Annotated in this window: 53 protein-coding genes and 6 tRNA genes (2 of these 59 only partly in view); 42 read left to right on the top strand and 17 right to left on the bottom strand. The window is 63.2% G+C overall.

Features of this window, described 5'->3' with window-relative positions:
* The 4 genes from HGI46_RS22345 to HGI46_RS22060 all read left to right on the top strand — a co-directional run.
* Positions 1-887, top strand: the 3' portion of a protein-coding gene (locus HGI46_RS22345; protein ID WP_168903381.1) for a hypothetical protein. It extends 7,450 nt beyond the left edge of the window; 887 of the gene's 8,337 nt are visible here — the last part of the coding sequence; its start codon lies beyond the left edge, outside the window; the stop codon is at positions 885-887.
* Positions 884-3,967: a CHAT domain-containing protein gene (locus tag HGI46_RS05290; protein ID WP_346766675.1), complete on the top strand. Its 3,084-nt coding sequence runs from the start codon at positions 884-886 to the stop codon at positions 3,965-3,967. The genes HGI46_RS22345 and HGI46_RS05290 overlap by 4 nt, the downstream gene beginning before the upstream one ends.
* 112 nt (positions 3,968-4,079) lie before the next feature.
* Entirely contained in the window at positions 4,080-4,403 is a 324-nt protein-coding gene (locus HGI46_RS05285) for a hypothetical protein (RefSeq protein ID WP_062344572.1), read from the top strand.
* Positions 4,404-5,004: 601 nt separating this feature from the next.
* The gene (locus tag HGI46_RS22060) at positions 5,005-5,988 is read left to right on the top strand and encodes a site-specific integrase (protein WP_346766674.1); all 984 of its coding nucleotides are present in this window, start codon (positions 5,005-5,007) and stop codon (positions 5,986-5,988) included.
* On the opposite strand, the gene HGI46_RS05275 is transcribed toward HGI46_RS22060, so the two are convergent.
* Positions 5,985-6,296, bottom strand: coding sequence for a hypothetical protein (locus tag HGI46_RS05275; RefSeq protein WP_168903379.1), 312 nt, complete (start codon positions 6,294-6,296; stop codon positions 5,985-5,987). The genes HGI46_RS22060 and HGI46_RS05275 overlap by 4 nt on opposite strands.
* A 131-nt stretch (positions 6,297-6,427) precedes the next feature.
* Here HGI46_RS05275 and HGI46_RS05270 point away from each other — a divergent pair, with 131 nt between their 5' ends.
* From HGI46_RS05270 to HGI46_RS05240, 7 genes are all read left to right on the top strand, one after another.
* A complete protein-coding gene (locus tag HGI46_RS05270) occupies positions 6,428-7,183 on the top strand; it encodes a hypothetical protein (protein WP_168903378.1) in 756 nt (251 codons plus the stop codon).
* Positions 7,184-7,256: 73 nt separating this feature from the next.
* Positions 7,257-7,436 carry a helix-turn-helix domain-containing protein gene (locus HGI46_RS22055; protein ID WP_168903377.1) on the top strand — a complete coding sequence of 60 codons (180 nt, stop codon included), beginning with the start codon at positions 7,257-7,259 and terminating at the stop codon, positions 7,434-7,436.
* 184 nt (positions 7,437-7,620) lie between these two features.
* On the top strand, positions 7,621-7,917 hold the full coding sequence (locus HGI46_RS05260) for a hypothetical protein (protein ID WP_168903376.1): 297 nt from the start codon (positions 7,621-7,623) through the stop codon (positions 7,915-7,917).
* On the top strand, positions 7,914-8,852 hold the full coding sequence (locus HGI46_RS05255) for a CHC2 zinc finger domain-containing protein (protein ID WP_240946589.1): 939 nt from the start codon (positions 7,914-7,916) through the stop codon (positions 8,850-8,852). The genes HGI46_RS05260 and HGI46_RS05255 overlap by 4 nt, the downstream gene beginning before the upstream one ends.
* A 19-nt stretch (positions 8,853-8,871) precedes the next feature.
* Positions 8,872-10,380 carry a YfjI family protein gene (locus HGI46_RS05250; RefSeq protein ID WP_206065543.1) on the top strand — a complete coding sequence of 503 codons (1,509 nt, stop codon included), beginning with the start codon at positions 8,872-8,874 and terminating at the stop codon, positions 10,378-10,380.
* Between the two features lie 515 nt (positions 10,381-10,895).
* Positions 10,896-11,303, top strand: coding sequence for a hypothetical protein (locus HGI46_RS05245; protein WP_168903374.1), 408 nt, complete (start codon positions 10,896-10,898; stop codon positions 11,301-11,303).
* Between the two features lie 759 nt (positions 11,304-12,062).
* Positions 12,063-12,509 (top strand): hypothetical protein, encoded by a 447-nt coding sequence (locus HGI46_RS05240; protein ID WP_168903373.1) that lies wholly within the window; start codon positions 12,063-12,065, stop codon positions 12,507-12,509.
* A 114-nt stretch (positions 12,510-12,623) separates the two neighbouring features.
* Here HGI46_RS05240 and HGI46_RS05235 read toward each other — a convergent pair.
* Positions 12,624-12,698, bottom strand: a tRNA-Asn gene (locus HGI46_RS05235).
* 80 nt (positions 12,699-12,778) lie between these two features.
* Positions 12,779-13,558, bottom strand: a complete 780-nt coding sequence (locus tag HGI46_RS05230) for an NAD kinase (RefSeq protein WP_118073801.1) — start codon at positions 13,556-13,558, stop codon at positions 12,779-12,781.
* A 151-nt stretch (positions 13,559-13,709) separates the two neighbouring features.
* Here HGI46_RS05230 and HGI46_RS05225 point away from each other — a divergent pair, with 151 nt between their 5' ends.
* Positions 13,710-14,990, top strand: a complete 1,281-nt coding sequence (locus HGI46_RS05225) for a bifunctional diguanylate cyclase/phosphodiesterase (RefSeq protein WP_168903372.1) — start codon at positions 13,710-13,712, stop codon at positions 14,988-14,990.
* On the opposite strand, the gene mfd is transcribed toward HGI46_RS05225, so the two are convergent.
* The 3 genes from mfd to HGI46_RS05210 form a co-directional block, all read right to left on the bottom strand.
* Positions 14,987-18,481, bottom strand: a complete 3,495-nt coding sequence (gene mfd, locus HGI46_RS05220) for a transcription-repair coupling factor (protein WP_168903371.1) — start codon at positions 18,479-18,481, stop codon at positions 14,987-14,989. The genes HGI46_RS05225 and mfd overlap by 4 nt on opposite strands.
* 27 nt (positions 18,482-18,508) lie before the next feature.
* A complete protein-coding gene (locus tag HGI46_RS05215) occupies positions 18,509-18,790 on the bottom strand; it encodes a succinate dehydrogenase assembly factor 2 (protein ID WP_118073804.1) in 282 nt (93 codons plus the stop codon).
* Positions 18,791-18,904: 114 nt separating this feature from the next.
* A complete protein-coding gene (locus HGI46_RS05210; protein ID WP_168903370.1) occupies positions 18,905-19,291 on the bottom strand; it encodes a host attachment protein in 387 nt (128 codons plus the stop codon).
* A 146-nt stretch (positions 19,292-19,437) separates the two neighbouring features.
* On the opposite strand from HGI46_RS05210, the gene recG reads away from it, so the two are divergent.
* The gene (recG, locus tag HGI46_RS05205; protein WP_168903369.1) at positions 19,438-21,495 is read left to right on the top strand and encodes an ATP-dependent DNA helicase RecG; all 2,058 of its coding nucleotides are present in this window, start codon (positions 19,438-19,440) and stop codon (positions 21,493-21,495) included.
* Between the two features lie 59 nt (positions 21,496-21,554).
* Here recG and HGI46_RS05200 read toward each other — a convergent pair whose 3' ends face one another.
* Positions 21,555-22,160 (bottom strand): hypothetical protein, encoded by a 606-nt coding sequence (locus tag HGI46_RS05200; protein ID WP_168903368.1) that lies wholly within the window; start codon positions 22,158-22,160, stop codon positions 21,555-21,557.
* Positions 22,161-22,364: 204 nt separating this feature from the next.
* Positions 22,365-22,441: transfer RNA gene (locus tag HGI46_RS05195), tRNA-Pro, on the bottom strand.
* Positions 22,442-22,593: 152 nt separating this feature from the next.
* Here HGI46_RS05195 and thyA point away from each other — a divergent pair.
* The 9 genes from thyA (at position 22,594) to HGI46_RS05150 (ending at position 29,737) form a co-directional block, all read left to right on the top strand.
* Complete coding sequence (thyA, locus tag HGI46_RS05190) at positions 22,594-23,538, top strand: thymidylate synthase (protein ID WP_168903367.1); 945 nt, start codon at positions 22,594-22,596, stop codon at positions 23,536-23,538.
* Between the two features lie 145 nt (positions 23,539-23,683).
* On the top strand, positions 23,684-24,706 hold the full coding sequence (locus tag HGI46_RS05185; RefSeq protein ID WP_168903366.1) for a VOC family protein: 1,023 nt from the start codon (positions 23,684-23,686) through the stop codon (positions 24,704-24,706).
* Between the two features lie 238 nt (positions 24,707-24,944).
* Complete coding sequence (locus HGI46_RS05180) at positions 24,945-26,240, top strand: 3-methyl-2-oxobutanoate dehydrogenase (2-methylpropanoyl-transferring) subunit alpha (protein ID WP_168903365.1); 1,296 nt, start codon at positions 24,945-24,947, stop codon at positions 26,238-26,240.
* Positions 26,237-27,292, top strand: coding sequence for an alpha-ketoacid dehydrogenase subunit beta (locus HGI46_RS05175; protein ID WP_118073874.1), 1,056 nt, complete (start codon positions 26,237-26,239; stop codon positions 27,290-27,292). The genes HGI46_RS05180 and HGI46_RS05175 overlap by 4 nt, the downstream gene beginning before the upstream one ends.
* 5 nt (positions 27,293-27,297) lie before the next feature.
* A complete protein-coding gene (locus tag HGI46_RS05170) occupies positions 27,298-28,620 on the top strand; it encodes a dihydrolipoamide acetyltransferase family protein (RefSeq protein ID WP_168903364.1) in 1,323 nt (440 codons plus the stop codon).
* A 29-nt stretch (positions 28,621-28,649) separates the two neighbouring features.
* A complete protein-coding gene (locus HGI46_RS05165) occupies positions 28,650-29,222 on the top strand; it encodes a YdeI/OmpD-associated family protein (RefSeq protein WP_168903363.1) in 573 nt (190 codons plus the stop codon).
* A gap of 104 nt (positions 29,223-29,326) precedes the next feature.
* Positions 29,327-29,403 (top strand) — tRNA-Asp (locus HGI46_RS05160).
* Between the two features lie 138 nt (positions 29,404-29,541).
* Positions 29,542-29,618, top strand: a tRNA-Asp gene (locus HGI46_RS05155).
* A gap of 42 nt (positions 29,619-29,660) precedes the next feature.
* A tRNA-Asp gene (locus HGI46_RS05150) sits at positions 29,661-29,737 on the top strand.
* A 55-nt stretch (positions 29,738-29,792) separates the two neighbouring features.
* Here HGI46_RS05150 and HGI46_RS05145 read toward each other — a convergent pair.
* The 5 genes from HGI46_RS05145 to HGI46_RS05125 form a co-directional block, all read right to left on the bottom strand.
* Entirely contained in the window at positions 29,793-30,170 is a 378-nt protein-coding gene (locus HGI46_RS05145) for a limonene-1,2-epoxide hydrolase family protein (RefSeq protein ID WP_168903362.1), read from the bottom strand.
* A 68-nt stretch (positions 30,171-30,238) separates the two neighbouring features.
* The gene (locus tag HGI46_RS05140; protein ID WP_168903361.1) at positions 30,239-30,457 is read right to left on the bottom strand and encodes a DUF2842 domain-containing protein; all 219 of its coding nucleotides are present in this window, start codon (positions 30,455-30,457) and stop codon (positions 30,239-30,241) included.
* Positions 30,458-30,459: 2 nt separating this feature from the next.
* Positions 30,460-31,041 carry a 5-formyltetrahydrofolate cyclo-ligase gene (locus tag HGI46_RS05135; RefSeq protein WP_168903360.1) on the bottom strand — a complete coding sequence of 194 codons (582 nt, stop codon included), beginning with the start codon at positions 31,039-31,041 and terminating at the stop codon, positions 30,460-30,462.
* 202 nt (positions 31,042-31,243) lie between these two features.
* The gene (locus HGI46_RS05130; protein ID WP_168903359.1) at positions 31,244-31,597 is read right to left on the bottom strand and encodes a cell division protein ZapA; all 354 of its coding nucleotides are present in this window, start codon (positions 31,595-31,597) and stop codon (positions 31,244-31,246) included.
* 67 nt (positions 31,598-31,664) lie between these two features.
* Positions 31,665-31,871 (bottom strand): hypothetical protein, encoded by a 207-nt coding sequence (locus tag HGI46_RS05125; protein ID WP_168903358.1) that lies wholly within the window; start codon positions 31,869-31,871, stop codon positions 31,665-31,667.
* 220 nt (positions 31,872-32,091) lie between these two features.
* Between HGI46_RS05125 and tkt the strand changes: the two genes are divergently transcribed.
* The 5 genes from tkt to HGI46_RS05100 all read left to right on the top strand — a co-directional run bounded on the left by tkt (position 32,092) and on the right by HGI46_RS05100 (position 37,835).
* Complete coding sequence (gene tkt / locus HGI46_RS05120) at positions 32,092-34,059, top strand: transketolase (protein ID WP_168903357.1); 1,968 nt, start codon at positions 32,092-32,094, stop codon at positions 34,057-34,059.
* A gap of 21 nt (positions 34,060-34,080) precedes the next feature.
* Positions 34,081-35,088 (top strand): type I glyceraldehyde-3-phosphate dehydrogenase, encoded by a 1,008-nt coding sequence (gene gap, locus HGI46_RS05115; protein WP_168903356.1) that lies wholly within the window; start codon positions 34,081-34,083, stop codon positions 35,086-35,088.
* Between the two features lie 11 nt (positions 35,089-35,099).
* Positions 35,100-35,570, top strand: coding sequence for an MOSC domain-containing protein (locus HGI46_RS05110; protein WP_168903355.1), 471 nt, complete (start codon positions 35,100-35,102; stop codon positions 35,568-35,570).
* A complete protein-coding gene (locus HGI46_RS05105) occupies positions 35,567-36,754 on the top strand; it encodes a phosphoglycerate kinase (protein ID WP_168903354.1) in 1,188 nt (395 codons plus the stop codon). The genes HGI46_RS05110 and HGI46_RS05105 overlap by 4 nt, the downstream gene beginning before the upstream one ends.
* 175 nt (positions 36,755-36,929) lie before the next feature.
* Positions 36,930-37,835, top strand: coding sequence for a fructose bisphosphate aldolase (locus tag HGI46_RS05100; RefSeq protein WP_168903353.1), 906 nt, complete (start codon positions 36,930-36,932; stop codon positions 37,833-37,835).
* Between the two features lie 72 nt (positions 37,836-37,907).
* Here the strand turns inward: HGI46_RS05100 and HGI46_RS05095 are convergent, their stop codons facing one another.
* Positions 37,908-38,270: a hypothetical protein gene (locus tag HGI46_RS05095; RefSeq protein WP_168903352.1), complete on the bottom strand. Its 363-nt coding sequence runs from the start codon at positions 38,268-38,270 to the stop codon at positions 37,908-37,910.
* 80 nt (positions 38,271-38,350) lie between these two features.
* On the opposite strand from HGI46_RS05095, the gene thiE reads away from it, so the two are divergent.
* The 3 genes from thiE to HGI46_RS05080 all read left to right on the top strand — a co-directional run bounded on the left by thiE (position 38,351) and on the right by HGI46_RS05080 (position 42,240).
* Entirely contained in the window at positions 38,351-38,995 is a 645-nt protein-coding gene (gene thiE, locus HGI46_RS05090; protein WP_118073886.1) for a thiamine phosphate synthase, read from the top strand.
* 55 nt (positions 38,996-39,050) lie between these two features.
* On the top strand, positions 39,051-40,223 hold the full coding sequence (locus tag HGI46_RS05085; RefSeq protein ID WP_168903351.1) for a L,D-transpeptidase family protein: 1,173 nt from the start codon (positions 39,051-39,053) through the stop codon (positions 40,221-40,223).
* Between the two features lie 64 nt (positions 40,224-40,287).
* Complete coding sequence (locus tag HGI46_RS05080; protein ID WP_168903350.1) at positions 40,288-42,240, top strand: oligopeptide transporter, OPT family; 1,953 nt, start codon at positions 40,288-40,290, stop codon at positions 42,238-42,240.
* Here the strand turns inward: HGI46_RS05080 and HGI46_RS05075 are convergent.
* Complete coding sequence (locus HGI46_RS05075; protein ID WP_206065541.1) at positions 42,232-42,609, bottom strand: hypothetical protein; 378 nt, start codon at positions 42,607-42,609, stop codon at positions 42,232-42,234. The two genes, HGI46_RS05080 and HGI46_RS05075, sit on opposite strands and share 9 nt — an antisense overlap.
* A 107-nt stretch (positions 42,610-42,716) precedes the next feature.
* Here HGI46_RS05075 and efp point away from each other — a divergent pair, with 107 nt between their 5' ends.
* The 3 genes from efp (at position 42,717) to HGI46_RS05060 (ending at position 44,232) form a co-directional block, all read left to right on the top strand.
* Positions 42,717-43,280: an elongation factor P gene (gene efp, locus HGI46_RS05070; RefSeq protein WP_039332301.1), complete on the top strand. Its 564-nt coding sequence runs from the start codon at positions 42,717-42,719 to the stop codon at positions 43,278-43,280.
* 3 nt (positions 43,281-43,283) lie between these two features.
* Entirely contained in the window at positions 43,284-44,108 is an 825-nt protein-coding gene (locus HGI46_RS05065) for an inositol monophosphatase family protein (RefSeq protein WP_168903348.1), read from the top strand.
* A 40-nt stretch (positions 44,109-44,148) separates the two neighbouring features.
* Positions 44,149-44,232 (top strand) — tRNA-Leu (locus HGI46_RS05060).
* Between the two features lie 4 nt (positions 44,233-44,236).
* Here HGI46_RS05060 and HGI46_RS05055 read toward each other — a convergent pair.
* Positions 44,237-44,758: a hypothetical protein gene (locus HGI46_RS05055; RefSeq protein WP_168903347.1), complete on the bottom strand. Its 522-nt coding sequence runs from the start codon at positions 44,756-44,758 to the stop codon at positions 44,237-44,239.
* A 119-nt stretch (positions 44,759-44,877) separates the two neighbouring features.
* Between HGI46_RS05055 and radA the strand changes: the two genes are divergently transcribed.
* The 9 genes from radA to HGI46_RS05010 all read left to right on the top strand — a co-directional run bounded on the left by radA (position 44,878) and on the right by HGI46_RS05010 (position 55,972).
* Entirely contained in the window at positions 44,878-46,245 is a 1,368-nt protein-coding gene (radA, locus tag HGI46_RS05050) for a DNA repair protein RadA (RefSeq protein WP_168903346.1), read from the top strand.
* Positions 46,246-46,257: 12 nt separating this feature from the next.
* Positions 46,258-46,812: a CvpA family protein gene (locus tag HGI46_RS05045; RefSeq protein ID WP_168903345.1), complete on the top strand. Its 555-nt coding sequence runs from the start codon at positions 46,258-46,260 to the stop codon at positions 46,810-46,812.
* Between the two features lies 1 nt (position 46,813).
* Positions 46,814-47,242 carry an iron-sulfur cluster assembly scaffold protein gene (locus HGI46_RS05040; protein WP_206065540.1) on the top strand — a complete coding sequence of 143 codons (429 nt, stop codon included), beginning with the start codon at positions 46,814-46,816 and terminating at the stop codon, positions 47,240-47,242.
* Between the two features lie 88 nt (positions 47,243-47,330).
* Positions 47,331-48,947: an MFS transporter gene (locus HGI46_RS05035; protein WP_168903486.1), complete on the top strand. Its 1,617-nt coding sequence runs from the start codon at positions 47,331-47,333 to the stop codon at positions 48,945-48,947.
* Between the two features lie 88 nt (positions 48,948-49,035).
* A complete protein-coding gene (gene alr, locus HGI46_RS05030; RefSeq protein WP_346766673.1) occupies positions 49,036-50,007 on the top strand; it encodes an alanine racemase in 972 nt (323 codons plus the stop codon).
* A gap of 79 nt (positions 50,008-50,086) precedes the next feature.
* On the top strand, positions 50,087-50,638 hold the full coding sequence (gene phaR / locus HGI46_RS05025; protein ID WP_118073894.1) for a polyhydroxyalkanoate synthesis repressor PhaR: 552 nt from the start codon (positions 50,087-50,089) through the stop codon (positions 50,636-50,638).
* A 68-nt stretch (positions 50,639-50,706) separates the two neighbouring features.
* Positions 50,707-52,254, top strand: coding sequence for a proline--tRNA ligase (proS, locus tag HGI46_RS05020; RefSeq protein WP_168903344.1), 1,548 nt, complete (start codon positions 50,707-50,709; stop codon positions 52,252-52,254).
* Positions 52,255-52,333: 79 nt separating this feature from the next.
* A complete protein-coding gene (locus HGI46_RS05015; protein ID WP_168903343.1) occupies positions 52,334-53,653 on the top strand; it encodes a M20/M25/M40 family metallo-hydrolase in 1,320 nt (439 codons plus the stop codon).
* Positions 53,654-53,692: 39 nt separating this feature from the next.
* A complete protein-coding gene (locus HGI46_RS05010) occupies positions 53,693-55,972 on the top strand; it encodes a VacB/RNase II family 3'-5' exoribonuclease (protein WP_168903342.1) in 2,280 nt (759 codons plus the stop codon).
* Here the strand turns inward: HGI46_RS05010 and HGI46_RS05005 are convergent, their stop codons facing one another.
* Positions 55,973-56,082: the final stretch of a universal stress protein gene (locus HGI46_RS05005; RefSeq protein WP_039332326.1), read on the bottom strand. Its footprint extends 349 nt past the window's final position; the window shows 110 of its 459 coding nt (coding positions 350-459); the start codon falls outside the window, past its right edge — the gene reads right to left on this strand; the stop codon is at positions 55,973-55,975.

Genomic DNA, 56,082 nt, shown 5'->3' with positions numbered 1-56,082 from the left:
AGTCGAACATTCTTGAGTTCACCACCGGTCGTTTCGAGCTTGATGCTTCAACGGGGGCGATCAACCTTACCTCGGCCAGCCAGGCCGGCGCCACTGCCCCGCTGGGGGGCGTGCTGGAGATCAATGCAGACCATATCCACGTGGCGTCGGGAAGCATTCTCGAGAAGCTTGTGGCTGACCCACTCTACGAAGGCCGGATAGCCGAACTGAATGCGCCAGCATCGGTTCAGAGGCCGGAAGGGGTGCTGCGCAGTCTGGGGCTGGATCTTTATCCTACCGGCACGCTCTATATCCAGAACACCGGCACGGCGCTCAATCCCGCAGGGTTCCTTGCAGACGCCGACCTGACGGATGTGACGGCGCCGGCAAGCGCTGCGGCCGGATCGATTTCGATTGTCGTTAACGGTGCTTTCCAGACTCCCGGAGGGATCGTTTCCGGAGCGGCGGCGCACGGACTTGTCGTCAATTCCCCCGACGCCGACTTCACGCCCTTCACGACTGACAGCCAGATCAACGGCTGCCTGTTCTCTGTGGCGTCATGCGCTTCTGCCATGGAAGGCCCCGACACCATTGGGGCCATTTCGGGCCAGATCGCGATTATCTCTACCGAAACGCTGGGCAGCACGCCGGCCTTTGTCGAGGAACCATCTGCGCCGACTTCCGATGCGGAAAGCGATGATCCCGCGCAGGAAGAGCAACAGCAGGAGGAGCGGGCGACCGAAGGGGAAGATGCGGCCTCCAGCCCCATCGCTCCGCCACCACAGCTGATCGACAGCAAGCCTCTCGATCCCGTGGGGCAAATCGAACAACCGGTGGCCGGCAGTGGCAATCCGGCCCTGATCGGGTCGATCGTGAACGAAAACAGCGCGGAAGGAGAGGCCCAGTGAACGCGCGCATCAAGGCAATTCGCAGCAGCGCCATGGTGGCGGCACTCATGGCGTCGGTGGCGGCACCGGTGCAGGCGGCAGAACGGCAGCAGCCGCTTTCGATCCGCAACTCGTTCCGCGTCGGAAGTTCCGGTGTCACCTGCACCGCGCAGAATGCTCCGCTGGACAAGCGACTGAGCGGGATCTTCGATCGTGGTTACCGGGTCAGCTGTCGCGACGCTGCTGGCGCAGTGGGGAGTCTCATCGCTGTCAGGCGCGACATTGCCATGGGCAGCGAGCCGACCGGCCTTCCCGGTGTGACCTTGGCCTGCGGAGGCGAGGGCAGTGTTGCAATCGAAACGCTGGGCCGGGTCAGCGCAGTGAACTGCCGCGACCAGAACGCGAATGTGGAGTACAAGCGCTATGCGGTGAAGCGCGGTGGGACGACCTTCTTCGTCGAAGGGCTGGCTGGCTATGATCCGGCGCTGCGACTGGCGCTTGCAAGCATTGTCAGTGACAGTCCGGTGCCGGGCGAAATCCGTGTGGCGACAACGGAGGTCAGCGATCCAGCGGCCTTCGCGCGCGTGCAGGCGGGGCAACTCGACCGTCTGGGTGCGCGCGACGAAGGCTATTTGCGCAACAATGGCGGCCGCTTTGCCGAATCCTCGGAGTTTTTCGAGGCGCTGGCCAGTCGCGATCGCTCTGCCGGTGGGGCCGGGCTGGCAGAGGCCCTGGCCAACCAGGGCCTGCAACAATCGAACCTTGGCAACTTCACGGCGGCTGATCGCCTGCTTTCACAAGCCGTGGGAGCACTTTCGCGCGGCGATGGCGTGACGCAGCGCCTGATCCGCAACTATCGCGCAATCAACCGGCTCAACCAGCGGAAGGCAACGGCTGCGTTGAAGGAACTTGCCGCGCCCGTGACCGCAGTTGGCGACGTCTATGACAGGCCCAGCCTGCAGGCCGGGTTGATCAATGCCCCGCTGGCTGAACAGATCAACCGCGAGAGTTCGTCGCTCAAGCGGCTGGGGGCGGTCGATCCCGGCCTGACAGACCTCGAGCGCGCAGAGATCCTCGATGCGCAAGCCGACGCCCTGAAGGCAACGGCAGCGCGCGTGCAAGGCCGGCTGGATGAAGCCGTGGCGGGGTTCGAAGGCGCTGGCCGCAGGCTCGAGGCGGTCAGGGGAGGGCGCGTGGCATCGGCCGGGTGGCTGCGTGCGGAAATCCAGATCGAACTGGCCCTTCTGGCAGAAGCGCAGGGGCGCAAGGCGGACAGCGGTGCGGCTTTCGACCGGGCAATTTCCCTGATCGGCGCATCCTTCCCGCAATCACCTGCCTTGCTGGCGACGCAGGCGCGGAAGGCGGCGTGGCTTGGCCGCAGCGGCGATGAGGCCGGGGCCCTGGCACTTTATGGCAAGGTCGTCGAGGACAGCCTGTCCGTGCCTGACGCCGGCACGTCACTGCGCGATCTGCTTGGCCCCTATTTCGGGTTGCTGGCAAAGAGCAACGGACCAGACGCAGCCAAGGCGACCTTCGCGGCCTCGCAAGTTCTGCAGCGTCCGGGCGTTGCGCAGACGCAGGCCGTGTTGGCGCGCCAGATGTCCGAAGGCAATGACGAGGCGGCGGCTCTGTTCCGCCTGTCGCTGGTTCGCACCCGCGATATCGCTCGTACCGAGGCTCTGGTCGAACAGCTTTCAGCGGTCGCCATGCCTGACGAAGCGCAGAAGGCGCAGCTGGTTTCCGCGCAGGACAACCTTGCCTCGTTGCGGCGGGATCAGACGGCGCTGGTGAGCCGCTTGGCGGCGTTTCCTCGCTACAACGTGCTGGCCCCGCGTGGCGTTGAACTGGCGGAACTGCAGGCCGCGCTCAAGCCCGGAGAATCCTACTACAAGCTGATGCTGGTGGGTGACCGCGCTTATGGTCTGTTTGCGACGAGCGGCGATGCCCGCGTCGTGGACCTTGGCCTGACGCCAGCGGCCTTGGCCAAGCAGGTTCAGGACATTCGCGATACGATCGTGAAGGTCGAGAACGGCCAGCAGGTCAACTATCCCTTCGACCTCGACAAGTCCCGCGCGCTCTACAAGGCGGTGTTCGGACAGGTAGAGGATCTGCTGCCCGGCACGCGTCATCTGATCTTCGAACCAGACGGTGCGATGCTGCAGCTTCCGCCTACGGTTCTGGTAACCGGCGACAAGGGCATCGAGGCCTACAAGAAGCGAATGGAGAGCCCGGATGGCGATCCCTTCGACTTTACCGGGGTTGAATGGCTGGGCCGTGGCCGCGAGGTCTCGATTGCGGTGAGCCCACGCGGATTTCTCGACATTCGCAAGCTCGCAGCCTCCGGGGCGCCGCGCAATTATCTCGGGCTGGGGCATAATGCCAAGCCGGCGCAGCGTCCGATGGCAGCGGTCGCAGACGAGTGCGACTGGCCACTGGCCACGTGGCAGAACCCGATTTCTGCCGACGAGCTGTTCTTCGCGCAAAAGAAGCTCAGCCTTGGCGGTAGCGCGGTGAAGACCGATGCGCAGTTCAGCGACAGTGCCCTGCTGAGCGAAAGTGACCTCGATCAGTATCGCGTGCTGCACTTTGCAACGCACGGCTTGGTAACGGCTCCGCGCGCGGATTGCCCGGCACGCCCGGCGCTGGTGACCAGTTTCGGGGACATGGGCTCCGATGGCTTGCTCAGCTTCCGGGAAATCTTCGACCTGAAGCTGAATGCCGATCTTGTGATCCTGTCTGCCTGCGATACGGCCGGGATGGCAACGGTTGCCGCCAGCCGGGAGGCGGGCGTCACCACGGGCGGCAATTATGCGCTCGACGGCCTGGTTCGCGCTTTCGTCGGCGCGGGTGCGCGTTCGGTGATTGCCAGCCACTGGCCGGTGCCGGACGACTTCGACGCGACGAAGCGCCTGATCGGCGGTGTGATCGATTCGAAGCCCGGACAGGAGCTCGCCAGTGCTCTGGAGGGAGCTCAGGAAAAGCTGATGGACGATCCGAACACTTCCCATCCATTCTACTGGGCTGCATTCATCATCGTGGGCGACGGCGCCAAGCCGCTGGTAACCGGCAATGCACCGATGGCGACGCAAGCCTCGCGATAAGTGCAGCTTTCATTTCCGCTACGTAAAGGCCCGCAGGTGATCCTGCGGGCTGAACTTTGCGGTTAACGGGCCGTCCTCAATCCTGTCGGAAACACAGGATCGGAGATGCGCAATGTGGCTTGAGAACAACGGCACGGCACGCCGCTCTCCGTGGTCTCCGGCCGTTCCTGAAAGCCCGATCCCGGCGGCCTATCGCCGCGGCATCTTCAGGGCCAAGGTTAATGCCCACGAATTGACCAGCACGCACGCGCAGATCGAATGCCTGGAGAATCCGAGCCCGGGCACCATGGTTTGGCTGACTTTCACGGGTCTCGAATCACGGGCGGCGATCGTGGAGGAAAGTGCAGCGTTCCGGATCAGGCTGCGGTTCGTCGAACCATTCCATCCCGCAGTGCTCGATGCCATCCTGCAGGGCCGATTGGGCGTGTTCCACTGAGGCAAAGACAAAGCCGGCACACGTCCGGCGCCCCGATGGAGGGGTGAGCCATGCCGCTGAATTGTCTGGAAGAAAATGGCTCCCTGAGTAGGATCATTAGTCAAGTGCATGGCCGATTTTGGAAGACCACTAAAAGTGCTGAATTATATATGTTTAGATGCATATATGGTGCATGATCGTGCATTGACCGACACCGAAAGCCACCCTAAAGTGTGGGGAAAGGTGTGGGGAAGATATGGGCAAGCTGACTACTGCTAAGGTGCGATCTGCAAAGGCGGGAACCGGTGCCAACGGCAAGCCGGTCAAAGCCACGTATCAGGATGGCGACGGTCTTTTCCTGATCTGCGCACCGACCGGGGCGAAGTCATGGATGTTGCGGGTTCAGGTTGACGGCAAGCGGCGTGATATTGGTTTAGGCTCGCTGGACGTTGGCGCGGGCCGAAATGCTTTTGCCGAGGGTGACAAGCGGCTGGAGGAAACGCCCCTGATGCTGCGCAAGCGGCTTACCCTTGCCGAGGCGCGCGAGAAGGCTGCGGCACTGCGCAAGCTGGCGAAGGCTGGTAGCAACCCCATTGCCGAACGGGACAGGGAACGGGTGAAGGTGCCGACCTTCGCCAAGGCGCTGGAGGAAGCGCACGAAGCGCTAAAGAGCGGCTGGGCAGACAAGACTGCCAAGGCCTTCAAGACTTCGCTGGAAGAGCATGCGCTGCCTAAATTGGGGGCAATGCCGGTGGACGTGATCGGTAGTGCGGAGGTCATTGCCGCCTTGGCCCCGATCTGGACAGACAAGCCTGAAATGGCCCGCAAGGTTCGTTCTCGCATTGGGCAGGTGCTGGCCTTCGCCAAGGCGCGCGGCTGGCGCTCTGATGCCTTGCCAGACGCTCGTGAGCTTCGCAGCGGGCTTTCCAAGCAATCAAAGGGCAAGAGCTTCCCTGCGATGCCCTTTGGTGATGTTCCCGCATTCTTTGCTTCCGAACTTTCCAAAGACGCAACCGCCAGCCGCTTTGCCGTCCTTTTCGTGATCCTAACGGCGGCACGTTCGGGCGAGGTCCGAGAGGCGACGTGGGAGAAAGTCGACCTTGCGGCGCGGACTTGGACGCGCACTGCGGAAGATATGAAAATGCGGACGGGCCACGTTGTTACCCTGTCCGAAGCAAGCTTGTCGTTGTTGGAGCGCTGGCAACCCGACGAGGCTTTGCGCAAGGGACTGATTTTCCCCGGCGCAAGAGGGCGACCTCTTTCTGACATGTCTTTGTCCAAGGCCTTGCGCAGCGCGCATGATGCCGAGGTTAAGGCAGGCCGTGTGGGCTATCTTGATCCGAGGAACAACAAGGTCGCAACCGTCCACGGCTTCCGTTCATCCTTCCGCGATTGGGCTGCGGAGCGCATGCCGACCATGCCTGCCATGGTGGCTGAAATGGCGCTGGCCCACAAAGTCGGTAATGCGACGGAACAAGCCTATCTGCGCAGCGATCTGCGGGACATGCGCCGCGCCCTGATGGATTCTTGGGGGCGTTTCGCCGCTCCTGCGTTGTCAGGTCTCCCAGCCAACGTGACAGCACTTCCGTTGCAGTTAGAGGCCTAGAGACCCAAGGCCTTCTTTAAGCGTGCCTTTTCCTTTGCGCGGCGGGCTGCTTCTTTCTGTTCGACCATATGCTTTGGAACCCCCATGGCCAGAGCCTCAGCAGCGGAATAATTTTTGAGAATGTGTTTGCACCGTCGCATCTCGGACCGTTCTAGCAACTCTCGTCTTGCTGTTGCCTTTAATGCTTTCTGACGGGCCGCGTCTTTGGGTGTGATCCACTTGTCAGGTTTGAAGTCTTCCGGTGGTGTGACCACTGCTCCTGGGTCCTTGATGTATTTGCGCGCCTTTTGCCATTGCATCTTCGTCACGATCAAACCCCACTTGCCCCTGCCTTAGCGGCTAGCGTAGCATAATCGCTAGGGGATAGGCAGGCCAGCCGACAAGCGCACTTCCCATGTGCTTCCCCGCTTGAATCTTGGGAACCGCTCGGGAGGCGGATTTGCTTGGATTTGACGAGGAAAAACTAAAGAGTTTTCAGGAGAAGTGCCGCGCGCGCATGGCGCAATACGATTGGCAGCCGATGCATATTGCTTTCGAGCAGGTCCGCGATTTTTACGTAAATGCAGGCTTCCCTTCGGACATAGCCGAGCGTCAAGCCAAAACTGCAATTATACGGCGCTTATCGCGGTCGGCTGCATATGGCCGGATTAACAGCGACAATGCAAGGAACCAATACGCTTTGAACTTCATTCCCGGCCCCGGCATAGCAGATAAGAAAAATAGAAATATCGAGCTTTGGAATGGAAAAGGTGCGCATATAGAAGGAACGATACCATACACGTTTTGGAAACTATTAATTAAATCAGATTTGTCTGAACAGTGTGACTGGTGGGCTGGTGATTTTTATTTTTCATACTTTGATGAGCATTTAGGATTCAATGTTTACGGAAAGGCCTTCGGTGTTGAAACTACGGTTTGCAAGCTTCCGGGGTTCGTCACTCGGGATGGAACGCTGCCTCAGTCAAGGTCTAAAACTTCAGAAAGAAAGGTAAGCGCTTCGCCTGTAGCGGAAGCTGCTCTTCTCGCGTGGTGGAGGAATCTTGACGCTGCCACAAAGGCGTTGCCGCATGCTACGTTGGTCGATCTTGGTAAAGCCGCTTTTCCGGGTAAATTAGTTTCGCGAGATCGAGTCCGCGCTTTAGCTCCCGGACGAAAGCGCGGGCCAAAGCCAATCAGCGGCAAAGCGCCCGCGTAATTTCCGCTGAAATAGACGGCGGAATTGCCGCCGGTGAAACTCCATGCACCACAACGTCATGGAGTGATTTTCAGTGCACACCCATCCCGAGCCTCTTGCCTATTCGGTGGCCGATGCTTGCCGAGTAGCATCTATTTGCAAAAGCCATCTCTACAACCTGATCCGCGCAGGTCGGTTGGAAACGCGCAAACTGGGGCGGCGAACCCTGATCCCAGCCGCTAGCCTGCGGGCGCTTATCGAGGGGGAGGGTTGACCCATGCCCCCCAAAAGCAAAACCCCTGCGGGCAAGGCAGGGGCTTCGTGCGATTTGCTTGGCGGCTGGTCGCACTCCCTTCCTACCGTTGACGCCCTGCAGGTGCAAACTCTGATCCTCGCTTACGCTGTCCGCCCCGAGGTCGCAGCAATGATTGCCGCGCTGGCATTTGGGGGGCATCATCATGGGTAGGCGCTCTACTCGCACAAGCGGGGCGGCGCTCCTGTCCATAGGCACCATAGCCGACACCTTGCGGGCCATATCCTATCGCTTGATCCATGAAGCCGGGGCCAATGGCATGACGGCTCTGGAGGTTGTCGAGGCATCAGGCCGCAATCGCTGGGGTATCCAGCCGCGCATTTCCGAACTGGTTTCGGCAAAGGCAATTGTGGACTCGGGCAGGACGCGCGCCAACCCTAGCGGAAGGCAAGCGATTGTCTGGGTAGTGCCCGAGCATGGACCGCAAGGCGGTGCAGCATGATGGCACTGTTAGACCTAGATCCTATCCGCCGGGACAACCCATTGCCATTAATTGTGGGCGTTCTGGTGCAGCTTCGCAAGGCTGGTCATGAATGGATTGGCTGCTGTCCTTTCCATGCCGATCGGTCCCCGAGCTTCACCATTTTTGACGGTGGGCAGCGGTTCCATTGTTTCGGCTGCGGGGCAAGCGGTGACGTGCTGGACTTCGTGCAGCGCGCCTATCGTGTGAACCTGCCCGAGGCGGCGCGCATGCTGACCGGTGGGGACGTGCCCAAGGTCGCAACAGCAAATAACTGGCCAAATCCCGAACCCGAAACGCGGCCCGATTATGGCGCTGCGGCGCGGGCGATCTGGCATCGCGCCAATCCGGCGGCTGGGACGCTCGGGGAGGCGTATCTGCGGTTCCGGGGCATCCTTCCCCCCTATCCGGCTGATATTCGATTCCTGGCCCTTTCCTGCGACAATCTCGGGCCATTGCCCTGCCTAGTGCTGGCGGTGCGCGATGTGGACGGGGAGGTTACGGGTATTCAGCGCATTTGGCTGGCCCATGACGGTCAGGGGAAAGCCGCCATTGAAACCCCCAAGCGCTCGCTGGGGAAGGTGAAGGGCGGAGCGATACGTCTGGGCGATCTGGACGGGGCCAATACGTTGACGGTGTGCGAAGGCCCCGAGGATGGTTTGTCATTGCTGGAAATGCTGGGTGGGCCTGTTTGGGTTGCTGCTGGCAGCACGTTACTGCCTTCCATGCAATTCCCGCCGGGGGTCCGCTCTGTCCTGATCGGCGCGGACAATGATCCAGCCGGACAGGTGGCAGCTGACAAGGCGGCGCATGCCTTCACCGACCGGGGGCTAACCGTGCGTATCATCCGGCCTGTTTCATGGGCCAAAGACTTCAATGATGAATTGACGGGGGCCACCAATGGCAACGCATCCTGACACGCGGGAACGGGCCGCAATGGCTGAAACCTTCGACCCTTGGCCCGAACCTTCCCCTTTGGGCGATGATCTGCCCCCGGTGCTGGCCTTTTCGCCTGCCTTGCTTCCTCGCCAGTTGCGCGGGTGGGCGATGGACATTGCCGAGCGCATGAACTGCCCCGCCGATCTAGTTGCAATTCCCGCCATGGTTTCAGCCGGTGCCCTGATCGGGCGAAAAGTGGGGATACGCCCCCAGCGCCGCACCGATTGGCTGGAGGTGGCAAACATTTGGGGGTGCGTTGTGGCACCGCCGGGAAGCCTGAAAAGCCCTGCGGCGGCGGAAGCGCTCGGGCCTATCAGGCGGCTGGAGGCGAAGGCAGCGGCGGCAAACGAAAGCGCGATGGCCGATCACAAGGCGCGGGAGGCGCTCTTTAAATTGGAAAAGGAAGCGGCGGAAAAGAGCGCGAGGGCGGCGCTGAAAGGCGAGGGCGGAACCGGGGCGCGGGATTGCGCGCTTTCGATGCTGCTAGGCGTGACCGAACCGACGCCCCCCGCGATCAAGCGACACCTGACAAGCGACGGCACTGCGGAAAAGCTCGGGGAGATTTGTGCCGACAATCCCGATGGCATTATGGTCCACCGGGACGAATTACTTTCCTTGTTTGCTGATCTGGACCGGCCTGAAAAGGCATCGGCGCGGGGCTTCTACCTTACCGGCTGGGGCGGGCAGGACGGCTATACCTTCGACCGCATAATGCGGGGCACAATCCGTATTCAGGCGGTAAACATATCGCTTTGCGGAACGACCCAGCCGAACCGGATTGCGGGTTATATGCGGGAAAGCCTGCGCAGCTTCGATGATGGCATGGTGCAGCGATTGCAGTTGCTGGCATGGCCGGACTTCGGGGGCACGTTCCGGGAGGTTGACCGCTACCCTGACACCGAGGCGCGGCAAGAGGCGCAAGAATGCTTTGCCGATCTGGCCGAATTGGACGTGCGCGAACTGGGCGCAACATGGGAGGAAGCGACGGGGCCGCATGGTGTGCCGTTCCTGCGCTTTGCCGAGGATGCCCAAGAGCTATTTGCCGAATGGCGGTGCGCTCTGGAGCAAAGATTGCGCAGCGATGAAATGCAGCCTGCGATGACCGCGCACCTGTCCAAGTATCGCGGGCTGATTCCCCGGCTGGCCCTGATCTGCCACATCGCGAATAATGACTTTGGGCCTGTTTCGCTGGAGGCCACGCGGCAAGCTCTGGGCTGGGCGGAATATCTGGAGAGCCATGCGAGGCGGGCCTATGCATCACTTTCGCTGGACCATGCCGAGGCAGCGCGGGCGATCTGGAGGCGAATAACTAAGGGCGATCTGCCCCAGCCGTTCACCGCGAGGGAGGTGCAGCAAAAGGGCTGGTCTGGCTTGACCGATGCCGAGCGGCTGGGGGCTGGCCTGCGAGCGCTACAGGTCGCGAACCGGCTGCGAGTGGTGAAGGTGGAAACCGGCGGGCGTCCTTCCGTGACTTACCACGTAAACCCCAAGGCTCTGAGAGCCTGATGCACCGAGGCGAGAAACCCCCAAAACCTGCGAAACCCCCTTTTGTAGGTTTTGAGGGTGCCGCCTTTGGACGTTTCCAGCAAATCGAGGTGATCCAGTGACAGGCGAGGATATGAACCGTCTGCGGGATAGTTGGCGGCGCTATTGGCGGGCAAGTGACCAATGGCAGGCGGATTGCGAGGCCAAGCGGCAAGCTGCGCGGCTGGCATGGCGGGTGAACCCATCCAAGCGGTATAGCGAACCGATCTGCGAAACACCCCCCCAGATGCCAGCCGAGTTTCATCGTCTGATCTGCGGGGCGAGAACTCGGTTCGGCACCTTATGCAAGAGGCGCGACCTTTACCGCTCGGGACGGTGCCGTTTGCACGGAGGCCTTAGCACTGGTCCGAGGTCGCAAGCGGGCAAGGCTAGCTCTGCCAAGAACGCGCGCCGATTGTCCCCAGAACGAACCCCATGCGAGCGCCAAGGTTACGGCAAGGTCCAAGAGCGGAACGAACCCCATGGGAGCTTTGCAAATGTTGACCCTGCGCAGCGCGGGAATGTCAGAGGTGGCACCGATGGCCTTTGATCCCGACTTCGGAAAAACTGGCTTTGCGCGGCATCTGTTCCGGCTGCGCTTCCGCGATCTGAAACTAAGCCAACGTGCCTTTGCCGAGCGGTTCGGGCTGTCTTATTCGGTCGTGCGCGATGCCGAGCAAGGGGCGGCACCAACGCGGGCGCTGCGGTTGATAGTGGCCGCGATTGCCAGCAGTCCGGGCGCTATGGAGGCAGCGGCAAGGCAAGCCCAGGTGTTGTGCACTTGCGGGGACGGTGACGCCTACCGTTCTTGCGCTGCTAGCGCGCTACCGGGAAACGGTAATTCTGACACCCTTACGCGCGCGCGCGCGTGCGACGGCACGGAAAACCGCAATGGGCAGGCATAGCAAGCCGGTTGCCGAGGCCTTAGCGACACTTCGCCTAGCCACGCTGCGCATGCGCCAATTCGAGGATTGGGCGAAGGTCCAGCCGGATGACGTGCGGCGTATCCTTTTTCGGCAATGGTGGGCGAAAGCAATCGAAGCCGAGAAGGCAGGCCGATACGTTCCGGGGTGCCCGAGCTACCTGCGGGGGCTTACCTGCGGGGCAATCAAGCGCAACGGGCGGGCCTGCGCTTCGACCACGCTTTGCGCGAATGGCCGGTGCAAGTTTCATGGTGGTGCATCGACGGGGCCGCGCACCCCCGAGGGCCGCGCAAAGGCTTTGGAAAACCTCAAACTGGGCCGCCTGAAACGTGGGGACTCATAGACTTGAATAAATACAGGGTTTTCCGGCCGATGATTATTCAAACGTGCGACGAAATTTTTCGTCCTGCGAAGGCCATCGCGCGAATGCGAAAACCCAAAGGCCTATGAGCGGAGCAATCGGGACAAAAATGAAAAGTGCGAGCCAACGTGAGAACCCTGCTCGGCGGAGTATCCTTGCTGTCGGGTAAACCATCAAAAGGCCAAGGAAGATCAACGGGACAAACGACATCCACATTGGAGGTTCTTGCATAGCGTGCCCTCAGAGAAAGAATCAGATTTGCAGACGCTTGCCTGTTTCCCTTGCCGCTACAAGCCTAGCATGCGCCATTTCTTGATCGGAGGAATCGACTCCGCTTGCCAGCCTGTTAATGTTGCATGAAATTGGGGGGCAACCTGCGAATGGATACTTTGATTTTTGGGCAACCTCTTTCGGATTGGTTGCTAGGGATAGGCTTCGTCTTGGCAATCACCGGGGCCATTCAATTCATGGCATCTTTCGTTGTAGTGAAGTTTGTAGGGCTTCAGTCTCCCCCGATCCGGCGAGCCGTCCTAACTGCTGCTTCCGCTTATGCCCTCTGCTCAGGATTTTTGATTTTTGGGGGGGCTAGCGAATATGCGATCTGGGTGCCGCTAGTGAGCATTCCAGCCGCCATTGGCGTATATCACTATTGGAAGGCGGGTTTCTTGCGGGCTTGGTATGATGACCCGTCCCAAATTCCCGAAGGGGTTGGAATTGCCAATCAAGACTGGAGGGTGGGGCTATACGCGGTAGCAGGCGCGGCCATAATTTTGATGGTGAAAAAGGCCCCGCTAATTTTTGCGGTCCAAAATTCCACATCGCCCTAAGAATAGCGCACTGCCGAAAGGCGGCGCTTAAGTCGCAGTGTGGGGTAGTGTGTGGGGAGGGATTTGGAGTCAGCTATCTAAGTCGCTGGTTTTGTTGCCAAATCTGAAAAGAAATGGCTCCCTGAGTAGGATTCGAACCTACGGCCGCTCGATTAACAGTCGAGAGCTCTACCGCTGAGCTATCAGGGAGCAGCCCCAGTTCCCCGGGGCAGGAGCGCGCTAATAACAGGCGATTCCGGTTTGGCAAGCACCTGTTTCGAGATTTTTGCTCAGACCATGAATTGCTCGGCGAAGATGCGGTCTTCGAGGCTCTGCCCGCGGTCGAACATCAGGGTCAGGCGGTGTTCGGGCCAGGCCTTCACGCGCACTTCGCGCACGTCGCGGACTTCCTTCTGGTCGGCCACGACCAGCACCGGCCGCTTCACCGATTCGAGCGCCTTGAACACGATCTCGTAAGTGTCGGGCAGAATCGCGCCGCGCCAGCGACGGGGACGGAAAGGGCTGATCGGCGTGAGCGCCAGCATGTTCGACGACAGCGGCAGGATCGGGCCATTGGCCGACAGGTTGTAGGCGGTGGAGCCGGCGGGCGTGGCGACGAGCACGCCGTCGCAGGCGAGTTCGGGCATGCGCACCTTGCCGTTGACGCTGACCTCGAGCTTGGCGGTCTGGCGGGTTTCGCGCAGGATCGAGACTTCGTTGATCGCGCAGACGGAATGTTCTTCGTCGGAATTGGTTATGGCGGTCATGCGCAAGGGCGAGACCGAGATCTGGGTGGCCTTCGCCAGCCGCTCTTCGATGCCGCGGCTCGACCGGTACTTGTTCATCAGGAAGCCGACCGTGCCAAGGTTGAGCCCGAAGGCCGGCACGACGTGGTCGATATCGAGCATGTGGTGCAAGGTCTGCAGCATGAAGCCATCGCCGCCGATCACCACGGCTGCCTCGGCCTGATCGAGAGGAACCCAGCTTCGGCTCTTGAGCAGGCCGTCATAGGCGTCCTGGGCGCGCTCGCTGGGCGAGGCCACAAGCGCTAGGCGGGTGAAGTCCGGCATCAGTATCAAAGCCCCTATCTGACGCGACTGCATCGTACCGCAGTGGGGATATGGGGCGAACCTTGGCCGCGCAATGCACAAAAGCACTGGAGCGGCGGCCCGCCGCGAACGGGGAACGCTTTGGCAAGGTTCCGCTGCTATTCGATGCCGGATGCCTCACCGCCTGACCTTGCCGGATGCCGATGCTGGCCGGGATGCCCTCACCGGCTTGCCGGGACTGGCTGCGGCGAGATTGTGGCTGGCGCGGCATGAGCCGGACTTTGTCCATGCCATGCTGGTCGGTTTGCACCGCCTGAGTTCGGTCAACCTGGCTTATGGCCATGCGGGCGGAGACATCGCGCTGGCTGAAATAGGGCGACGAATCGCCGATTTTGCAGTCGAGGAACTGGACCCGGGATCAATGGTGGCACGTGTGGGGGGCGGGGAGTTCCTGATTGCCAGCGACGGCACTATCAGTCGCGAGCGCTGGCAATGGCTGGCCGAAGCGTTGACGCGCCGCATCTCGCGCGGTCTGCCGGTGCGGGGGGAGGTGCTGCACCTGGTTCCGCGCACGGCGCTGCTGCGCGGAGTCCCGGGTGAGGCCGGGGCGGCGATGATCGACCGGTTGGATCAGGCGCTCGGCGCAGTGCAGCAGCAAGCGGGACGCCGCATTCTCTGGGCCGATGGCTCCCATCGGGCGCGGGGGCGGAGCGCGGCGCGGCTTGAAGCCGATCTGATCGGGGCCATGGCGCGGGACGAGATCGGGATTGTGTTCCAGCCACAGTATCGGGTGGCTGACGGTGCGCTTGTTGGCGTTGAGGCCCTGGCGCGGTGGGACCATGCCCAGCTTGGCCGGATCGGAGCGGAGACGCTGTTCGCCATTGCCGAGCGTGGCGATCATGTGGCGCAGCTCTCCCGGCATATCGCGGGCAAGGCATTGGCGGCGGCGGTGGATTGGGACACGCTGGCGTTGTCGCTCAACGTAACCGCAGAGGATCTCGCAAGCGACGCGTTCGCGGTGGACTTTCGCGAGTTGCTGACGGGAACCGGGTTCGTGCCGACGAGGCTTACACTGGAAGTGACCGAGCATGCGCTGGTGGCGGACTTCACCCAATCGGCAGCGGCACTGGCGGAGCTGGCTTCCGCGGGCGTGCGCATCGCGCTCGATGATTTCGGGACGGGCTATGCAAACTTCCGCACGCTGAAGTCGCTGCCGCTCGATACGATCAAGCTCGACGCATCCATGGTCCGAGACGTGGACAGCGATCCGCGCGACAGGGCGATCCTGACGGCGATCGTTGCGATGGCGCGTGCGCTCGGGCTCAAGATCGTGTGCGAAGGCGTCGAGCGTGAGAGCCAGCTGGCGGTGCTGCAGCAAGAGGGCTGCGACACGTTCCAGGGTTTCCTGCGATCAGGGCCAATCAGTGCCGCAGAGGTCAGTGCGCTGCTTTAGGCCGCCTTCTTGGCCCGCTTCACGATCGCAGCCAGACCCTTGGTCATCTGCACCAGACCGTTGAGCCGACCTTCTGCGGTGCCCCATGCGCGGGTGATGACCAGCTTGTTGTCGGGACGCAGCTTGGCAACGCCATTGAGCCGCTCGACATAGCCGATCAGGCCGACCGGGTCGGGGAAGGTATCCTTGTGGAAGCTGACCAGCGCGCCCTTGGGTCCGACGTCGATCTTGGCGATGTTGGCGGCGATGGCCTGGCGCTTGACCTCGATCAGGCGCAGCAGGTTCTGCGTCGGGGCGGGCAGGGGGCCGAAGCGGTCGATCATTTCGGCGGCGAGGGCCTCGACCGCATCCGGTCCTTCGGCGTCGTTCATGCGGCGGTACAGGGCCATGCGCACGGCAAGGTCGGGGACGTAATCCTCCGGGATCATGATCGGCGCGTCGAGCGTGATCTGCGGGCTCAGCGCCTCGCGTTCGCGGGCAAGGCCGATGTCGCCAGCCTTGGCGGCAAGGATCGCATCCTCGAGCATCGACTGATAAAGTTCGAAGCCGACTTCCTTGATGTGGCCAGACTGTTCGTCGCCCAACAGGTTGCCGGCGCCGCGAATGTCGAGGTCATGGCTGGCGAGCTGGAAGCCGGCGCCGAGGCTGTCGAGGTCGCCAAGGACCTTGAGGCGCTTTTCCGCGACCTCGGACAGCGCCATGTCCTCCGGCACAGTGAGATAGGCGTAAGCACGGATCTTGCCGCGACCGACGCGTCCGCGCAGCTGGTAGAGCTGGGCGAGCCCGAAGCGGTCGGCGCGGTGAATTACGATCGTGTTGGCCGAGGGAATGTCGATGCCGCTCTCGACGATCGTGGTCGATAGCAGGACCTCGTATTTCTTCTCGTAGAACGCGCCCATGCGGTCCTCGACCTCGGTCGGGCTCATCTGGCCGTGCGCGGTGACGAAGCGGACCTCGGGCACGTTTAGCCGCAGCCATTCCTCGAGCTCTGGCATATCGGCAATGCGCGGCACGACGATGAAGCTTTGTCCGCCGCGCTGATGTTCGCGCAGCAAGGCTTCGCGCATGACCATGTCGTCCCACGGCATGACATAGGTACGCACGGCAAGGCGGTCGACCGGCGGGGTCTGGATCGTGGACAGCTCGCGCAGGCCCGACATGGCCATCTGCAGCGTGCGCGGGATTGGCGTGGCGGTGAGGGTAAGGACGTGAACGTCCGCCTTCAGTTCCTTGAGCTTTTCCTTGTGGGTGACGCCGAAGCGCTGTTCCTCGTCAACGATGACAAGGCCAAGACGCTTGAACTCCACCGACTTGGACAGGAGCGCATGGGTGCCGATGACGATGTCGACCTGTCCGCTGGCAAGCCCGGCCTTGGTCTCGCTTGCCTCCTTGGCGGGGACGAGGCGCGAAAGGCGACCGATTTCCAGCGGGAAGCCTTTGAACCGCTCGACGAAGTTCGAATAGTGCTGGCGTGCGAGCAGGGTCGTCGGCGCGATGACCGCAACCTGCACGCCCTGCATGGCCGCGACGAATGCCGCGCGCAGGGCAACCTCGGTCTTCCCGAAGCCGACGTCGCCGCAGACGAGGCGGTCCATCGGCTTGCCTTCGGCCATGTCGCCGAGGACATCGCCGATTGCGCGTTCCTGATCCTCGGTTTCGTCCCATGGGAAGCGATCGACGAAGGGGCCGTAGCTGGCGGGGTCGACGGGAAGCACCGTGCCTTGGCGCAGGGCGCGCTGGGCGGCAGTGGCCATGAGGTGGCCCGCCATTTCAAGGATGCGTTCCCGCATCCGGGCCTTGCGACGCTGCCACGCCTCACCGCCTAGCTTGTCGAGCGCGACGCCTTCGGCATCGGAGCCATAGCGCGAGAGGACGTCGAGGTTTTCGACCGGGATATAGAGCTTGTCGCCGCCGGAGTATTCGAGCTGGACGCAATCGTGCGGGCTGTCGCCGACGCCGATGGCTTCGAGGCCGAGGTAGCGACCGATGCCGTGGTCCATGTGGACGACGAGGTCGCCCGGCGTGAGCGCGGACAATTCGGCCAGGAACGCGTCGGCGTCCTTGCGCTTCTTCTTGCGGCGGACGAGACGGTCGCCAAGGATGTCCTGCTCGGTCAGCAGTTCCAGATCGTCGCTGGCAAAGCCTTGCTCCAGCGGCAGGACCACGGCAGCAGGCTTGCCCGTGGCGGCAAGGCCGAGCGCTTCCTGCCAGGAATCGGCCATCTGCGGCGTGAACTTGCCGGCTTCGGCCAGTAGTGAGGCGAGGCGCGAGCGGGAGCCGGCGGTATAGGCCGCGATGATCGGCTTCTTGCCGCGCGTGCCCAGCGCCGCAATGTACTTGGCGGCCGCTTCGTAGATGTTGGTGCCACCTGAAGTGGCGGCAGCGCGTTCCGGCGTGAAATCGTGGGAAGAGCTGAAGCCGAAATCGACAACCTGCTTCGATTCCGGTTCGGCAAAGATCGTGGTGCGGTGCACGGGCCAACCGGCAAGCGCCCGGTCCAGCTCATCACGCGAAAGATATAGCGCGGTTTCTGCCAGAGGGCGGTAGCTGCCGGGAGCCTTGGACGAGGAATCGAGGCGCGACTGATGATAGTCGGCAATGTCGGCAATGCGTTGTTCGGCAGCCTTGATCGCTGTCGTGTCGATCAGGACGAGGTCGCCCTCGTCCAAGTGGTCGAACAGCGTGACCAGACGGTCCTCGAACAGCGGGAGCCAGTGTTCCATCCCGGCCAAGCGACGGCCGTCGGTGATAGCCTGATAGAGCGGATCGCCGGTGGCGTTGGCGCCGAACAGTTCGCGGTAGCGGCTGCGGAAGCGCTTGATGCTGTCGTCGTCAAGCAGGGCTTCGCTCGCCGGCAGCAGGAGATGCGTTTCGACCGGCTGCACCGAGCGCTGCGTGTTCGGATCGAACAGGCGCAGGGTTTCAAGCTCGTCGCCGAAGAAGTCCAGACGGAGGCCGTGGTCGAGCCCCGAAGGATAGATGTCGAAGACCGAGCCGCGCACGGCGTATTCGCCCGCGTCGACGACCGTATCGGTGCGCGAATAGCCCTGGCGCTGGAGGAGTGCGATCAGGCTCTCGCGACCGATTTCGGTGCCCGGCGAAAGCAGGCGGGTGGATTCGCGGATGCGGAACGGCGTGAGGACACGCTGGAGCGCAGCGTTGATCGTCGTGACAAGCAGTTGCGGACCGCTGCGCTTGCGTTGCAGCCGCTGTAGCGCGGCGAGGCGGCGGGAACTGACAGACAGCGCCGGGGAGGCACGGTCAAACGGCAGGCAGTCCCATGCCGGAAAGTCAATGACCTCGAGGTCCGGCGCAAAGAATGCGGCGCTTTCAACAATGGCGCGCATCGCGGCCTCGTCGGGCGCGATGAAAACGGCGCGGCCTTTGGCGGCGCGGGCAAGATCGGCCAGAACGAGGGGCTGCGCACCACGCGCGACGGACGAAAGCGTGAGCGGCGTATTGGCCGAAAGGATGCGGGTCAGATCGGACATGGCAGGCTTAACGCGCGAGAGGCGAAATCAGCGCGGGATCTCGACGTAGTCCAGCTTGCGCATGGCATCCATCATCGCACCGGCATACTTTTCGGGCACGGGCTGCGTGCCGAGGGCCCATGCCATGATCTCGACGTCGTCTTCCTCGATCAGGTCTTCGAACCAGGCGACCTGCTCGGCCGTCCAACTGGCGTGGTAGCGGTCGAAGTAGCAGCCGATCATGTAGTCAGCTTCGCGCGTGCCGCGGTGCCAGGCGCGGAAGTGCAGGCGGCGAAGGCTTTCGGGGGCGATGGCAGCAGGCTCGGTCATGCTTTGCCGTTAGGCCGATCAGCCCGGCGAAACAAGGGTGCAAGCCCCATGCGAAAGGGCATCCCGGCGCCGTCCTTCCCCGCGCCGGAATGCCCCATCGCTTGGCCCCGCGCGTTACTTGCCCCGCAGCGCGGCGATGATCTCGGTGGGCTGGCGACCGACCAGGTCCTTGGCCAGTTCCTTGATGATGGCGCTCTGGGTGCCCTTGCCGATCTGGTGGCGCAGTTCGCCCAAGGCGCGCGGCGGGGCGATCAGCACGAGCTGCGCGATCTTGTGGCTCTGGACCTGCCGGTTGAGCCAATCTGCCACGGCAGCGCAGTGGGCGGTCTCATCCTGCTGGTGCGGCGATGCGTGGCTGCCGCCACTCGAGTGGTTGTGCTCCACGAGCGCGGGCGTTTCCATGGCCGCGAGGTCGGGGGCGGCGTCGGTTCCGGCGTTGCGGTAGAGCTCCCAAGCCTTGCCATCAACGACGGCAATGACGGCTCCATGAGGGATCAGCATCTGTTGTGCTCCTGCTTTCGTTGTCTTCGCAAACGACTCAAGCACCAGCGCCGGGCCTCAACCATGCGCTGGGTCAAAAATGGCCGTGAATTTCGCTTTGGGCGGCATTGGCGAAACATGGTCTTGCAGCCTATGTCGAGTGGGCGATGCGTCCTGACCTGCTCAATCCCCTGTTCGCGGAAAGCTCCAGCCTCAAAGGCGTGGGGCCTGGTCTGGCACGCCCGCTCGAGAAGCTGGGGCTGACCCGCGTCAAGGATATCGCTTACCATCTGCCCGATCGCTGGGTGCTGCGGCGGCCGGTCGCCAATCTCGACGAGGCCGGGGTGGGGGAGCAGATCGTGCTGCCGCTGACGGTTCGGGACTACCGGCAGTCGGCCGGACGCGGGCCGTTCAGGGTCATGGCCGAGGATGCCGTGGGCAACTATGTTGCGCTTACCTACTTCGGGCGAGCGGCCTACACCGCCAAGAAGCAGCTGCCGTTGGGTGAGAAGCGCTGGGTGGCGGGCAGGCTCGACCAGTTCGGGCAGACGTGGCAGATCGTCCATCCCGATCATGTCAGCGAGGACAGTGCGGGCATGCTCGGCCAGCTGAACGAGCCGGTTTACCCGCTTTCGGAAGGGCTGACGCAGGGGCGGGTTCAAGCCTTGGTGGCGCAGTCGCTGGCGCACCTGCCCAGGCTTCCGGAATGGATCGAGCCGGGCCTTATGGCGCGGATGGACTGGCCAACGTGGGACGCAGCGCTTCAGGCTGCACACAAGGCCGAGGACAAGCTGGCAAAGGACCGGCTCGCCTATGACGAACTGCTGGCCAACAGCCTCGCCCTGATGCTGGTGCGGGAAAGCAACCGCGCGAAGAAGGGCACGCCGCTGCATGGCGACGGGCGGCTGCGGGCAATGCTCAAGCTGCCGTTCGAACTGACCGGCGCGCAGAAGCGCTCAATTGCCGAGATCGAAAACGACATGGCGCAAGGCGCGCCTATGCTGCGGTTGCTGCAAGGCGATGTCGGGTCGGGCAAGACGGCGGTTGCGCTCAACGCCATGCTGATCGCGGTGGAGGCGGGCGGACAGGCGGCGCTGCTGGCGCCGACCGAAATCCTTGCGCGCCAGCATGCCGAGACCCTGACGCGGATGGCAGCCGGCACAGGCGTGAACATCGCGCTTTTGACCGGACGCGACAAGGGCAAGGCGCGCGAATCGATCCTGATGGGCTTGCTCGATGGATCGATCGACATTTGCGTTGGCACTCACGCGATCTTTCAGGAGGCCGTGGCCTACCGCAACCTTGCGCTCGTGGTGATCGACGAACAGCACCGCTTCGGTGTTGGGCAGCGCTTGATGCTGACCCAGAAGGCACGGCGCACCCCACATTGCCTAGCGATGACGGCCACGCCGATCCCCCGCACGCTGACCTTGGCACAGTATGGAGAGATGGATGTCTCGCGGCTTGATGAAATGCCGCCTGGGCGCCAGGCCATCGACACCCGCGTGATTTCCACCGAGCGTCTTGCCGATGTGGTCGAGGGGGTTGCGCGGCACATCGCCAAGGGGGCGCAGGCTTACTGGGTCTGTCCGATGGTGCGCGAGCTGGAAACCGAGGACATAGCCGCAGCAGAGGCACGCTATGCTGCGCTGAAAGAGCGGTTCGGGGATACCGTGGTCATGGTCCACGGCCAGTTGCGGCCCGAAGCCAAGGACGCGGCGATGGAGCAGTTTGCCCGCGGGGACGCGCAGTTGCTGGTGGCGACGACGGTGATCGAGGTCGGCGTCGACGTGCCGAACGCGACGCTGATGGTGATCGAGCAGGCCGAGCGCTTCGGTCTTGCCCAGTTGCACCAACTGCGCGGGCGCGTCGGGCGCGGCAGCCAGCAATCGACCTGCCTGCTGCTGCGGGGCGAGGCTCTGTCGGAGACGGGGCGCGAGCGACTCGCGCTGATGCGGGAGACTCAGGACGGGTTTCGCCTGGCCGAGGAAGACTTGCGGTTGCGTGGCGGTGGGGAGCTGCTCGGCACCCGGCAATCGGGCGACACGCCGTTCAAAGTGGCGGACTTCGAACAGATCGCGCGGTTGCTGCCGCTGGCGCATGACGACGCCCGATTGCTGATGGAGCGCGATGGCGGGCTGTCGTCGCCAAGAGGCGAAGCGGCCCGTGTGTTGCTCTATCTGTTCGAGCGCGATTGGGGCGTGCAACTGCTCAGGGGCGGTTGAGGAAACGGGTTGGGGCGGCGTGAAAAAGGGGGAAACACGCCGCCCGCTCCCTGAATGGCTTACTTGCCAGCGGGCTTTGCGGCCGCTGCATCCGCGCTCTGGCCCGCGCTCTTGGTAGCGTCAGCGAAGGCTTGGGCGGTCATGCCGATCATCAGGCCGGAGGCGCCCTTGGCGACTGAAGTCTTCGGCAGCTTGACGCGAACTGCGCCAGCGTCGAGCACGAACTCGGCATCGGTCACTTCAGCAACCTTGCCGAGCTGGGTGGTGCCGTCGGACGCATAGACCGGGGCATCGACGACGATTGCGGCAGCCGTATCAGCCTTTGCGGCTGCAGCAGCCTTTTCGGCAGCGGCGTCGAGTTCAACCTTGGTCATGCCGAGGACCGGACCCTTGGGGCCGGTGCCGAGTGCAGTCAGCGCCAAGGTGGCAGTGTTCTTGCCTGTGTCGATCACGAAGTTGGGCGCGTTAACGCTCTTGATCTTGCCGACTTCGGCTCCTGCGGCGTCGTAGACTACGGCACCGACGGTCGGCGTGGCCGCCGTCGGCGCTGCCGAGGTGGCTCCGGCGGTGGTTTCGGTGCCAGCGGCTGCGTCTTGTGCGCTTGCTGCGGTGGCAAGGGGGAGTGTGGCGACGAGAAGGGCAACGGTGAGCTTGCGGATTGTCACGAGTAAAGTTCCTGTCCAGTTGATTGGCTAACCCGGACAAGGTCGTGGTTGTTGTTCCCCAGCGGAACCCGTCTTGCGACTTTGCGAGACGGAATTGCGGGCGAAATGAAGGAGTTGTGGCAGGCGAGCGACGAACTGAGCTGCTTGAACAAACGAAAAGGGCGACCCGAAGGCCGCCCTTTCGATCACCTTTTGAAGGTGAAATGGTCGGGGAAAGAGGATTCGAACCTCCGGCCCCTGCCTCCCGAAGACAGTGCTCTACCAGGCTGAGCTATTCCCCGACCGATCCGCCAACCGGTGACCCGGCTGCGAGGCAGGGGCGCCCTATACGAGGCAGTTCCGAGGCTGGCAAGCGGGTAACGCCAAGTTTTTTCGCCGGGAAATTTCGGCGGCGATTTTGCTCACGCCCGCCTGCGCAGCTAGAAGCGGAGCCATGCCTGAACGCGCCGATTCCGCCCGCCATTTCGAACAGCAGTATCTCGACCTCATGCGCGAGATCTGGGAGTGCGGCGACGAGCGGGTCGATCGTACCGGCGTTGGCACCCGTTCCGTCTTCGGCGCGCAATTGCGCTTCGACCTTGCCGACGGACGCATGCCCTTGCTGACGACCAAGCGTGTCTACTGGAAAACGGCGACCCGCGAGTTCCTGTGGTTCCTGACGGGCGATACCAACATCCGCAAGCTATGCGCGCAGGGTGTCGAGATCTGGACCGACTGGCCGCTGGAGAAATATCGCAAAGCGTCCGGCGACGACATTTCCCGCGCCGATTTTTCCGCGCGTATTGTCGCAGACGAGGCGTTCGCCCGGGAATGGGGTGATCTTGGTCCGGTCTACGGCAAGCAGTGGGTGGACTGGCCGGTCTACGAGCCGGCAGGCGATGGCCTGTTTCGCCAGCGCGATCAGGGCGTGAACCAGGTAGCCGACGTGGTCCGCTCGCTGAGGACCAATCCCGGCAGCCGGCGCCATATTGTTGAAGGCTGGAACGTGGCCGAGCTTGACGCGATGGCGCTGCCGCCCTGCCACAAGACCTACCAGTTCCACGTCAGCGGCAATCGCTTGAACGGACTGCTCTATCAACGCAGCTGTGACGTTGCGCTCGGATTGCCATTCAACCTGTGGGGCGCGGCGCTGTTCATCCGTCTGCTGGCGCAGCAGTGCGATCTGGAGCCGGGTGAACTGGTGTGGATGGGGGGCGACACGCATCTCTATCTCAACCACGCCGAGTTGGTTGAAACCCAGCTGGCCCGCACGCCGGAGGGTGAGCCCCGACTTGCCATCCTGCGCCGACCGGACTCGATCTTCGATTACCGGATCGAGGATTTTGAAGTGACCGGTTATGCACCGCAGGGCGTTATCAAGGCCGAGGTTGCGGTCTGAAGTGGCACTGGGCGAAGCTTTGCCAGTTTCCATTTATGAAATTGATGCATCACCTTTAAACAATTCATGAACCAGATTTGATCTGGCGCAATATCCTTTGGTGAGAACGCCGCCATTCCCCTGCCAGCAAGGCAGGAGAATTGACGTGGCGATCATTGGCATCAGGCGGCTGACATGGATGGTAGAAGAGGTCGAACCTTGTGTTCGCTTCTTCCGCGACTTCGGGCTGACTTTGATCGAGCATAACGATGTCTCGGCGCTTTTCGAAGCGGCCGACGGCTCACAGTCATTGTTCCTGAAACGTGGCCACCCCGAACTGCCCAAGGGGACGGCGCAAACGACCAGAGGCGTCCATGAATGCGTCTGGGCGGTCGACAACGCGGAGGGGCTGGAACGCTTGAAGGCGCGCTTGAACGGCCTCGCGGAACTGACCACTGATGCTGAGGGCGTGGTTCACTTCGTTACGCCGTTCGGGCAGGCGATCGGGCTGCAAGTGTGGCAACCGCGCGCCGTGTTTGGCGCGCCAACCCCGCAGAACACAGTCGGCCGAATTGCCCGCCTCAACCAGCCACGCAAATGGATCGATCGGGCCGTGCCAAAGCGCACGCACCATTGCGTCTGGACTTTTCCGGACGTGCAGGAGGCGGTCGCCTTTTATCGTGACGTCCTTGGCTTCCGCATCACCGACATCCAGAAGGGTTTCGGCGTCTACATGCGGGCGGACGGCTGCTACGAACATCACAACGTGTTTCTGGCCGACGCGCATGCGCCGATGCCGGGCTTCAACGGGACGCTGAAGTTCCACCACGCCAACTGGGAAGTCGAGGACATCGACGAACTGATGGTAGCCAAGAACTATCTTGACCGGCGCGGCTATGCCTATGGTGATTGGAACTGGGGTTTCGGACGGCACCGGCTGACGTCGGCTGCGTTCCTGTACGTGCCGTGTCCGGCAGGTGGCGAGGCGGAATACGGCGCAGATTGCGATTGCGTGGATGACAGCTGGAAGCCGCGCATCTGGGACGGCGCGTTCGGAACGGCGATCTACATGACCAACCTGCCGGACTTCATGAAAGGCGAGCCCAACTGGGATGTTCGGTACGCCGGCCCGGACGAGTTGCACTACCACCCGGCTGAACCTCGGCAACTGGCCGAGGCTGCCGAGTAAGGTAGCAGAACGCTGCAAGGCAGGGCGCTGGAACCGCTTTGGTTCCAGCGCCTTGTGCTATCTGGAGTAAACGTTAGCCTGACCCTTGGGTCTGGAGATGATCGTCGGGCCAGGACAAGGGAGCGAGAAAAGCTCTGTGAAATAAAATAACAAGCGTATATAACTTTGCGTCAGTCATGCTTTTCCATATGGAAAGCGTGATTCGATGTGGGAGAGTTCAGATGCAGGTGTTTGCAGCATGAGCGGAAGCGTGCGCGGCAACATGCCGCCGTTGGCGCTGCATGTGCCGGAACCGAAGTTTCGGCCGGGTGATGCGGTCGATTATTCGCACCTCGAGATCCCGCCTGCTGGTGCGCAGCCGCGCCCTGACGAGCAGTGCCCTGCCGTGGAAACGCAGGGCCTGTGCTTCGACCTGGTTCGCGTGCTGGGCGAGGACCATCGCGCGGTCGGGCCGTGGGATCCGAAGCTCGATGCCGAAACCCTGCGGCGGATGCTTCGCACCATGGCGCTGACCCGCGCGTTTGACGACCGCATGTATCGCGGGCAACGGCAGGGCAAGACCAGCTTCTACATGAAGTGTACCGGGGAAGAGGCAACTTCGGTTGCCCCGGCGATGGCCCTGGCCGCGGACGACATGGTGTTCCCGAGCTACCGCCAGCAGGGCATCCTGATTTCGCGCGGATACCCGATCGTCGAGATGATCAACCAGATCTACTCTAACCGGGCGGACAAGCTGAAGGGCCGTCAGCTGCCGATCATGTATTCGGCGCGCGAAGCATCGTTCTTCACGATCAGCGGCAACCTTGCCACGCAGTATCCGCAGGCGGTGGGCTGGGCGATGGCCAGCGCGATCAAGGGGGACACCCGGATTGCCGCGACCTGGATCGGCGAAGGATCGACGGCCGAGGGCGACTTCCATTCGGCAATGACCTTTGCGACCGTCTATAACGCACCGGTCATCTTCAACGTCGTCAACAACCAGTGGGCGATCTCGAGCTTTTCGGGCTTTGCCGGGGCCGAGCGAACCACGTTTGCCGCCCGCGCCATTGGTTACGGCATGGCCGGCCTGCGGGTGGACGGCAACGATCCGCTGGCCGTCTATGCGGCAACCAAGTGGGCAGCGGATCGCGCTCGTTCCAACGCTGGACCAACATTGATCGAGCACTTCACCTATCGCGCCGAAGGGCATTCGACCTCGGACGATCCGGGCCAGTACCGTTCGGCGCACGAGCGTGAGGAATGGCCGCTCGGTGATCCGATCAACCGGCTCAAGCAGCACCTGATCGCGCTTGGCGAATGGTCAGAAGACCAGCACGCCGAGATGGACCGCGAACTGATGGAGACGGTCAAGTCGGCGACCAAGGAAGCCGAAAAGAACGGCATCCTCGGCCACGGCCTGCATCACCCGTTCCACACCATGTTCGAGGACGTGTTCGAAGACCTGCCCTGGCACCTTCGGGAACAGAGCGAGCAGGCAATCCACGAGCGTCGGGTCAAGTGGCCAGAGTGGTCGGAAGAGGGGAAGCAGCCATGACCCACGAAGAATCACCGGTCAGCCTCGCCGAGGCTCCGACCCGCCGCCTCAACATGATCGAGGCCATCAACGATGCGCTCGACATCATGATGGAGCGCGATCCCAATGTTGTCGTGATGGGCGAGGACGTGGGCTACTTTGGCGGCGTGTTCCGCGCCACGGCGGGCCTGCAGAAGAAGCATGGCAAGACCCGCGTGTTCGATACGCCGATCAGCGAATGCGGGATCATTGGCGTGGCTGTCGGCATGGGTGCCTATGGCCTGCGGCCTGTGCCCGAGATCCAGTTTGCCGATTACATCTATCCGGGGCTCGACCAGCTCGTGTCAGAGGCGGCACGCCTGCGCTATCGCTCGGCGGGAGAATTCATCGCGCCGATGACGGTGCGCTCGCCATTTGGCGGCGGAATCTTTGGCGGACAGACGCATAGCCAGAGCCCCGAGGCGCTGTTCACGCACGTTGCCGGTCTGAAAACGGTCGTGCCGAGCAACCCGCATGACGCCAAGGGCCTGCTGATCTCGGCCATCGAAGACAACGATCCCGTCATCTTCTTCGAACCAAAGCGCATCTACAACGGCCCCTTCAACGGCTACTACGACAAGCCGGTGGAGCCGTGGTCGAAGCATGCCGACAGCGCGGTGCCGGAAGGGTACTATTCGATTCCGTTGGGCAAGGCGCGCATCGTCCGCCCCGGCAATGCCTTCACCGTGCTGGCCTATGGAACGATGGTCCACGTCGCAGCCGCTGTCTGCGCCGAGAAGGGCGTGGATGCGGAGATCATCGACCTGCGCACGCTGGTCCCGCTCGACATCGAGACGGTGGAAAAGTCGGTGGAAAAGACCGGCAAATGCCTGATCGTCCACGAAGCGACGCGCACTTCCGGCTTTGGTGCCGAGCTTTCGGCGCTGGTGCAGGAGCGTTGCTTCTACCACCTCGAAGCCCCGATCGAACGCGTGACCGGCTTTGACACCCCCTATCCCCACAGCCTCGAATGGGCCTACTTCCCCGGCCCGGTCCGCATCGGCGAGGCCATCGACCGCCTGACGAAAGCCTGAGCACCATGGGAACCTATACATTCCGCCTGCCCGACATCGGTGAAGGCATCGCCGAGGCTGAAATCGTCGCCTGGCACGTCGCCGTGGGCGACATGGTCGAGGAAGACGGGCGTCTGGCCGACATGATGACCGACAAGGCCACTGTCGAGATGGAAAGCCCGGTTGCGGGCAAGGTCGTTTCGATCGCTGGCGAAGTCGGCGATGTCGTGGCGATCGGGTCGGCGCTGGTCGTGATCGAAACCGACGGCGAAGGGGAGGCGCGCGCGCCTGCTGCGGCGCCAGTTGAGGCGCCTGCTCCGACGGCAGAGGTTGTTGAGGAGCGGATCGAGGTCGAGACACCCGACGAGGCGGACGTGGCGCGGGTAGAGGCTGCTGCACCTCCTCCTCCGCCACCGCCGGTAGCCACCAAGCCTGCTCCAGCACAAGCGGCAGAGCCAGTCCGGCGCGGCTTTGACGCCAAGGTCCTCGCCAGCCCGGCCGTGCGTCAGCGTGCGCGGGACCTCGGCATCGACCTGTCGGAAGTGCGCCCTTCCGAGGAGGGCCGCGTGCGTCATGCCGACCTTGACCAGTTCCTCGCCTACAACGCCACTGGCGGTTACCGCTCGGCGGGTGCAGAACGCGGCGACGAGGTGATCAAGGTTATCGGCATGCGCCGCCGCATTGCCGAGAACATGGCGGCTTCAAAGCGCCACATCCCGCACTTTTCCTATGTCGAGGAATGCGATGTGACTGCGCTGGAAGTGATTCGCGAGCAGCTCAACAGCAGCCGTGGCGACAAGCCCAAGCTGACGATGCTGCCGCTGCTGATCACCGCGATCTGCCGCACCTTGCCGAAGTTCCCGATGATCAATGCCCGGTATGATGACGAAGCAGGGGTGGTGACCCGCTATGGCGCGGTCCATCTCGGCATGGCGGCGCAGACTCCTGCCGGGCTGATGGTACCGGTAATCCGCAACGCGCAGAGCCTCAATCTGTGGCAGTTGGCGCGCGAGATCGGCCGTCTTGCGGAAGCCGCGCGCAGTGGCAGCGCGAAGTCGGAAGAGCTTTCGGGGTCGACGCTCACCGTCACTTCGCTCGGCCCCCTGGGCGGTGTGGCGACGACCCCGGTGATAAACCGCCCGGAAGTGGCCATCATTGGTCCAAACCGGATCATCGAGCGGCCGATGTTCGTGCCCGACGGCATGGGTGGCGAGCGGATCGAGAAGCGCAAGCTGATGAATATCTCGATCAGCTGCGACCATCGCGTGGTCGACGGCCACGATGCCGCCAGCTTTGTTCAGGCGATCAAGAAGCTGATCGAAACGCCGGTGCTGCTGCTGGCCGACTGATGTGATAGATGTGCGGATCGGAGGTGCCCATGCCGACTACCGATCCGCGCATCGATCAGCATATCGCGAACGCTGGCGAGTTTGCCCGTCCGATCCTCGATCGCTTCCGGGCGCTCGTCCATCGCGAAGTGCCCGCCTGCGTCGAAGCGATCAAGTGGGGCATGCCGCACTTTACGGTGGGCGGTCGGAATCTGGCCGGCATGGCGGCGTTCAAGGCGCATGTCTCGATCTTCTTCCATAATAACGAGCAAGCAGGCGGGGCCGGGCCGTTTCGCAAGATCGCCTCGCTCGACGAGTTTCCGGACGAGGCCGTCGTCGTCGAAAGGTTGCGCTCGGCCATCGCGCGGCTTGCCGCCCCGAAGGCGAAAGTGCCGCTCGCTTCCCGGAAGCCAGTGCCCGAATTGCCCGAGCCCTTCAGCGCTGCTCTGGAAGCCGCAGGGCATTCCGAGCGCTTCGCAGCGATGCCTCCGGGCAAGCGCCGGGAGTACATCGAATGGATCGTCGAGGCGAAGACGCAGCCCACACGGGACAAACGCACCGCACAGGCGGTGGAGTGGATCGGCGAAGGCAAGAGCCGCAACTGGAAGTACCAGAATTGCTGAGGGCTCGGGCATGGCTCAAGAAAATGGTGATCGGGCTTAAATGCGCGCGGTTGAGCGTTGACAGCCTGCAAAACCTGCCATAGAGGCGGCGCTCCCAACGGCGAGCGGGTGTAGCTCAGTTGGTTAGAGTGCCGGCCTGTCACGCCGGAGGTCGCGGGTTCGAGCCCCGTCACTCGCGCCATTGGGATGACGAAAAAGGCGCCTCCGGGCGCCTTTTTCTTTGCGCGCAATGCTGCGCCCCGTTGTGGAAAAATTCCCGTTTCCAAGCCCGTTGACAGTCCACACCGCCTGCCATAGAGGCGCGACTTCCAAGAGGTACGCGGGTGTAGCTCAGTTGGTTAGAGTGCCGGCCTGTCACGCCGGAGGTCGCGGGTTCGAGCCCCGTCACTCGCGCCACCACTTGGGAAAGTGTCTTCGCGGCACTCCTTTTGACGTTACGCGGGTGTAGCTCAGTTGGTTAGAGTGCCGGCCTGTCACGCCGGAGGTCGCGGGTTCGAGCCCCGTCACTCGCGCCACGTCAGATGCAATGCAAAGGGCGCCACAGGGCGCCCTTTCGCGTTCAGGGCAACGTCATCCTTTGAACGGTACGGTGTCGAAGTAATCCCGCCACTTTGCGATCTTGCCATCCTTCAGTTCGAAGATGCCCATCAGCCGCAATGACACGAAAGTCTCGCCAGCGGCGTTGATCATGTGATCCACCCGTTCCGTCAGGACCGTGTCACCATTGGCGGCAATCGCCAGCATGTCGACCTTGATGCGTGCAATCCCCATGTCGTTCTCGAACCCCGCAACCAGTGCAAGGCCCTGCTCGATGCCGATGGTATGGGTCATGCCGACGTTCTCGTAATCGGTCTGCTCGGTGAAGTACTCGCAGATCGAGGCGGCAAATCCGCCGGGCTGCTCCCACATCGCGCAGAAGGTTTCGACGGTTTCAATTGGACCAGGCATGGCTCTCTCCCCTTTGCTTTGGGCAAAAGGGTAAGCGATTAGACGGGGCTGTCCAATACGGTTAGCGCTCAGCCCCAGCGGCCGGTTTCCATCCAGATCAGGAAGCGTCGCAGCGGGAGGAGCCAGATCGTCCCGAGCACGACATAGGCTACAGCTTGCAGCAGGACATGCCATTGTCCGATGACGCCGGATAATGCTGCGACGCCCAGCGCATAGATGACCAGCCCCACGACCAGACCAAGAATGCCAATCGGTTTGCGCCAGGTCGGCTTATAATCTTCCTTCACCCTCAGCGCTCCCAGGGACCGTAGATTCGTGTCGGGGTTACCACGGCATGCAGCGGGGCGTCATGCGCATCACGGGGCAGGTGCTCGACAAGCTGGCAGTCCCAGGCAAGGCCGATCGGCAGGGTACATGGATGCGCCTCGAGCCAGCGGTCGTAATGACCGCCACCCTGGCCGAGACGCGCGCCATCGGCGCTGAAACCGACGAGGGGAACGAACAGCACCTCAGGCACGACCTCGGCGGCCTCTGGTGCCGGCTGCACGATGCCCTTCCAAGGGCCGGGCCTGAGCAGTTCATCCACCCACGGTGATGCCCATTCGCGAAACACCATCGGCGATGAGCGGTCGGCAAACCACGGCAGTGCTATCTTGTGCCCTGCCTCATGCAGGACCTGTGCATAGGCGGTAGCCGGAGCCTCTGCCGGGCCGGCGAGATAGAGCCCGACGGTCGCACCTTCAGGGATCATCGCCAGAACCGGCGAGGGCGGGCGGCGGAACATCAGTGCCTTCACCCGGGGGTCGAGCGCTGCGACGTGGGCATTGCGCCGCGCTCTCAATTCGGTGCGCAGCGCATTCTTGGCTTCCACGAGGTGCTCCGGAATCAGGAAAGTGAAGGGGGTGACGGGCCCACCATGGGTCGGTTGCTCGGAAAATCCTCTGACGCCTCGACGTCAGGTGGGGACCGCTTACCCGGGACCAGGGTCCCAGGCAGGGGCAGCCCCCTTGGATTGCTTATAGCCTCAGGGATGTTCATGCGGCTCGTGCCGGGCAGATCCCGTCACGGCCTAGTTAGGCGCTGACCGGCCCTTGCTCAAGGGCGGCAGCGAGTTTTTCGATGCGTTCTGCCAGTGCGTTGACGCGATCGACCATAGCAGGGTCGATTTCAGCACTATCAATCTGCGCAGGAGCGGGCGCGATTACCGGTGCTGCATCAGGGGCAGGGGCAACCTTGTGCGCTTCGTGCAACTCGTCTGCCATCATCAATGCCGCGAACAGCAGCATCCGCGTCTCGCTTTGCTGGCCGCCAATCTTGCGGGCGCGCTCGTCGACCATGCGACCAAGCATCTCGATGTGGGCTTCCTCGCCATCGGCGCAGGAGACGGCAAAGTTGCGGCCGCCGATCGGAAGGCTGACGTTGCTCATGCCAAGGGGCTCATGCCAAGGGGCTCATGCCAAGGGGCTCATGCCAAGGGGGCTCATGTTCGGAGGCTCATTTCGGCAGGCCTGCCAGCAGCAGATCGAGCTGGCGCAATTCCTGGGCGACCGTGTCCTTCAGGCGCCGATGACGGACCTTGAGCAGCGCCAGCTCTTCGCCCGCTGCAGCCCCTGGGGTTCCCTGTTGCGCGACCGCTCCTTCGACCCGCGCGAGCGCCTGCTCAAGCCGGTCCAGAGCGGCGCAGAGTGCTTCCGTCGCCATGGCATGGCACGCTAGCACAATCGCAAGGGCGCGCAACACCGTGGCACGTCTGCGCCGGGGAAAGTCGGGCGCAGAAGCTCATATTGTGCACCTGCAATAAAGAAGCCGCCGCGCCAGCCTTGACCCTCGGCCCCATGGTGACCAAAGAGACCCCGCTCCGAATCACCGGATTCATGCGGCCACAGCCGTTCGGCCGCTCGCAGGGAAGGGCTTTTTCAGCATGACACGCGATTCCACCGCGCTGGCTCCCATGGCCAACGCGATCCGTGCGCTTGCCATGGACGCGGTTCAGGCAGCCAATTCCGGTCACCCCGGCATGCCCATGGGCATGGCCGACGTGGCAACGGTGCTGTGGACGCAGTTCCTGAAGCACGATCCTGCGGCGCCCAAGTGGTCCGACCGTGACCGCTTCATCCTGTCGGCCGGCCACGGCTCGATGCTGATCTATGCGCTGCTTCACCTGACGGGCTACGAAAGCCCGACGATGGAAGACATCCGCAAGTTCCGCCAGATCGACAGCGTCTGCGCCGGTCACCCGGAGAACTTCCTGATCTCGGGCGTGGAATGCACCACCGGCCCGCTGGGTCAGGGCCTTGCCATGGCCGTCGGCTTCGCCATGGCCGAGCGTCACCTCAACGCGCAGTTCGGTGACGACCTGGTCGATCACCACACCTGGGTTGTCGCCGGCGACGGGTGCCTGATGGAAGGCATCAACCATGAAGCGGTGGGCCTTGCCGGAACGCTCAAGCTCGGTCGCCTCAACGTCCTGTGGGACGACAACAAGATCACCATCGACGGCGACACCTCGCTTTCGACCACCGAGGACATTCTCGGCCGCTACACCGCGTCGGGCTGGCACGTGACGTCGTGCGACGGTCATGACTTTGCCGATATCGCTCGCGCTCTGGCCGAGGCCAAGGCCGATCCGCGTCCGTCGCTGGTTGCCTGCCGCACGGTGATCGGCAAGGGCGCGCCCAACAAACAGGGTGGCCACAACGTCCATGGCGCGCCGCTTGGCGCTGACGAAATCGCCGCTGCGCGCGAATATCTGGGCTGGACTTCGGCTCCGTTCGAAATCCCGGCCGACATTCTCGCCAACTGGCGCTCGTCTTCGGAAGCCGGCAAGGCCGCTCGCGCCGAGTGGGAAAAGCGCGCCGCTGCCAACCCGCAGGCTGCCGAACTCGCTCGCCGCATGGATGGCGACCTTCCGGCCGAAACCGGTTTCGATGCCTACATCCAGTCGCTGATCGCCACGCCGCCCAAGGTTGCGACCCGCAAGTCGAGCGAAATGGCACTGGAAGCGTTCACCGCCAACGTGCCCGAGATGGTCGGTGGTTCGGCCGACCTTACCGGTTCGAACAACACCAAGACCAAGTCGACCGCACCGTTCACGCCGGAAAGCTATGACGGGCGGTATGTCTACTACGGCATTCGCGAATTCGGCATGGCCGCCGCGATGAATGGCATGGCGCTGCACGGCGGGATCGTCCCCTACGGTGGCACCTTCCTGGTGTTCTCCGACTATTGCCGCAACGCGGTGCGCATGTCGGCCCTGCAGCACGTCCGTGCGATCTACGTGTTCACCCACGATTCGATCGGCCTTGGCGAAGACGGCCCGACCCATCAGCCGGTCGAGCACGTCATGTCCCTGCGCATGATCCCGAACCTGCTGGTGTTCCGCCCGGCTGATGCCATCGAAACAGCGGAAGCCTGGGCGCTCGCCCTGGCCAACAAGGACCGTCCGTCGGTCCTCGCGCTCACTCGCCAGAACCTGCCACCAGTCCGTTTCGACGCCGAGATGAAGAGCGCCAGGGGCGCCTACCGTCTCGTCGCGTCGTCCTCGGCCCGCAAGGTCGTGCTTCTGGCAACCGGCTCCGAAGTGGAAGTGGCGATGAAGGTCGCTGCAGCGCTTGAAGAGAAGGGCCTTGGCGCCGACGTCGTCTCGGTTCCGTGCTGGGAACTGTTCGATGAGCAGGACGCGGCCTACAAGGCAGACCTGCTGCCCGCAGACGCGCTCAAGGTGTCGATCGAGGCTGGCGTCACCCTGGGCTGGCAGAAGTATGTCGGCGATGGGCTGTCGATCGGCATCGACACGTTCGGCGCATCGGCTCCGATCGACGCCCTTTATGATCACTTCGGCCTCACCGCCGAAAAGATTGTCCCGCAGATCCTCTCGCGGGTTTCGTAATTCAAACAGGAGATACCTGACATGGCGATCAAGGTTGCAATCAACGGTTTCGGACGCATCGGGCGTAACGTCGCCCGCGCCATCCTCGAACGGCCCGATTGCGGCCTTGAGCTGGTCTCGATCAACGACCTGGCCGATGCCAAGGCGAACGCCCTGCTGTTCAAGCGCGACAGCGTCCACGGCGCATTCGCGGGCGAAGTTTCGGTCGATGGCAATGACCTGATCGTTGACGGCAAGCGCATCCAGGTCACGGCCGAAAAGGATCCGGCCAACCTGCCGCACGCCGCCAATGGCATCGACATTGCGCTGGAATGCACCGGCTTCTTTACCGACCGTGCGGGCGGCCAGAAGCACCTCGATGCAGGCGCCAAGCGCGTGCTCATCTCGGCTCCGGCCAAGGGTGTCGATCTCACTGTCGTCTTCGGCGTGAACCACGACAAGCTGACGGGTGATCACCTGATCGTCTCGAACGCTTCATGCACCACCAATTGCCTCGCGCCGATGGCCAAGGTCTTGCATGAATCGATCGGGATCGAGCGTGGCCTGATGACCACGATCCACTCGTACACCAACGACCAGAAGATCCTTGACCAGATCCACAAGGATCCGCGCCGCGCCCGCGCCGCTGCGATGAACATGATCCCGACCAGCACCGGCGCTGCCGTTGCCGTCGGGGAAGTTCTGCCCGACCTCAAGGGCAAGCTCGATGGATCGTCGATCCGCGTGCCGACCCCGAACGTCTCGGTCGTCGACCTGACCTTCACGCCGAAGCGCGACACGACCGTTGAAGAAGTCAACGGCCTGCTCAAGGCTGCGGCCGAAGGCGCGCTGAAGGGCGTGCTCGGCTACACCGAAGAGCCGCTGGTCTCGATCGACTTCAACCACGACCCGCATTCGTCGACCATCGACAGCCTCGAGACCGCCGTGCTCGAGGGCAAGCTGGTCCGCGTCCTGTCGTGGTACGACAACGAGTGGGGATTCTCCAACCGCATGCTCGACACTGCGGGCGCGATGGCGAAGTTTCTCTAAGGTACGCTGAAGTGAGCGGGCGTCTCGAAGGCATTGCACGGCATGATCGGCCGCGCGGGCCTATCGAGACGCTCGAGCACGTTTCGGTCACACGCGAACTTGGCGTTCGCGGTGACCTGCGCGGGGCAATTCGCCCCGGCAAATCCGGACGCAGGCAGATCTCGCTGATCGAGGCCGAAAGTTGGGATGCGGCGCTCGCCGATCTCAAGCTTTCCGCTGACCAGCTGCTCCCTTGGCACGTGCGCCGCGCGAACCTGCTGGTTCATGGCATCCGTCTCCCGCGAGAGGCGGGCAAGATCATCGCCATCGGCAAGAGCCTGCGGATCGAGACCACCTGCGAATGCGACCCGTGCAGCCGCATGGACCAAATCCTGCCCGGCCTGAAACTCGCGCTGATGCCAGACTGGCGCGGCGGGGTGCTCGGCCGGGTGCTGACCGATGGCGAAATCGCGATCGGCGACGAAGTGAGGATCGAGGAATGAGCTTCAAGACTCTGGACGATATCGGCGACCTGACCGGCAAGACCGTGCTCGTGCGCGAAGACCTCAACGTGCCGATGGCCGACGGCGCCGTTTCCGATGACACCCGCCTACGTGCTACCGTCGCGACGCTGAACGAACTGTCGGACAAGGGGGCCAAGGTTCTGGTTCTGGCCCATTTCGGCCGTCCCAAGGGGCAGCCTTCGGAAGAGTTCTCGCTGAAGAAGCTCGCTGCACCGCTCTCGCACGTGCTTGGCCGTCCCGTCAGTTATATTGACTGGGAAGGCGACAAGGCTGCGGTTGCGGCGTTGGCACCGGGCGCCATCGCGGTGCTCGAAAACACCCGCTTCTTCGGCGGCGAGGAAAAGAACGATCCGGCCGTGATCGAGCGCTTCGCCAGCCTCGGCGATATCTACGTCAACGACGCCTTCTCGGCCGCCCACCGCGCACATGCGTCGACCGAGGGTCTCGCCCATGTGCTGCCAGCCTTCGCTGGCCGCGCGATGGAGGCCGAACTCAAAGCCTTGCAGAAGGCTCTGGGCGAGCCGGAACGTCCGGTCGCGGCGGTTGTCGGCGGCGCAAAGGTCTCGACCAAGCTCGACGTGCTAAAGCATCTTGTGACCAAGGTCGATCACCTGATCATCGGTGGCGGCATGGCTAACACGTTCCTGGCAGCGCGTGGCGTCAACGTTGGCAAGTCTCTGTGCGAGCATGATCTCAAGGCAACCGCCGAGGAAATCCTCGACAATGCCGACAAGGCCGGCTGCACCGTGCACCTGCCTTACGATGTGGTCGTGTCCAAGGAATTTGCAGCCAATCCGCCCAGCTTGCGCACCTGCAACGTCCATGAGGTCGCCGAGGACGAGATGATCCTCGACGTGGGGCCAGCAGCGGTCGAAGCTTTGGGCGATGCGCTGAAGACCTGCCGTACTTTGGTGTGGAACGGCCCGATGGGTGCTTTCGAGACCGAACCGTTCGATGCGGCCACGGTCGCCCTGGCAAAGACGGCCGCTGCTCTGACTAAGGAAGGTTCGCTGGTTTCGGTGGCGGGCGGTGGCGACACTGTCGCCGCGCTCAACCACGCGGGCGTTGCTGCCGATTTCACCTACATTTCGACGGCGGGCGGGGCCTTCCTCGAATGGATGGAAGGCAAGGAACTGCCGGGCGTGGCAGCCCTCGAAGGCTAAAAAATTCAGGAGCGCGTGTTGCACTGCGGCACGCGCTCCTTTATGGCGCATATCCGCATAGGTATGCGCCCTTTCAGACGCTCTTCGAATTTCGGGAGCGTCTTTCAAAAGCGCCTTTACGCATAGGTATGCGGAGACGGAATTCCGCCGTTTCTGCGCAGAACAGGACCCGCAGATGAACACGACCGAAATGACCGCGAAGATGGCCTCCGGCAACGGCTTCATTGCCGCACTTGACCAGTCGGGCGGTTCGACGCCGAAGGCTCTCAAGGGCTATGGCATCGAAGAGGGTGCGTGGGCCTCCGAAGAGGAAATGTTCGGCCTGATCCACGAGATGCGCGCCCGCATCATCCGTTCGGACGCATTCTCCGGCGAAAAGGTCATCGGCGCCATCCTGTTCGAGCGTACGATGGATGGCACGGTTGATGGCAAGCCTGTCCCACAGGCGCTGATCGAGAAGGGCGTGGTCCCCTTTATCAAGATCGACAAGGGTCTGGAAGACGAAGCCAATGGCGTTCAGTTGATGAAGCCGATGCCGACGCTGGACGAGCTGCTGGTCCGTTCGAAGGCGATGGGTGTCTATGGCACCAAGGAACGCTCGGTCATCAACTCGGCCAACCGTGAAGGCATCGCTGCCGTGGTTGCGCAGCAGTTCGAAGTTGGCAAGCAGGTCCTCAGCCACGGCATGATGCCGATTATCGAGCCCGAAGTGAACATCAAGAGCGAGACCCGCGCCGAGTGCGACGCGATCCTGCTCGAGGAAATCCTCAAGAACCTCGACGCGCTGGCAGACGGCGTGCAGGTCATGCTCAAGCTTTCGCTGCCGATCGTGCCGTGCACGTTCGACCCGCTGGTCAACCATCCGAAGGTTCTGCGTGTCGTCGCCCTGTCGGGTGGCTACAAGCGTCCCGAGGCTTGCGTCGAGCTGGCCAAGAATACCGGCATCATCGCCAGCTTCAGCCGCGCCCTTCTCGAAGACCTGCGTCACCAGATGACTGATGCGGAGTTCGATGCCTCGCTGGCCGCGGCAATCGACGAGATTTACACGGGTTCGACGCAGAAGACTCTCGTCGCCGCCTGATCCCCGTTTGAGAGGACGGAAAGGCCACCCCGTCACCGGCACAGCCGGGGCGGGGTGTTTTATTGTGCGGGGTTATTGCGCGACGCTGAAGTGGAACAGGTAGTCCGACGGCTTGAGTTTCTTGCCGGCAAGGCGGCCGGGCTCGACTCTATCGAGCATGATACCTTCACTCGGCTCACCCAGCGTGAAACGTCTGGTCTCGAACATGCCGCCGCGTTGCAGCGTTGCTTCGACAATCACGCGACCGGCCCACACGCAGCGCGCATTTATCGGGCAGCGGCTGTCTTCAATCAGCGAATCGACACGCACCTTGTCAGCACCGACAAGCGTTGTCTGGCCAACCATCGCGTGGCCATCAGTGCGTTCGGGTTTCGTGGTTGTTGCACAAGCGGCAAGAGCAACCGCTGGGATGAGGGCAAGGAAGGCTTTGGTCATCCCTCGACAATGCTCTCGCCGGATGAACCGTTCCGGAACCGAAGTTGCAGCGGCGGCGGCTTACCGATAAGGCGCCCGGCATGGCAAAGCTTTCCTCCGAACTCTACCTGATCTCGCCGCTCGATGTTGCAGGCACCTTTCCCGAACGGCTCGCCCGCGCGCTCGATGCAGGGCCCGTGGCAGCATTCCAGTTCCGGGTGAAGGGCGTGGACGAGCACGAGGCTGCGCGTCTTGCCGAACCGCTCCAGCGCATCTGCGCGGACCGCGAGGTCGCCTTCATCGTCAACGATTCGATCAGCCTGGCCAGGCGCCTTGGCGCCGATGGCGTGCACCTCGGGCAGGACGATGGCGACGTTAAGGACGCGCGTGACCGTCTTGGCCGCAACGCGCAGATCGGCGTTACCTGTCATGACAGCCGCCACCTCGCCATGGATGCAGGCGAGGCGGGGGCCGACTACGTTGCGTTCGGCGCCTTCTTCCCGTCCAGCACCAAGGACACCAAGCACGTCGCGGGGCTGGACCTGCTCGAATGGTGGCAGTCGATCTTCGAACTGCCCTGCGTTGCGATCGGGGGCATCACGCCGCAGAACTGCGCGCCGCTCATCCAGGCCGGCGCCGACTTTCTGGCCGTCAGCAATGCCGTGTGGAGTGGCGACGAGGCGGCCAATGTGGCGGCCTTCTTTGACGCAATCCGCGCAAATCCGCGACTGAACGAGGACTCCTGACGGAACCGGCGGCGAGGGCAGCGGGTTCTGGAGAGGCAATGTCTCCGGAGCGCCAATGTCCCGTTTCAATCTAGCCGCATCGTCTTTCCTTATTCTCGGCGTGGTGGGCCTCAGCGCCTGCAATTCGAACAAGCCTGAGCCAACCCCGAGCGAGACCGTGGCAAGCGCACCCGCGTTCACGGTGCCGATGGCGTCAAACGATCCTGCTCCGGGGCAGCCGCCTCAGCAGGAAGACGCGGCGCGCCCGGTGATGCAGGCGCAAGTGGTGTTGGAACGGCTCGGGTTCTCTGCCGGCATCATCGACGGCAAGACCGGCCTATCAACCACGAATGCCGTGAGCGGCTTCCAGAAGGCCAACGGCCTGCCCGTTACCGGCAAGTTTGACGATGTGACGATGAAGGCGCTGTCGCGCTGGTCGAACATTGCCGCAACACGCGTCGTCACGATTCCCGAAGAGTTTGCAGCAGGCCACTACGAACCGCTGCCGAAAGACCCGGCGCAGCAGGCCAAGCTTCCGGCAATGGGCTACACCTCGCTGGAGGAGAAGCTTGCCGAGCGCTTTCATACTACGCCCGAGGTTCTGCGCGGATTGAACCCCTCTCTGGCACAAGTTGCCGCAGCGCGAGCAGCCGCCATGAAGGAACGGCAGACCCGCAATCCGCCAACGGCCGACACGCCCCCGGTCGAAGCGTATCGCGCCGGAATGCAGCTTCGCGTGCCCAATATTGGCGGCGACCGGATCGATCCAGACAAGGTCGACAACAAGGGCTGGCTCTCGACACTGGCGAACCTGGGCGTAAGCGACGCCCAGCCTGAAGCGGCCCGCATCGTCGTCAGCAAGTCCAAGGGAATCCTCGAAGCTTACGACAAGTCCGAGAAGCTGGTGGCCGTCTTCACCGTCACCACCGGATCATCCCACGATCCGTTGCCGCTCGGCGACTGGAAGATCAACGGAAAATCCTACAACCCCGAGTTCTCCTATGACGCCAGCCTGTTCTGGGACGTGCCCGACAGCAAGGGCGAACATCTCCTGCCGCCCGGCCCGAATGGCCCCGTCGGTGTGGTGTGGATCGACCTTTCCAAGGAACACTACGGCATCCATGGGACGCCCGAGCCACAGACCATTGGACGCGCCGAAAGCCATGGCTGCGTGCGCCTGACCAACTGGGACGCAGCGCGGCTTGCGCAGATGGTAACGGGCGCGACGAAGGTTTCGTTTGTAAGCTGATGCCGCTTCCCATGCGTGCTTCGTCGTGCAAGACAGTCCACCGGATACACCGGATGGAGCAGAAATGAGCGGCATGGCCCCAAGGGAACTGACACTTCGCGGCGTGGTGCTGGGCGCGATTCTGACGATCGTGTTCACGGCCGCCAACGTCTACCTTGGCTTGCGCATCGGCCTGACCTTCGCGACATCGATCCCGGCGGCGGTGATCTCGATGGCAGTCCTGCGCGCGTTTTCGGGCGCGACGATCCAGGAGAACAACATCGTCCAGACGATCGCGAGCTCGGCAGGCACGCTGTCTGCAATCGTGTTCGTGCTTCCCGGTCTCGTCATGGTCGGATGGTGGGCGGACTTCCCTTACTGGGAGTCGGTCGCGGTCATTGCCGTCGGCGGTATCCTTGGCGTGATGTATTCCGTGCCGCTGCGTCGCGCTCTGGTGACCGGCTCCGACCTTCCCTATCCCGAAGGTGTCGCCGCTGCTGAAGTTCTCAAGGTTGGGGCAGGGGTTGGTGGTGCGGAAGAGAACCGGAAGGGCCTTGCTGCAGTAACCGCGGGCGGCCTTCTCGCTGCGCTCTACCCCTTGCTCGCCAAGATGAAGCTGGCGGTCGAGGAAGTGGGCGGCGCGTTCAAGGTCGGCACCGGCGGTTCGATGTTGACTGGCGGACTGTCGCTTGCACTCGTCGGCGTTGGTCATCTTGTCGGCCTCGCTGTGGGTATCGCCATGCTCGTCGGCATCGTCATCAGTTTCGGCATCCTGCTCCCACAACTTACTGCAGGCGGAGTGCCAGCCGGCACCGAGCTTGCCGATTTCGTTGGCACCGTGTTCCGCCAGAAGATCCGCTTCATCGGCGCGGGCACGATCGGCGTCGCGGCGATCTGGACCCTGCTCCGGGTGATCGGCCCGATCGTGAGGGGCGTCACGGCAGCCATCGCCGCCAATCGCGCCCGCAGCGGAGCCGGGATGGACAGCCTCGACCTGAGCGAGCGTGACATTCCCATCGGCATCGTCGGCGGCACCATCCTTGCGGCGATGATCCCGATCGCCTTGCTGCTGGCAGACTTTGCTACCGGAGGCCCGGTTGCTGGCGCTCTTGGCCTGTCGCTGGTCGCGTCGGTGGTCTATGTCCTTGTCGCCGGCATCATCATCGCATCAGTCTGCGGCTACATGGCCGGCCTGATCGGTGCATCCAACAGTCCGATCTCCGGCGTCGGCATCCTCGCCGCGCTCGGCATCTCGCTCCTTCTGCTCGGGCTGTTCGGGCGCGGGCTCGGCGAAGACGACACCAAGGCGCTCGTCGCCTTCGCACTGTTCGTCACCGCCATCGTGTTCGGCGTCGCAACGATCTCGAACGACAACCTGCAGGACCTCAAGACCGGCCAGCTCGTCGGGGCAACACCGTGGCGTCAGCAGGTCGCTCTCGTCCTGGGTGTGCTGTTCGGCGCGCTGGTGATCCCGCCGATCCTCGACTTGCTCAACTCCACTTTCGGCTTCCAAGGAGCGCCCGGCGCAGGCGAGAACGCGCTTTCGGCCCCGCAGGCCTCGTTGATCTCCGCCATTGCCCAAGGCGTACTGGGCGGCAATCTCGATTGGAACCTCGTCGGTCTCGGCGCAGCGATCGGCGTGGGCGTTATCTTCGTCGACGAGATCCTGAAGCGTAACGGCAACCGCTCGCTCCCGCCGCTTGCCGTCGGCATGGGCATGTATTTGCCAACTTCGGTAACGATCATGGTCATCGTCGGCGCGGTCCTCGGCCACCTTTACAATGGCTGGGCCGCGCGTCAGTCCGCGCCCGAATTTGCCGAGCGCATGGGAGTCCTTACCGCCACCGGCCTGATCGTCGGCGATAGCCTGTTCAACATTGCCTACGCCGCAATCGTCGCGGCGACCGACAATCCGGATGCCTTGGCCGTGGTCGAGGATTTCCCGGCGGCGCTGCCGTTTGGTGTGATCGCGTTCGGCGGTATCATCGCCTACGCCTACTGGCGCATGCGCCGTGACAGCGCGGTAGGATTAGCCTGAGGCCGAAAGGTTGACCGGCCCGGCGTGGACGCAACGCAGGTTCAACGGCTTGTCGTCCGTCGCCAGTTCCCGCATGATTTCCTCGCCGTCCATCTGGAACCGGCGGCCGGCGAACACGCCGCTCGTCATCGTCACCTTGTCGGCCAGGCGCAGATAGGTCCCGCGTGAGCCATCTGGCGCGATGTAGCTCGAATCCGGGATCGTTTCGAACCCCAGTTCAGGCTTCACGACCGGCATCACCGCAGCATCGCCCGGCACTTCGCAAGTCCAGCCGCCCTTGGGCAGGACCATGAGCCTGCCACCCGGCACCGCTTGGGCAACGCCGGCAAGACCGAGAACTCCGACTGCGAAAACAACCATGCGCTTCATGCCCCTGCGCTAGCACGTGGCGGCCGCGTTGGGCAATCGCGCTTGAAGCTTTGGGCCTGAACCGCTAAGGGCCGCGCTTCCCTACTCACGGTAAGGCTCTTTCCATCATGAAGATCAGCGGCGTGGACATCCGTCCGGGCAATATCCTGGAATACGAAAAGGGCATCTGGAAGGTCGCAAAGACCCAGCATACCCAGCCCGGCAAGGGCGGCGCCTTCATGCAGGTCGAGATGAAGAACCTCATCGACGGCCGCAAGACCAACGTCCGCTTCCGCAGCGCCGACACGGTCGAGCGCGTCCGTCTCGACACCAAGGACTTCCAGTTCCTCTACGCCGAGGGCGAGGACCTGGTGTTCATGGACGTCGAAACCTACGACCAGATCAACCTGCCCAAGGACCTGCTCGGCGATGCCGCCGCGTTCCTGCAGGATGGCATGACCGTGCTCCTCGAAATGTATGACGAGCGCCCGATTTCGGTGCAGCTGCCTGAACAGGTCGAAGCCACCATCGTCGAAGCCGACGCCGTGGTGAAGGGCCAGACCGCCTCTTCGTCGTACAAGCCCGCCATCCTCGACAATGGCGTGCGCGTGATGGTGCCGCCGCATATCGAAAGCGGCACGCGCATCGTCGTCGACGTGTACGAGCGCAGCTACGTCGGCAAGGCGAACTGATCGATGGCAGCCATTTCCGGCCTGATGCGCGTGATGGAGCGCGCGGCGCGCAAGGCGGGTGGCCGCCTCCGCCGCGACTTCGGCGAGATCGAGCATCTTCAGGTCAGCAAGAAGGGCCCGGCAGACTTCGTCTCCAAGGCAGACCAGCACTCCGAACGCACGCTGTGGGATGAACTCCGTGCAGCGCGTCCGGGCTGGGGCTTCCTGATGGAAGAAGGTGGCGAGATCGCCGGTGAGCCGGGCAAGCCGCGCTTCATCATCGATCCGCTCGACGGCACCAGCAATTTCCTCCACGGCATTCCGCACTTCGCGATCTCGATCGCCGTGCAGGAACCGACGCTGGACGGGAAGGGCTGGGGCGAAGTCACCGCTGCGCTGGTCTATCAGCCGATCACCGACGAGAGCTTCTGGGCCGAAAAGTCGCAAGGCACATGGTTGCAGGACCGCCGCCTGCGCGTTTCGGCACGCCGTCATCTCGACGAGGCGCTGATCGCCACCGGCATCCCGTTCTCCGGTCGGGGCGACATGGGCGAATGGATTCGCATCTACAGCGAACTCGGCCCCCGCACTGCCGGCATCCGCCGCTTCGGCGTCGCCTCGCTCGATCTTGCCTGGGTCGCCGCAGGCCGTTTTGACGGGTTCTGGGAATCCGGTCTCTATCCCTGGGATACGGCAGCTGGCTGCCTGCTCGTGCGCGAAGCTGGCGGTTTCGTGTCCGATTACAAGGGCCGCTCGCAGCCGATCTGCGACGAGACGATTCTCGCCGGTAACGATGCGCTGCACTCGAAGCTCCACAAGCTTCTTGCCGGCGCGCTCCGTAACGCTTGACCTTTCGGGACGGCGCTGGCTAAGGCCGGTGCCGTCCAGTGCCCCTGTGGCGGAATGGTAGACGCGAACGACTCAAAATCGTTTGTAGAAATACGTGCCCGTTCGAGTCGGGCCAGGGGCACCATTCCCTAATCGACAGCATCCGAGCCGGATCGTAGCGCCGATTGCGCGGCAAGTGCGCTGATCTGCTCGGGCGTCGGCGTTATCTGCCCTTGTTCCAGGCGCTTCTTCCGTTCTTCCTCAAGCTTGCGCAGATAGGCCGCGCGTTGTGCGGGCGTCATTTGGGCGAGCGCCGCCTGGTCAACTTCGATGATGATTGCGCTCGGCCCGGTCGTCATTCCTTCGGGAATGATACCGCTGTTGCCGCCTGATCCCCCGCTGCCATCCATGGGTGCGCCGAATTGACCGGTGTAGCCACCCTGTCCAGACGACGATCTTCGCTGGCTTGAGCGGTTATCGACCAGCTTGGCCTTGCCGTTCCGCGCCTTGGCGGCCTGGCGCTCGGCATGGTTGTCGGCCTGCGCCATCGCCTCTTGCGCATCGCCGTTCGCGAACACGGCGATGACGGTCGACAGGGCAACGGTGATGACCGCAAAGTGGCGGTACATCTTGGGCTGGATACCAAGAAAATGATCGGACGGCGCGGCCATGGCTAAGGGACATACCTGATCTGCCGTTAAGGATGCTGCCCTACAGCGTGGTTAGCAAAGTGCTACGGAAATGGCGGGGATGCGCTTGCGTTCCGCCTATGTTCTGGTAATCGCATGGCATGGCCAAACCCAAACGTCGCTTCGTCTGCCAGGCCTGTGGCAGCGTCACCACCCGCTGGCAGGGGCAATGTGTTGATTGCAGCGAATGGAATACGCTGACGGAAGAAGCGCCGGAAACGATCTTCTCGGCCAAGCATGACTTGTCGAGCGGGGGACGCCGCGTTGCGTTCGTTCCGCTTGATGCGCCCGTCGCGCTTCCCGTGCGGCGATCCACTGGCATTGCCGAGTTCGACCGGGCGCTGGGCGGCGGGCTCGTTCCCGGTTGTGCTGTGCTGATGGGCGGTGATCCCGGCATCGGCAAGTCGACCTTGCTCCTCCAGGCCGCGGCGAAGATCGCGATGGCAGGCGGCGAGGCTGTCTACATCAGCGGCGAAGAAGCGTCGGATCAGGTTCGCCTGCGGGCCGACCGCCTCGGCCTCGGCAAAGCGCCAATCCAGTTGGCTTCGGCGACGTCAGTGCGAGATATCCTGACCACGCTTGGCTCGATGAACCCGCCATCGCTGCTGGTGATCGATTCGATCCAGACGATGCATTCCGACCAGATCGAAGGTGCGCCCGGGACGGTCAGCCAGGTCCGCGGCTGCGCGTTCGAACTTATCCGTTATGCCAAGGAAACCGGCGTCTCGCTCGTGCTGGTCGGCCACGTTACCAAGGATGGCTCGATCGCCGGCCCTCGCGTGCTCGAACATATGGTCGACGTGGTCATGAGCTTCGAAGGGGAGCGCAGCCACCAGTACCGCATCCTTCGCGCGATCAAGAACCGCTTCGGCGCCGTGGACGAGATCGGCGTCTTCGCCATGGCCGGGGCAGGGCTCGAAGAAGTCGGCAATCCCTCGATGCTGTTCCTTTCTGGGCGCGAGGATCAGGTTGCTGGCAGCGCCGTGTTCCCGGCCCTCGAAGGCACCAGGCCCGTTCTGGTCGAAATTCAGGCGCTGACAGTCAGGCTGGCGAGCGGGGCCACCCCGCGGCGCGCCGTGGTCGGGTGGGACAGCGGCCGACTTGCCATGTTGCTGGCGGTGCTCGAGGCTCGATGCGGGCTCAGTTTCTCCACCGCGGAAGTCTATCTCAATGTCGCCGGCGGTTACCGCCTGACGGACCCTGCCGCCGATCTTGCCGTAGCCGCAGCCCTGATCTCGGCCTTGTCGGACCGTCCGCTGCCTGCCGCTTCGATCTGGTTCGGGGAAGTTTCGCTGGCTGGCGAAGTCCGACCGGTGGCTCACACGCCGGTCCGCCTGCGCGAAGCGGCCAAACTTGGCTTCAGCCTCGGCTGCGGACCCGAAGCTGGCGCCGAAAAGGTCGACGGCCTGCGCTACTCTCCGCTCAAGCTGCTGCCAAATCTCATTGACCGCATAATGGGCGCCTCATAGGTTCCCGGCACAATGACCGGTCTTGATTATGTCGTTCTGATCTTCCTCGGCATCGGTGCCGTCGGCGGATTCATGCGTGGCTTCATCGAGGAAGTGCTTTCACTGGCCGCTTGGTGCATTGCCTTGCTGGCAGTGCATTATTTCCACGCACCGCTGACGATTTGGCTGGCAGGACATCTACCGACCGAGACCGGGGCTGGGGTCCTCGCCTTCTTCCTGTTGCTGCTGCTCCCTTATTTTCTGACCCGCATGATTGCCCGTCGGATGGGCTCGGCCAGTCGGGATTCGGCGATCGGACCGATTGATCGCGTGCTTGGATTCGGGTTCGGAGCCGTCAAGGGCTTCATCATCGTCGTATTGGGCTATTCGATCATCGTCTTCGGCTATGATCTGGTCTGGGGCGAGGACGGGCGGCCGCAGTGGATCGTGCAATCGCGCGCCTATCCCTTCCTCAATGCTGCCAGTGAAGAATTGCTGACACTGATCTCCGAGCGCCGTGAACAGGCCGCCGATCAGGCACGCGAAGTTGCCAGGCGCAAGGCGCGCAAGCAATTGCTGGGCGAATAGGATGTCCGCGCGCGGGATCTACACGCCCGAAGTCCTCGGGCAGGCCATGGCCTTGGCCCGATATCCGTGGGTGGCGGATGCACCGTATCACGGCGCTGCGCGGTCACGCAGTTGTGGTAGCTCGATCGAGCTTTCGCTCGGCACCGACGCTGCGGGCGCAATTCAAACAATTGGCGTTCGCCCCCACGCCTGCGCCGTGGGTCAGGCTGCGGCCGCAGTGTTTGCCGAGCATGCCTTTGGCTGCTCGCGATCTGACATTGCGATGGCACGCGCGTCTCTTGCGACATGGTTGGCGGGAGAGGGCAAGCTGCCCGCGTGGCCGGGCGTTGCTCTGCTGGAGCCGGCGCTCGCCTATCCCGCCCGGCATGCAGCGATCCTGCTGGCGTGGGATGCTGCGCTGGACGCTCTGCCAAAGCAAGTCTGCCCCTGATCGAATGCGGGGCTTGCCGCAGGCGATGCCGCTTGGCTACAGCACCGTTCGATAAGAGCGACGCGGGGGAAATCGAGTGCCAGATACCATGAAACACGGGGCGACCGTGGAGCCGAGCGCTTCCGACATCCGGCTCGTCATCGCCGCAAGTTCAGCGGGTACCGTGTTCGAATGGTATGATTTCTTCATCTACGGCACACTTGCCGCGATCATCGGCAAGACGTTCTTTCCGTCCGACAACGCAACGCTTCAGCTGCTGCTGGTGTGGGCAGGGTTTGCTGTGGGTTTCGGCTTTCGTCCGCTGGGCGCTGTGCTCTTCGGTTTCCTCGGTGACAAGCTCGGCCGCAAGTACACGTTCCTCGTTACCGTAACGCTCATGGGCATCGCGACGGCAGGTGTCGGCCTTATTCCCTCGGCTGACAGCATCGGTCTTGTCGCCCCCGCCATCGTTATTCTTCTGCGAATTCTTCAGGGCCTTGCGCTCGGCGGTGAATACGGCGGCGCTGCGGTCTACGTGGCGGAACATGCGCCCGGCGGTCGGCGGGGCTACTACACCAGCTATATCCAGGCGAGCGTGGTCGGCGGTTTCGTGCTGAGCCTCATCGTGGTCCTGACCAGCAAGAGCGTCATGAGCGAGGCGGTTTGGAATACTTGGGGCTGGCGCGTGCCGTTCCTGGTCAGCCTTGCTCTTCTGGCGGTGTCGCTGTGGATGCGCCTGAAGCTGTCGGAAAGCCCGGTTTTCAAGGCGATGAAGGAACAGGGCGAACTCGCCAGCAATCCCTTTGTCGAGAGCTTTACCTATCCGGGCAACAAGCGCCGGATCTTTATCGCGCTGTTAGGAATCGCTGCTGGGCTGACCGTGATCTGGTACACCGCGATGTTCTCGAGCCTCGCGTTCCTCAAGTCTGCCATGCGGCTTGACGATACCTGGGCAGAGATCATCGTCGGCATCGGCGGCGCGATCGGCATGGTGTTCTACCTGATGGCAGGCGCACTTTCGGACCGGATCGGGCGCAAGAAGCCCATCGTGATCGGATATGCGCTCACGCTCCTGTTGCTGTTCCCCACGTTCTGGCTTCTGGGTTCCGCAGCCAATCCCGAGCTTGCTGCGGCCGCGCAAAGAAATCCTGTCGTCGTGTCCGGAGCAGAGTGCGATTACAGTCCATTCAAGGGCGAGCAGGCGAGCAAGTGCGGCAAGCTCCTGTCCGATCTGTCGGCTTCCGGGATTTCCTACTCTCTGGAGCAGAAGGGCAACTTCGCCGTAACTGTCGGGGGCCAGGTGCTGACTCTGGCAAACTATCCATGGACAGAAAAGGCGTCCGTCCGGGCGCAGGCGCTCCAGACCGAACTGGCACTCTTCGGCTATGATTTTGCCAAGGTGAAGCCTTCGCCGCCGCGCCTTGCCCTGATCCTCGGCGCGCTGCTGCTGCTCATGGCCATGTCGGGCGCGACGTATGGCCCTGTCGCCGCGCTGCTTTCCGAGATGTTCCCGCCGCGGATACGTTATAGTTCGATGTCGATCCCCTATCATCTGGGCACCGGGTATTTCGGGGGTTTCCTGCCACTGATTTCAAGCTACATCGTCGCCCGGACCGGCGATCCCTACGCTGGTTTGTGGTACACTTGGGTAATCGTCCTCGTTGCGTTTCTGGTCTCGCTGTGGGGCTTGAAGCCAGGACTGCCCGCTGATTTCACGGACGACTGACATCACCTTTCCTGCCCCGCCAGCCCCGACGCTCCGCCTCGGCTTCGATGCCGAGGCGCTCGCCGCCAACTGGCGCGCGCTCGATGCCTTGTCCGGCCGGGCGCGCGCCGGGGCTGCGGTGAAAGCCGATGCTTATGGCGTGGGCGCGGCGCGGGTTGTTCCGGTGCTTGCTGCGGCGGGATGTGACACCTTCTTCGTGGCGCATTGGACAGAAGCGGCAGAAATTCTGCCTCTTGTGCCTGCCGCATCCATTGCAGTCCTGCATGGACCGTTGACCTGCGAGGAAAGCGCATTTGCCCGAGCAACAGGTGTCCGCCCTGTCATCAACAGCATGGAGCAGGCGCGGCGTTGGAGCAGTGGCGGAGGAGGTCCTTGCCACCTGATGGTCGATACCGGGATGAACCGTCTCGGCGTGCCGCCTGACTGCCTTGGCGATCCCGCAATCGGCGCGCTCCAGATCGACCTGTGCATGAGCCATCTGGCGAGTGCGGACGAAGACGTCCCGCAGAACGAATCGCAGCTGCGGCTGTTCGATGCGGTCCGCCGCAGCATTCCAGCCCGGCGTTACAGCCTCGCCAACAGCGCGGGCATTGCGCTTGGCGAGGCCTATCATGCCGATCTGACGCGGCCCGGCCTCGCGCTTTATGGCGGCATTGCCCGGTCCGAACTGGTCCCGCACATCCGCCCGGTGGTTCGGCCCGAAGCGGCGCTGTTGCAGACTCGCACGCTGCAGGCGGGTGACCGGGTGGGATACAATGCACTGTTCACCGCCGATCGCGCGATGCGGATCGGGATCATTTCACTCGGTTATGCTGACGGATACCTGCGATGCTGGTCCGGCATCGGCACGTTTCTTTGGCAGGGACGAAAGGCGCAGGTCTTGGGGCGGGTGTCGATGGACCTGACGATCGTCGATCTGGCGGAAATGCCCGATTGCCACGAGGGCGACTGGTTAACGGCGGACTACCGGCTTCCGGACGCAGCCGCACAAAGCGGGCTTTCGCAGTACGAATTGCTGACGCTGATGGGCAAGCGCTTCTCCCGCCAAAATGGATTCTGACCGGGGTTGTTAAGATTTGTTGCGCCGCACATGCTGCACATGCTAATACTATCGGCACGTCGCAGTGGGGGCCCAAACCATGGCCAGTGAATCCAAGTCCAGCGGCACGGTTATAATCAAGAAGTACGCAAACCGTCGCCTCTACAATACCAGTACCTCAAGCTACATCACGCTCGACCATCTTGCACAGATGGTTAAGGACAATGTCGACTTTCAGGTGATCGATGCCAAGACGGGTGCGGATCTGACGCACGCGATCCTGACGCAGATCATCATGGAGGAGGAATCCGCCGGCGAGCAGATGCTGCCGACCAATTTCCTGCGACAGCTGATCTCGATGTACGGCAATTCGATGCAGGCATTCCTGCCGGGCTATCTGGAAGCTTCGATGGAGCACTTCCGCGAGAACCAGGCCAAGATGCGCAAGGCGATCGAGGAAAGCATCGGCGCCAATCCGCTCGCCCAGATCGCGCAGCGCAACATGGAAATGTTCAAGGCTGCCGCTGCCGCCTTCGTTCCCGGCGCGACGGCCAAGGACGAGACTGCTCCAGCTGCCGAAGGCGATGACCTTGATGTCCTGCGCAAGCAGATGGCAGACATGCAGAAGAAGCTCGACGAGCTTTCCAAGTAAGCGGCTTTCCTTCCCGTGATGCCTATGACGGCATTGCGGGAAGCGCTTTTGCGCTTTAACGCGCCCTCATGAACAAGCCCGCAATCAAGCACGCGCTCAACGTCAAGCGCGCTGACGACTTCGCCCAATGGTATCAGGCCGTAATTTCGGAGGCCGAGCTTGCCGAGGAATCCGGCGTGCGCGGCTGCATGGTGATCAAGCCGTGGGGCTATGGCATCTGGGAGCGCATCCAGAAGCTGATGGACGCGGAGATCAAGGAAGCGGGCGTCGAGAACTGCTACTTCCCGCTGTTCATCCCGCTGTCCTACTTCGCCAAGGAAGCCGAGCACGTCGAAGGCTTTGCCAAGGAGATGGCGGTCGTCACCCACCACCGCCTGATCTCTGACGGCAAGGGCGGACTGACGCCCGATCCCGAGGCCAAGCTGGAAGAGCCGCTGGTCGTTCGCCCGACCTCGGAAACGGTGATCGGTGCGGCAATGGCGCGCTGGGTCCAGTCGTGGCGCGACCTGCCGCTGATGGTCAACCAGTGGGCGAACGTCGTGCGCTGGGAAATGCGCACCCGCATGTTCCTGCGCACCAGCGAGTTCCTCTGGCAGGAAGGCCACACCGCGCACGCCGACGAAGCCGATGCGATGAACGAGACGCTGCGCGCTCTCGAAATGTATCGCGCCTTTGCCGAAGGCCCGCTGGCGATGCCGGTGATCGCCGGGCCCAAGCCCGAGAACGAACGCTTCCCCGGCGCGGTCGAGACGTTCTCGATCGAGGCCATGATGCAGGACGGCAAGGCACTGCAGGCCGGCACTTCGCATTACCTTGGCACCACATTCGCCCAGGCGGCGGGCATCCGTTATCAGGACAAGGAAGGCCAGCAAGCGCTGGCGCACACCACATCGTGGGGCGTTTCGACGCGCCTTATCGGTGGCGTTATCATGACCCACGGCGACGACGACGGCCTTCGCGTGCCGCCTCAGGTGGCGCCCCAGCAGATCGTGATCCTGCCGATGCTGCGCGACAACGACGGCGACGAGGCGCTGCTGGCGTACTGCGAAGACATCCGCAAGGCCTTGGCCAAGCAGAGCGCCTTCGGCGAGCGCGTGCGCGTCCTGCTCGACAAGCGTCCGGGCAAGGCCACGCAGAAGCGCTGGGCCTGGGTGAAGCGCGGCGTGCCGCTGATCCTCGAGATCGGCGGCCGCGATGCCGAAGGCGGGCAGGTTTCGGCGCTGCGTCGTGACAGGCTGTGGCGCGAGGATGCCAAGCCCAACTTCATCGGGCAGGCCAAGGACGACTTCATTGCCTCGGCTGCAGCGGAACTCGAGGCTATACAGAATTCGCTCTACGAAGAAGCGCGCCAACGCCGCGATGCGCAGATCGTGCGTGACGTGACCGACCTTGACGGCCTGAAGACCTACTTCGCCGAGGGCAACAAGTACCCCGGTTGGGTGGAAATGGGCTGGAGCAAGCCTACCGGCTCGGCGCTCGACAAGGTGGTCGAGCAGCTCAAGGCGCTCAAGCTGACGATCCGCAACACGCCGCTGGATGCTGCAAAGCCGGACGGGATGTGCCCGTTCACGGGCGAGCCGGCGATCGAGAAGATCCTGATCGCACGGGCTTACTGATCGAAGAGGGTGGCAGGCAACTGCCACCCTTTTTGCAAGGGGCCTTGGCGTTGCCGGCCCTGGCGCTAGTCTCGGCAGGATGAGATACGCGCTTTACCTGGCTCCGTTCCTTTGTTCGACCGCCGCCCTGGCCGCGCCCGAGGACGCCATCTCCGAGGCACGGCTTCGCGCCGATGTCGAAAAGCTGGTCAGCTTCGGCACGCGCCACACGCTGTCTTCGCAGACCGACCCGAAGCGGGCAATCGGTGCGGCGCGCAAATGGGCCGAAGCGGAGTTTCGCAAGAGCTCGGCCGCCTGCGGCAACTGCCTGGAGATCGTGCTGCCGGAAACGGTGGTAAGCGGCGATCGGGTGCCGGTGCCGACCCGCCTTGTCGATGTGGTAGCGATCCAGCGCGGCGCGGAACGCCCCAACGAAGTGGTCATCGTGCAGGGCCACATCGACAGTCGCGTCTCGGACGTGCTCGATGCGACGAAGGATGCGCCGGGCGCGAACGATGACGGCTCGGGCACCGCCCTGGTGATCGAGGCCGCGCGGGTGCTGTCGCGGGAGAAGTTTCCGACCACCATCGTCTACGCTGTGCTTTCCGGTGAAGAGCAGGGATTGCTCGGCGGCAAGCTGCTTGCCGATTATGCGGCACAGCAGGGCTGGACGGTGAAGGCCGTGCTCAACAACGATATCGTCGGCGGCTCGACCGGATCAGACGGCTACAAGGACGACGCGCACGTTCGCGTCCTGTCCGAAGGCCCGCGCGCCGATGCCACCGATGCCCTGCGCGCCCAGATGCGCCGCTATGGCGGTGAGAATGACAGCCCGTCGCGCAACATCTCCCGCTGGGTTGCCAAGCTTGCCGAGAGGGACGCCGCCGGGCTTGCCGTGCGCCAGATCTGGCGCGCTGATCGGCTCGGCCGTGGCGGTGATCAGTTGCCGTTCTCGGACAAGGGCTACCCCGCGATCCGCTTCACCGTGGCGGTCGAGGATTACGAACACCAGCATCAGGACCTGCGCACCGAGGGCGGCGTGAAGTTCGGAGATACTATCGACGAAATGGACTTTCCCTACCTCGCCAAGGTGACGCGACTGAACGTGCGCGCGCTGGCGAAGCTGGCACGGACACCAATGCCGCCAGTTCCCGTCGTCAAGGGCGCAGTGCAGGCGAGCACGGACATCGCGTGGCAGCCTGTGGCGGGGGCAGCGCGCTATGTGCTGTGGCAGCGCCGCACCGATGCGCCGATGTGGGAGACGCGGTTGCTCGAAACCTCGGACGTCAAAGCAAGCCTGCCGGGCGTGCGCGCGGACGACTGGTTGTTTGGCGTCAGTGCAGTGGCAGCAGATGGCAGTGAAGGCCCGATCGCTTCGGCGGTGCCAGGCGGGCAGTTCGCCCCGCTTCCGAGGCCTTAACTTCTTGCCATACGCGACCATAACGACCACATGCCGCCAATGGCCAAGAACAAGTTTCCGCAAGGGCTCCCGACGCGCCAGCAGGTGCTGGACTTCATCGCACAATCGGACGAGCCTGCGGGCAAGCGCGAGATTGCCAAGGCTTTTGGCCTGAAAGGCACCGAGAAGATCGCACTGAAGACGCTGCTCAAGGACATGGCCGAGGAAGGCCTGATCGATGGCAACCGCAGCGCCTTCCACGCGATGGGCGGCGTGCCGCGCGTTACAGTGCTGCGCATTGTCGAAATCGATGAGGGCGAACCGGTCGCCATCCCCGACAGCTGGCAGCCTGAGGACGCAAGCCCGCCGCCGCGCCTGCGCGTGGTGGAGCCGCGGGGCAAGGCGCGGGAGCGCGGCCCGGCGCTGCGGGTGGGCGACCGCATTCTGGCGCGCACCGAGGAAGCGGGGAAGGGCTGGCTCGCCCATCCGATGAAGAAGCTCCAGGGCAGCGAAGAGCAGTTGATGGGTGTCGTCGAAGTGGACGGCGCTGGCAAGGGCTGGCTCGCGCCGGTCGACAAGCGCGTGCGCAATGCCGTGCCGATCTCGGACCTTGGCGGAGCCGAGGCGGGGCAACTGGTGCTGGCCGAGCCTGCCGGGCGTTCGCCACGCTCGGGCATGAAGGTTGTGGCCGTGCTCGGCGATCCTCTGGCGCCGCGTGCGTTCAGCTTGATCGCGATCCACAAGCACGGCATTCCGTTCGTGTTCCCCGAAGCCGCGATCCGCGAGGCCGAGGACGCAGCGAAATTGCCGCTGAGCGAAGACAAGCGCGAGGACCTGCGGCACCTGCCGATCGTGGCGATCGATCCGGCCGATGCGCGAGACCATGACGACGCCATCTGGGCCGAGCCGGACGGGCAGGGCGGCTTCAACGCCCTCGTCGCGATTGCTGACGTCAGCTTTTATGTCCGCCCCGGGGGACAGACCGACCGCGAGGCGCGCAAGCGCGGCAACTCGGTCTACTTCCCCGACCGCGTCGTGCCGATGCTGCCCGAAGTGCTGTCGGCAGACGTCTGCTCGCTGAAATCGGGCGCAGACCGCGCGGCGATGGCCTGCCACCTCTCGATCGACAGTGAAGGGCGGATCAAGGACTGGCGCTTTACCCGTGCGATCGTGCGGATCGCCGAAGTGATCGCCTATGAAGAAGCGCAGCGGCGCATCGATGCGGGTGAAGCTGAGGCGCATCTTGCCAACCTGTGGGACGCGTGGCGACTGCTGGAAAAGGCGCGGAATGCACGCGATCCGCTGAACCTCGAATTGCCCGAGCGCCGCGTGGTGCTCGACGAACAGGGCAAGATCGCAGAGATCGCGATTCGCGAACGGCTTGATGCGCATCGCGTGGTCGAGGACTTCATGATCGCGGCCAACGTTGCGGCGGCCAAGGCGCTGGAAGCAAAGGTCGCGCCGGTGGTCTATCGCATTCACGAACCGCCGAGCCGCGAAAAGCTGGTGGCGCTGAAGGACTATCTGGCGACATTCGATCGCAAGCTTTCGCTGGGGCAGGTCATCACACCTTCGCTATTCAACCGCATGCTCAAGGACATCGCCGACGAGGCGGAGAAGGCGCTGATCATGGAGGCGGTGCTGCGCAGCCAGACGCAGGCTTATTATGGCCCGCGCAATGCTGGCCACTTCGGCCTCAGTCTCGGGTCTTACGCCCACTTCACCTCGCCGATCCGGCGCTATTCGGACCTTCTTGTGCATCGCGCGCTGGTTGATGCTTATGGGCTGGAGCAGCCGCGGCCCAAGGCTGACCTGCCGCCGACGTCGGGCTTGTCCGACCGCGACCGGGGCGACCTGGCGCGCGTGTCCGAAGCCATCAGCAATGCCGAACGCCGTGCGATGGAGGCCGAGCGTGACACCATCGACCGCTACGTCGCGGCCTGGCTGTCGGGCAAGGTCGGTGAGGTGTTTGATACGCGAATCACTGGCGTCCAGAAGTTTGGCCTTTTCGCCACGATCATCGGCCTGGGTGGCGATGGCCTGGTGCCAGTCTCCACGCTGGGGGCAGAGCGCTTCAACTATGACGAGAAGGCGCAACGCCTGATCGGGGAGTTGAGCGGCGAGGAATTTGCCATGGGCCAGATCCTCAAGCTGCGCCTTGCCGAGGCCAACCCGCTGACCGGCGCGCTCAAGTTCGAGCCGGTGGACGTGGCCGAGGGCGTGCAGCGGATCGAACGTCGCGGGGGCAAGATGGAGCACAAGCCCAAGCGGCAGGGAAACTACATCGCCGGCAAGCGCGGCCGCCCATCGAACATCCGGCACCAGGGCAAGCGCAAATGATCAGCTGAAGCGGTCGATTTCCTCGTCCGAGATCGCGCCGGGGACGATCATCAGCGGGCAGGGCAGCTGGCCGGCAATTCCGGCGAAGTGGCTGACCAGTGGCCCGGGAT

Source organism: Novosphingobium sp. ERW19 (assembly GCF_012641315.1).
In the GTDB taxonomy this organism is placed as follows: Bacteria; Pseudomonadota; Alphaproteobacteria; order Sphingomonadales; family Sphingomonadaceae; genus Novosphingobium.
Note: the sequence above shows the minus strand (reverse complement) of the source record. Positions and strands in the feature narration are given on the sequence as shown.

Excerpts from the sequence above, each read along its gene's own strand:
- HGI46_RS05285 (WP_062344572.1), top strand. The coding sequence starts at position 4,080 with ATGTGGCTTGAGAACAACGGCACGGCACGCCGCTCTCCGTGGTCTCCG.
- HGI46_RS05260 (WP_168903376.1), top strand. The coding sequence starts at position 7,621 with ATGGGTAGGCGCTCTACTCGCACAAGCGGGGCGGCGCTCCTGTCCATA.
- HGI46_RS05255 (WP_240946589.1), top strand. The coding sequence starts at position 7,914 with ATGATGGCACTGTTAGACCTAGATCCTATCCGCCGGGACAACCCATTG.
- HGI46_RS05250 (WP_206065543.1), top strand. The coding sequence starts at position 8,872 with ATGGCTGAAACCTTCGACCCTTGGCCCGAACCTTCCCCTTTGGGCGAT.
- HGI46_RS05245 (WP_168903374.1), top strand. The coding sequence starts at position 10,896 with ATGTTGACCCTGCGCAGCGCGGGAATGTCAGAGGTGGCACCGATGGCC.
- HGI46_RS05240 (WP_168903373.1), top strand. The coding sequence starts at position 12,063 with ATGGATACTTTGATTTTTGGGCAACCTCTTTCGGATTGGTTGCTAGGG.
- HGI46_RS05230 (WP_118073801.1), bottom strand. The coding sequence starts at position 13,558 with ATGCCGGACTTCACCCGCCTAGCGCTTGTGGCCTCGCCCAGCGAGCGC.
- HGI46_RS05225 (WP_168903372.1), top strand. The coding sequence starts at position 13,710 with ATGCCTCACCGCCTGACCTTGCCGGATGCCGATGCTGGCCGGGATGCC.
- mfd (WP_168903371.1), bottom strand. The coding sequence starts at position 18,481 with ATGTCCGATCTGACCCGCATCCTTTCGGCCAATACGCCGCTCACGCTT.
- HGI46_RS05215 (WP_118073804.1), bottom strand. The coding sequence starts at position 18,790 with ATGACCGAGCCTGCTGCCATCGCCCCCGAAAGCCTTCGCCGCCTGCAC.
- HGI46_RS05210 (WP_168903370.1), bottom strand. The coding sequence starts at position 19,291 with ATGCTGATCCCTCATGGAGCCGTCATTGCCGTCGTTGATGGCAAGGCT.
- recG (WP_168903369.1), top strand. The coding sequence starts at position 19,438 with ATGCGTCCTGACCTGCTCAATCCCCTGTTCGCGGAAAGCTCCAGCCTC.
- thyA (WP_168903367.1), top strand. The coding sequence starts at position 22,594 with ATGCCTGAACGCGCCGATTCCGCCCGCCATTTCGAACAGCAGTATCTC.
- HGI46_RS05180 (WP_168903365.1), top strand. The coding sequence starts at position 24,945 with ATGAGCGGAAGCGTGCGCGGCAACATGCCGCCGTTGGCGCTGCATGTG.
- HGI46_RS05175 (WP_118073874.1), top strand. The coding sequence starts at position 26,237 with ATGACCCACGAAGAATCACCGGTCAGCCTCGCCGAGGCTCCGACCCGC.
- HGI46_RS05170 (WP_168903364.1), top strand. The coding sequence starts at position 27,298 with ATGGGAACCTATACATTCCGCCTGCCCGACATCGGTGAAGGCATCGCC.
- HGI46_RS05165 (WP_168903363.1), top strand. The coding sequence starts at position 28,650 with ATGCCGACTACCGATCCGCGCATCGATCAGCATATCGCGAACGCTGGC.
- HGI46_RS05145 (WP_168903362.1), bottom strand. The coding sequence starts at position 30,170 with ATGCCTGGTCCAATTGAAACCGTCGAAACCTTCTGCGCGATGTGGGAG.
- HGI46_RS05130 (WP_168903359.1), bottom strand. The coding sequence starts at position 31,597 with ATGAGCAACGTCAGCCTTCCGATCGGCGGCCGCAACTTTGCCGTCTCC.
- HGI46_RS05125 (WP_168903358.1), bottom strand. The coding sequence starts at position 31,871 with ATGGCGACGGAAGCACTCTGCGCCGCTCTGGACCGGCTTGAGCAGGCG.
- tkt (WP_168903357.1), top strand. The coding sequence starts at position 32,092 with ATGACACGCGATTCCACCGCGCTGGCTCCCATGGCCAACGCGATCCGT.
- gap (WP_168903356.1), top strand. The coding sequence starts at position 34,081 with ATGGCGATCAAGGTTGCAATCAACGGTTTCGGACGCATCGGGCGTAAC.
- HGI46_RS05105 (WP_168903354.1), top strand. The coding sequence starts at position 35,567 with ATGAGCTTCAAGACTCTGGACGATATCGGCGACCTGACCGGCAAGACC.
- HGI46_RS05100 (WP_168903353.1), top strand. The coding sequence starts at position 36,930 with ATGAACACGACCGAAATGACCGCGAAGATGGCCTCCGGCAACGGCTTC.
- HGI46_RS05095 (WP_168903352.1), bottom strand. The coding sequence starts at position 38,270 with ATGACCAAAGCCTTCCTTGCCCTCATCCCAGCGGTTGCTCTTGCCGCT.
- thiE (WP_118073886.1), top strand. The coding sequence starts at position 38,351 with ATGGCAAAGCTTTCCTCCGAACTCTACCTGATCTCGCCGCTCGATGTT.
- HGI46_RS05085 (WP_168903351.1), top strand. The coding sequence starts at position 39,051 with ATGTCCCGTTTCAATCTAGCCGCATCGTCTTTCCTTATTCTCGGCGTG.
- HGI46_RS05080 (WP_168903350.1), top strand. The coding sequence starts at position 40,288 with ATGAGCGGCATGGCCCCAAGGGAACTGACACTTCGCGGCGTGGTGCTG.
- HGI46_RS05075 (WP_206065541.1), bottom strand. The coding sequence starts at position 42,609 with ATGAAGCGCATGGTTGTTTTCGCAGTCGGAGTTCTCGGTCTTGCCGGC.
- efp (WP_039332301.1), top strand. The coding sequence starts at position 42,717 with ATGAAGATCAGCGGCGTGGACATCCGTCCGGGCAATATCCTGGAATAC.
- HGI46_RS05065 (WP_168903348.1), top strand. The coding sequence starts at position 43,284 with ATGGCAGCCATTTCCGGCCTGATGCGCGTGATGGAGCGCGCGGCGCGC.
- HGI46_RS05055 (WP_168903347.1), bottom strand. The coding sequence starts at position 44,758 with ATGGCCGCGCCGTCCGATCATTTTCTTGGTATCCAGCCCAAGATGTAC.
- radA (WP_168903346.1), top strand. The coding sequence starts at position 44,878 with ATGGCCAAACCCAAACGTCGCTTCGTCTGCCAGGCCTGTGGCAGCGTC.
- HGI46_RS05045 (WP_168903345.1), top strand. The coding sequence starts at position 46,258 with ATGACCGGTCTTGATTATGTCGTTCTGATCTTCCTCGGCATCGGTGCC.
- HGI46_RS05040 (WP_206065540.1), top strand. The coding sequence starts at position 46,814 with ATGTCCGCGCGCGGGATCTACACGCCCGAAGTCCTCGGGCAGGCCATG.
- HGI46_RS05035 (WP_168903486.1), top strand. The coding sequence starts at position 47,331 with ATGAAACACGGGGCGACCGTGGAGCCGAGCGCTTCCGACATCCGGCTC.
- phaR (WP_118073894.1), top strand. The coding sequence starts at position 50,087 with ATGGCCAGTGAATCCAAGTCCAGCGGCACGGTTATAATCAAGAAGTAC.
- proS (WP_168903344.1), top strand. The coding sequence starts at position 50,707 with ATGAACAAGCCCGCAATCAAGCACGCGCTCAACGTCAAGCGCGCTGAC.
- HGI46_RS05015 (WP_168903343.1), top strand. The coding sequence starts at position 52,334 with ATGAGATACGCGCTTTACCTGGCTCCGTTCCTTTGTTCGACCGCCGCC.
- HGI46_RS05010 (WP_168903342.1), top strand. The coding sequence starts at position 53,693 with ATGGCCAAGAACAAGTTTCCGCAAGGGCTCCCGACGCGCCAGCAGGTG.